Origin of the sequence: Actinokineospora bangkokensis (assembly GCF_001940455.1) — a bacterium.
Lineage (GTDB): Bacteria > Actinomycetota > Actinomycetes > Mycobacteriales > Pseudonocardiaceae > Actinokineospora > Actinokineospora bangkokensis.
Window position 1 is genome coordinate 106378 of sequence record NZ_MKQR01000017.1, and the last position, 57671, is coordinate 164048.

The window sequence follows — 57671 nt, forward strand, 5'->3', positions numbered from 1 at the left end:
ACGGCACCCGGGGGGTGAGCACGGCGGCCAGCGCGATCACGATGGCGAACAGCGACAGGCTGCGCGCCCCGAGCACCAGGTGCAGCGCGGCCAGCAGCGACAGCGCGGCGGGCACGGCGACGCGGTCGTACCGGTGCGCCCAGCGGCTGACGGCGATGAGCACCAGCAGCGTCACCGACTGCCCCACCCCGAACTTCCACGGGTCCAGGGCGGCGTAGTCGGGCGGGGTGAGCACGATCCCGACCGCCTGCCCCACCGCGAACCCCGCGATGAGCAGGTCCCGCGGCCCGCGCTCGCCGTCGGACCCCGCGCGCAGGATGCCGCACACCAGCCCCACGGTCAGCACGAACACCCCGGCCGAGGCGACGGCCTTGGCCAGCGTGGTCGCGGGTGCCGGGTGCAGCAGGTGCCCCAGGACCAGCCCGCCGATCCACGCGCTCCCGGTGAGCAGCACGGCGGGCCCGATCCGCCGCACCCGCAGCAGCGCCAGCACCGCCGCGGGCGCGAGCAGCACGGCGGCGACCTCGGTGAGCGAGATCCGCCCCACCACGGGCACGAACAACCACGCGCCCACCCCCGCCGCCACGGCCACGGCCCCACCCCGCACCGGCGCGGGCCGCCCCACCCCGGCCCCGGCCCCGGAGCCCCCACCAGCCACCACCGCCGTCACCAGCACCCCCGAAGTTCCCCGCCCCCAACAACCCCACGCACGATCACCCGAGCACCCCCACCTCAGTCGAACCCACCCACCCAAGCCAGAAACGCCCCCGGGCGGGGACGAGGGGGCGGGTGGCAGCGCTCAGCACCCCACCAGCCAAACCCACCCCGCCAAGCCGGAAACGACCCCGGGCAGGAACGAGGGGGCGAGCGACAGCGCCATGCACCCCACCCGACCACCCACCAGCCGAACCCACCCTGCCAGGTCGGGAACGATGCCGGGCGGGGACGTGGAGGCGGGCGGCAGCGCCATGCACCCCACCCAGCCACCCACCAGCCGAACCCACCCTGCCAGGTCGGGAACGATGCCGGGCGGGGACGAGGGGGCGGGTGGCGGGAGAAGATGTCACTGCGTGATCCAGGCTTCCGTCCGGTGGAAGTAGGCGCCGTCGATGGGCCGGATGGGCTTGGCGGGCACGCCGCCGTGGAGGGTGTGGCGGTCGTAGCGGCCCTCCAGGGCGGTGACGCTGCCCGCGGCCAGCACGGCGCGCTCCGCGAGGTGCGAGCCCGCCATGACCGTCGAGTTGGTGCTGACGAAGGCCTGGTGCTCCAGGACCACCGGGCGCAGGGTCTGCTTGCCGGTGGTCAGGTCGACGCTGTGGGTGAGCACGGTGCAGCGGACCCCGCCGATGGTGGCGAAGTCGGCCATCACCAGCCCGCCCGAGCAGTCCAGGTAGTGCCGGTTGGACACCACCGCGTGCTCGCCGAGGTCGGCCACGCCGTGCCGGGGGTCGGTGAGGGTGAGGGAGGGGGCGGTGGAGAACCAGTTGAGCTGGCCGACGATGGCGCCCGCGCCCACCCGCAGCGCGCGCAGCGAGCGGAAGGCGTTGCCGTGCCCGATGTGCGCGCCCGCGCCGACCCGCACGTCGCGGGTGCCGGTGAGCAGGCAGATGCCGACCCGGGCGGTGGGGTGCACGCGGTGGCCGAGCAGGGTGAGCAACCGGTTCTTGAGCGGGTGGGGTGGCAGCAGCCAGCACAGGGTCTGGAGCAGACCTCTCACGGGGGACCTCTCAGGGGTGGGGCTTGTCGGGCTTCTTGACCGCGGCGGAGTAGGCGTCGGAGAAGCGCAGCCGGGCGGTGGCCACGCCGACGCCGTGCACGAGGGTGCCCGCGGCGGCGGGGAGCAGGTCGGCGGCCGAGCGCAGGTGCCCGCGCCGGACGCCGAGGGCCTCGGTGAAGAACCGCCTGCCCGCGCCGCCGGACTTGCTGGCGTCGTGGTAGCGCAGGGCGGCGAGCGGGTGGTCGACGACGAGCTGCTCGGGGTCGGCGTCGACCAGCCGCAGCATGAGGTCGTAGTCCATGGTGTAGTGCAGGTCCTCGTCGTAGCCGCCGACCTCGTGCAGCAGCTCGCGGCGGACGAGCACGGCGCCGGAGAAGGCGTAGCAGCCGTGGGTGAACAGCCGCCGCCGGGCGAGCGCGACCGCGGGTTCGCGGCGCAGCACGCCGCCGGTGGCGCCGAGCAGCTGCCAGCCGCCGACGACGACGTCGGGCACGTGCCCGAGCCGGTCGACCTCGCGGCGCACGGCCGCCAAGGCCCCGGGCAGCAGCAGGTCGTCGGCGTTGAGCCAGCCCACGAGCTGACCGCCGGCGCGGGCCAGCGCCCGGTTGAGCGCGTCGGACTGGCCGCGGTCCTTCTCGTGCGCCACGCGCACCCGGGGGTCGTCGTCGGCGGCGGCGTCGAGCACCTCGGCGGTGCCGTCGGTGGAGCAGGAGTCCTGCACCACCAGCTCGTCGTCGGGCCCCAGCTGCTCGACGGCGCTGCCGATCGCCGCGCCCACGTGCGGCATGGCGTCGTAGGCGGGCACCAGGACGCTGACCGACCTCAGTAGACCGACTGCGGGCACGTGCTCATCACCTCCCGCACCAGCTCGCGGTAGCGCTCGCTGACCACGCCCAGGTCGAGGTTGTCGGAGGACCACTCGCGACCGGCGGTGGCCAGCCAGGCCCGCTCGGCGCTGTCGACCAGCAGCGAGCACAGCGCCTCGGTGGCCGGGCCCAGCTCGGCCGGGGTGACCGCCGCGGCGTCGCGGCGGGCGAGCTGGTCGGCCAGGTAGACGTTGTCGCTGATCAGGCACGGCACCCCGGCGCGCAGCGCCTCCGCGGTGGCCACGCTGAAGTTCTCGTTGTCGCTGAGCAGGGCGAACACGTCCGCGGCGGCCAGCAGCGCGGCCCGCCCGGCGGCGTCGACCCAGCCCGGGAAGCGGACCCGGTCCGCGCACGGCAGCGCGGCGGCCTTGGCCCGCAGCCGCTCCAGGAGCTTGGCGTCGCCGCTGCCCGCCACCACCAGCACGTCGGCGGGGCCCGCGGCGGCGGCGAACACCTCCAGCAGCAGCGGCAGGCCCTTCTTGTGGTCGATGCGCCCGCAGAACAGCACCACGCGCGCGTCCGGGTCGATCCCGAGCTGGGCGCGGGCGCGCTCGCGGTCGGGCAGCGCGGGCGGGCTCACCGGCAGCGGCAGCACCTCCCGGCGCGGCTCGGCGCCGAAGGTCTCGGCCAGCTCGGCCTCGCGGGCGGTGGTGCACAGCAGCGCCGCCGCCCCGGCCAGGGTCTCCCGCCACAGCGGGGCGAGCCTGCGCTTGGCCCCCCGGTGCTTGACCAGGTCGTAGGGGTCGAGGCTGCCGTGCGGCCAGAGCAGGTAGGGCACGCCGAAGCGGCGCGCGGTGCGCCCGCCGACCACCGAGGTCAGGTCGAACACCCCGTGCAGGACCACCAGGTCGTGCTGGGGGACGAGCCGGTGCAGGGCCTCGGTGAGCCGCCTGCCGCCGTGCAGCCTGCCCGCCACCCGGCCCGGCCGGATCAGCTCCACGTCGAAGTGCGGCATCGACGACAGCAGCGTGGTGCCCTGCTCCGGGCGGTGCAGGGTGACCAGCGAGGCGTCGTGGCCGACCTTGCGCTCGACGTCGCCGAGGGCGTGCAGCGCCGAGGCGACGCCGCCGTAGGTGTCACCGACGCTCGCGACGGTGTGCAGCACGCGCAGGCTCATGGGCGGCGCACCACCGGCACGTCGGCGGCCGCGCGCGGGGTGGGCGCGGTGTCGTGCGGCAGGGCCACCGGGTCGTCGCGCTCGGCGGCGAGGTCGGCGGCGACCATGAGCCTGGCCAGCTCCGCGCCGTGCACCTGGGCCCGCCAGCCCAGCTCGCGCTCGGCCTTGGAGGCGTCGCCGATCAGGGCGTTGACCTCGGTGGGGCGCAGGTGCCGCTCGTCGAACTCGACGTGGTCCTGCCAGTCGAGGCCGACGTGGGCGAAGGAGTGCCCCAGGAACTCGCGCACGGTGAGCGCGGTGCCGGTGGCCACGACGTAGTCGTCGGGCCGGTCGGCCTGGAGCATCCGCCACATCGCCTCGACGTACTCCGGGGCGTAGCCCCAGTCCCGCACGGCGTCGAGGTTGCCCAGGTACAGCCGCTTCTGCAGGCCCAGGGCGATGCGGGCGGCGGCGCGGGAGATCTTGCGGGTCACGAAGGTCTCGCCGCGGCGGGGGCTCTCGTGGTTGAACAGGATGCCGTTGACGGCGAAGAGCCCGTAGGCCTCCCGGTAGTTGCGCGTCATCCAGTACGCGTAGGTCTTGGCCGCGGCGTAGGGCGAGCGCGGGTGCAGCGGCGACTCCTCGTTCTGCGGCGGCGGGGTGGAGCCGAACATCTCCGAGCTGGACGCCTGGTAGAAGCGGCAGGGCACGCCGATGCGGTGGATCGTCTCCAGCAGCCGGGTGGTGCCCAGGCCGGTGCACTCCCCGGTGTTGAGCGGTTCGTCGAAACTCACCCGAACGTGGCTCTGCGCGGCGAGGTGGTACACCTCGTCGGGCACGATCTTCAGCAGCAGCGCCGCGAGCCGGGAACTGTCGGTGAGATCTCCATAGTGGAGGTTCAGCCTGGTGAGTGATTCGCGCGGGTCTTCGTACAGGTGGTTGATACGCGCTGTGGTGAACGTGCTGGCCCGGCGGACCACGCCGTGCACCTCGTAGCCCTTGGCGAGCAGCAATTCCGCGAGGTAGCTGCCATCCTGACCGGTGATGCCGGTGATCAGAGCTCGTTTCATCAGTACGGGCACCTCGCTGGGACTGGGGACCTCTGCGGTGTCGAGTCTCCCGAGTGGACTCATGGCGTCATGGTTATCGAAGCTTCCCCGTTCGTCGTGTCAGCTGCCACTCAGCGTCACTCGAAAGGATTGCGAATGCGTCCTCCGGTCCTCAACAGCGCCACCAAGGTGTATATCGCGGGGCACCGCGGGCTGGTCGGCTCGGCGCTCGTGCGCGCGCTGCGCCGCCGCGGCCTGCCCGACCCGGTGGTCGCCACCTCCGCCGAGCTCGACCTGCGCGACCGCGCCGCCACCGCGCGGTTCCTGGCCCGCGAGTCCCCGGACGTGGTCGTGCTGGCCGCGGCCAGGGTCGGCGGCATCGCGGCCAACGCCGCGCAGCCCGCGGAGTTCCTCTCCGACAACCTGCGCATCCAGCTGGCCGTGCTCGACGCCGCCAGGGCCCAGGGCGTGCCCAGGGTGCTGTTCCTGGGCTCGTCGTGCATCTACCCCAAGCTCGCCCCGCAGCCGATCCGCGAGGACGCCCTGCTGACCGGGCCGCTGGAGCCGACGAACTCCGCCTACGCCATCGCCAAGATCGCGGGCATCGAGCACGTGCGCGCCGTGCGCGCCCAGGACGGCCTGCCCTGGATCAGCGCCATGCCGACCAACCTCTACGGCCCCGGCGACAACTTCCACCCCACCGCCTCGCACGTGCTGCCCGGCCTGCTGCGCCGGTTCCACGAGGCCCGCGAGTCCGGCGCGGCGTCGGTCGTGGTCTGGGGCACCGGCACCCCGCGCCGGGAGTTCCTGCACGCCGACGACGCCGCCGAGGCGTGCCTGCACCTGCTGGAGCACTTCGACGGCCCGGACCCGGTGAACGTCGGCACCGGCACCGACGTCACCATCGCGGAGCTGGCGGGCCTGGTCGCCGAGGTCGTCGGCTTCACCGGCCGGGTCGAGTTCGACACGTCCAAGCCGGACGGCACGCCCCGCAAGGTGCTGGACGTCGGGGTGCTGCGCGGGCTGGGCTGGGCGCCGCGCACCGGGCTCCGGGAGGGCCTGGAGTCGACCTACCGCTGGTACCTGGAGTCGCTGGCGCTGCCCGAGCAGCGCGCGGTGCGCGGCCTGGAGGTGGCGCAGTGAGAGTGCTGGTCGTGGGGCTCAACTACGCCCCGGAGCACGCGGGCATCGCCCCCTACACCACCGGCATGGCCCGCGGGCTGGCCGCCGCCGGGCACGAGGTCCGGGTGCTCGCCGGGTTCCCGTACTACCCGCAGTGGAAGCGCCACCCCGACTACACCGGGCTGGCGGTGTCCGAACGCGACGGCGAGGTCGAGCTGGCGCGCCTGCGCCACTACGTGCCCTCGTCGTCGACGGGCCTGCGGCGGATGGCGCACGAGGCGTCGTTCGCCGCCCACGCCCGGCTGCGGGGGCTGCGCGCCCGCCCGGACGTGGTGGTCGGGGTGAGCCCGTCGCTGCTGTCGCTGGTGGCCGCGCGGCGGATCGCCGCCGCGGCGGGCGCGGTGTTCGGCGTGGTGGTGCAGGACGTGTACACCACCGCCGCCACCGAGGTCGCGGACGTGGGCGGGCGCACCGGCCGGGCCGTGCGCGACCTGGAGTCCCGCCTGCTGCGCGCCGCCGACGGGGTCGTGGTGGTGCACGAGCAGTTCCGCGACACGCTGGCCGACCTGGGCGTCCAACCCGAACGGGTGACGACCATCCCGAACTGGGCGCACATCACCCCACCGCGCCCGGCCGACCGCGCCAGCACCCGCGCGGACCTGGGCTGGGCCCCCGGTGACGTGATCGCCCTGCACGCGGGCAACATGGGCGCCAAGCAGCACCTGACCAACCTCGTCGCCGCGGCCCGCTTCGCCGCCGAGCGCCGCAGCCCGGTCCGCTTCGTGCTGCTCGGCGACGGCGCCCAGCGCGCGGAGGTCGAGGCCCGCGCCCGCGGCCTGGACACCCTCACCATCCTCGACCCCGTCCCGGACGAGGTCTTCCCCGACGTGCTCGCCGCCGCCGACACCCTCCTGGTCAACGAGCGCCCCGGCCTGCACAGCATGTGCGTGCCCAGCAAGCTCACGTCCTACTTCACCGCGGGCCGCCCCATCGTCGCCGCCACCGAACCCGACAGCCCCGCCGCCGCGGAACTCGCCAACTCGGGCGCCGGTGTGCGCGTGCCCCCGGGCGCTCCGCTGGTGCTGCTCGACGCCATCACCACGCTTGCGGCCGACGCCGGCCGGGCTGCCGAGCTGGCGGCTCGGGGCAGCGCTTATGCGGCGGCTCGCTTGAACTCCGCTGACGCCATTGGCGCGTACGTGAAGTGGGTGGATGCGTTGGCGGCGCCGTTGGGGGTTGCTCGGTGAGGGTGCTGCTCGCGTTGCCCTGCCTCGCCTGCGGCTTCGGGCGTTGAGTGCGGGATTTTTGTGGCGGGCTCGATGCGGTGGACCTGTTTGGGTGGGGCCCCTACGGCGATCATGAGCTGAGAGAGCGGGAAAAGCTGGGGCCAAAAGAGCCCCGCTCAACCCGGACAGGGTAGCTCATGATCGCCTTCCCCACCCAAACAGGTCCACCGCATCGAGCATATCCGTAGCCGGGCTGCCCGGTCCGTAAGTGCTTGCGTCATGGGAAAAGCCGAAAGACCAGAGCCGGGGACGGTGTGGTGCGGCGGGAAGGTGCCGCCTCCAGGAGAAGAGGGGGGCGGCGGCTACGCCGCCGCCCTGAGAAGCGGCTTGGCGGCGGCGAAGCCACGCCAAGCACATCACCCGTAATGCTTGCCTGACAGTACGAAGCAGGGTGCCCACCTGCGAATCCGGCGGCCCGGCTACGGACATGCTCGATGCGGTGGACCTGTTTGGGTGGGGTAGGCGATCATGAGCTACCCTGTCACGGGTTGAGCGGGGGTCTTTTCGCCCCAGCTTTTCCCGCTCTCCAGCTCATGATCGCCGTAGGGGCCCCACCCGAACAGGTCCACCGCATCGAGCCTGCAACACAATCCCGAATCACCCGCCGATGCCGCAGGCGAGGCGAATCAGCCTGAGGCCCTCACCCGCCCAGGATCTTCTGCTTCTCCAGCGACACCGGCTTGTCCGTGTTGATCGCCTGCGCCGCCGCCTTCAGCGCGTCGACGTCGAGGGTCAGCACCGGTGCGCCGCCCGCGGCGGAGGACTTGGACTTCACCGGGGCCAGGTAGAAGCTCACCTTGTCCTTCGGGGTCGACACCAGGTTGCGGAGCAGGGCCTGGAGGGTGTCGTTGGTGAGGGTGGCGTCGACGGTGAGGTTGCTGGTGACGGTGTTGATGACCCGCATGAGCTGGGCGGGGTCCTTGAGGACGTCGATGGTGGAGATCTTGGCGGCGATGGCGGCGAGCAGGCGCTGCTGGTTGAGCACGCGGTCGATGTCGTCGTTGCCGAGGGCGACGCGCTGGCGGACGAAGGCGACGGCGCGCTGGCCCTGGAGGGTGAGGTTGCCCGCTGCGAAGGTCTGCCTGCTCAGCGGGTCGGTGGTGGTGGTCGGGTTGACGACGGTGACGCCGCCGAGGGCGGTGGTGATGTCGGCCAGGGCGCGGAAGTCGACGACCATGACGTGGTCGACGCGGACCCCGGTCAGGCCCTCCACGGTCTGCACCACCAGCGGCACACCGCCCTGGGCCAGGGTGTTGTTGATCTTCTCGGTGCCGTGGCCGGGGACATCGACGACCGAGTCGCGGGAGATGGACAGGACCTCGGCGTGGCTGGAGTCGCCGGACTGGCGGATCAGCATGATGGTGTCGGCCTTGTCGCCGGGGACGTCGCCCGGGGAGTCGGCCTGGCCGCGGTCGCTGCCGATGAGCAGGGTGACCGCGGGGCCGGTGGCACCGGTGGCGCGCGCGGCCGGGCGCGGGCCGATGCCGTCGAGCATGGTGGCGGGCATGACCTCGATGTCGTCGGTGACCGAGGTGGTCAGCGCGTAGGCGAAGCCGGTGCCCACGACGACGAGCAGGGCGCCGAGCAGCGCGGCGAACCGCAGGGCCAACGCCCCCGGCCCCACCCCGCGCCGCCGCGGCGCCGGTGGCGCCGGGTCCGGGTCGGACCAGTCGAACCCGCCGAGCCCCACCGACCTGGCCGTGCCGTCGTTTTCGCTCATGGCTGAAGACGGTACGACCGCGAGGCCCGCTCGCCAAAGGATGTGCGGCGGTTGTCCACGATGGAGTGATGTCCCCGTCGCGGGCGGTGATGTCGGGCGAAGATGTGGTGCGGGGCGGGCGGTGGCAGCGGGCCCCGGGTGGAGGTCGGTGTGTGGTGGACGCGTTTCCGCGCGGTGCTGGCGTTCTCGGACGCGGTGGTGGTGCTGGGCGCCGCGGCCTGCGTGCCGCTGCTGGGTGGCGCGCGGGACCCGTGGCCGGTGCTGCTCGCGGCGGCCGCGGCGTGGTGGGTGGCGCTGGGCGTCGGCGGGTCCCGCGACCAGCGCTACCTGGGGGTGGGCCAGGAGGAGTACAAGCGGCTGGTGTCGGTCACCGTCCACCTGATCGGGGTGGTGGCGCTGGTGGCCCTGCTGCTGCGCACCGACGCCCCGCGCCCGTACCTGACCACCGCCGCCCCGGTGGGGGCCGCGGCGCTGCTGCTCACCCGGTGGGGGTGGCGGCAGTGGCTGCACGCCCGCCGCCGCCACGACCCCACGTGGTCGCACCGGGTGCTGCTGGTGGGCAACGGCGCCACCGTCGACCACCTGTCCCGCCAGCTCGCGAGCCGCGCCCACCTGGGCTACCACGTCGTGTGCACGTGGGAGGTGACCAGCGCGCACGAGGTCGACATCGCCGAGACGGCCAGGGCGCTGGTGCGCCTGGCGCGGCGCAACGAGGCCGACGTCATCGCCGTCACCACCTCCGACGCGCTCAGCTCCGAGCTGCTGCGCCGCCTGGGCTGGCTGCTGGAGGGCACCGGCCTGCAACTGGTGGTCGTCCCCGGCCTGCTGGCCGTGGCGGGCCCCCGCGTGCACACCAGGCCCATCGCGGGCCTGCACCTGCTCTGCATCGAGGAACCGACGTTCACCGGCGCCACCCGGGTCGCCAAGCGGGTGTTCGACGTGGCCGCGGCGGGCGCCGCCCTGGTCGCGCTCAGCCCGGCCCTGCTGGCCATCGCCCTGGCGGTGCGCACCACCTCACCCGGCCCGGTGTTCTACTCCCAGACCCGCATCGGCAAGCACGGCAGGCCCTTCCGCATGGTCAAGTTCCGCACCATGTCCACCGACGCCGACCACCGCCGCGCCGAGCTGCTGACCGCCAACGAGCTCGACGGCCCCATGTTCAAGATGCGCGACGACCCCCGCGTGACCCCCGTGGGCCGCTGGCTGCGCCGCTACTCCCTCGACGAGCTGCCCCAGCTGTTCAACGTCCTGCTCGGCCGGATGAGCCTCGTCGGCCCCCGGCCGCCGCTGCCCGACGAGGTCCGCCGCTACGCCAAGGACACCCGCCGCCGCCTGCTCGTCACCCCCGGGCTCACCGGCCTCTGGCAGATCAGCGGCCGCAGCAACCTCTCCTGGTCCGACGGCGTGGCCCTCGACCTCCAGTACGTCGAGAACTGGTCGTTCACCACCGACCTGGTGATCCTCTGGAAGACCGCCCGGGTCGTGGTGGCGGGCACCGGCGCCTACTGACCCACCCCCCACATGCCAGGACCCCCACCGCGCCGCGGTGGGGGTCCCGTTGTGCGATCGGGGGAACGCCTGCCCTCAGAGGCGGTGCGAGTGCGCCCGCACCGGCTTGATCTGCACCGTGCTGTCGTTGTCCACCCGCTGCACCTCAGCCCGCGGCTCCGGCACGTCGTCCCCCTTGTCCTTCTCCTTGCCCTTGCCCTTCGGCGGCACCGGCGCGTAGCTGTAGTACCCCGCGGTCACCCCCTGGGTCGGCGGGAGCAGGTTCAGCACGACCCCCAGCAGCCGCGCCCCGGCCGTGTCGAGCATGCGCAGCGACCGGCGCAGCTCCTCGCGCTTGACCTTGCCCGTGCCCGCCACCATCAGCGCGCCGCCCACGTGCGCGGACAGCAGCACCGCGTCGGTGACCGGCAGCAGCGGCGGCGCGTCGATGACCACCAGGTCGAACCGGGCGCGCAGGGTGTCGACCACCTCGGCCATGGTGCGGGTGCCCAGCAGCTCGCTCGGGTTCGGCGGCGTCTCCCCCGCCGTCAGCACCGACAGCTCCCCCGAACCCCACTCCTGCAACGCGTCCTCGACGTCGATCCGTCCCAGCAGGACGGTCGTGAGCCCCACGGTGTCGAACAGCCCGAGGTAGCGCGCCACCTGCGGGCGGCGCAGGTCGGCGTCCACCAGGCACACCGACAGCCCGTTGTCCACGCACGCCAGCGCCAGGTTGATCGCGGTGGTGCTCTTGCCCTCCTGCGGGATCGAGGAGGTGACCACCAGGGAGTCCAGGTGCCCCACCGCGTCGACGAACTGGAGGTTGGTGCGCAGGGTGCGGAACGCCTCGGCGCGGAACCCCTGCGACTGGCGCACCAGGGTCGGGTTGTCGCCCGCCTGCCGGTCGAACGGGATCTCGCCGAGCACCGACGCGTCGGCCAGCGCGGCCACGTCCTTCTCGCTGCGCACCCGGGTGTCCGACAGCTGCCGCAGCAGCGCCGCCGCGCCGCCCCCGAGCAGGCCGAGCAGCACCCCGATCCCGGTGTTGAGCGGCCACGAGGGCAGCACCGGCGAGGTGGGGGCCACCGCGTCGCGCACCGAGGTCACCTGCACCGGGGAGGGGTTGTCCCCCACCTTCTCCAGCACGCCGACGACGGAGACGAACGACGCGCTCACCGCGTTGGCGATGCGCGCGGCGCGCTCGGCGTCGGTGTCGCGCACGCTGATGTCCACCAGCACGGTGTCCAGCGGCACGGTGACGGTGATGCGCGCGGCGAGGTCGGTGGCGGTGGTGCCCAGCGCGAGGTCCTTGATCACCGGGTCGAGCACGCGGGGCGTGGTCACCACCTGGGTGTAGGACTTGACCCGCTGCTGGGTGAAGCTGCTGCCGGAGAACAGCTCCGTGCCCTCCGCGCTCTGCTTGGTGGAGACGAACAGCTCCGTCTGCGCCTCGTACTGCTCGGTGGTGGCGAGGGTGATCCCCACCGCCACCGCGACCCCCAGCACCAAGCCCCCGACCACCCAGCGCCAACGGGCCCGCACCGCCCGCAGGAACTCCAGCAACTCCACGTCCGCTCCCTCGTGCACACCACAGGTCGGCCTACGGTGTCACAGCGGCGGGGGGATGTCGTCCACGATCAGCCGCACGATCGGGTGAACTCGGCGTCCACCCCGGACACCGGTTCACCCGATCGTGGAAGGCCCGCGCGCCGGGCGGGTCAGGCGCGCTCGATGAGGTGGCCGACCACGTCCGGCCCCGGGTGCGCGGCGCCCGAGCCGTCGCGGCGCGGGTCCGGCTCGGGCAGCTCCACCGCCGACCCGGTGCGGCTCGACCCGACCGGCCGCGACCCCACCCAGGCCAGCGCCAGGCGCGTCTCGCCCTTGAGGAACCGGTGCGCCCGCACGCCGCCGGTGGCCCGGCCCTTGGCCGGGTACTCCGCGAACGGGGTCACCTTCACCGACTGCCCCGTGGACGTGATCACCATCGGCTCGCCGTGCTCGGGGTCCTCGGTGCGCACTGCGCCGAAGAACACCGCCTTGGCCCCCGCGGGCAGGTTCACCCCCGCCATGCCGCCGCCCTTGAGGCCCTGCGGGCGGACCAGCCCGGCCGCGTACCGCAGCAGCGACGCCTCCGAGGAGACGAACACCAGCGACTCGGCGCCGTCGACCAACCAGGTGGCGCCGATGACCTCGTCGCCGTCCTTGAGCGTGATCACCTCGAACTCGTCGGAGCGCACCGGCCACTCCGGCGCGCACACCTTGACCACGCCCTGCGCGGTGCCCAGCGCCAACCCCGGCGACCCGGCCGCCTGCTCGCCCAGCGGGGCGATGCCGATGACCCGCTCACCCGCGTCCAGCGGCACCAGCTCGCTCGCCGCCATGCCCCCGCTCAGCGACACCGTGCCCACCTGCTGCGGCAGCACCGGCAGCGGCAGCACATCGGTCTTGAATGCCCGGCCGCGGCTGGTCACCAGCAGCACCTGCCCGCGCGCGGTGGAGTGCACCACCGCCGACACCGCGTCGTGGCGCGCCCGGCCGTTGCGCCTGCGGCCCTCGGCGGCCTCCTCCGACTCCGCGGCCGTGCGGGCCACCAGGCCGGTGGCCGAGAGCACCACCTGGCACGGGTCGTCGGCCACCTCCAGCGGCCCGGCGGGCCGGGACGCGGCCAGCACCTCCTTGAGGTCGCCGTCGACCAGCGCCGTGCGCCGCTCCCCCGCCAGGTCCTTGGCCACCTTCGCCAGCTCCTGCGAGACCACCTTGCGCAGCACCGAGTCGTCGTCGAGGATCCGCGACAGCTCGGCGATCTCGCTGGTCAGCTGGTCCTGCTCGGCCTCCAGCTCCAGCTTGTCGAACTTGGTCAACCGGCGCAGCGGGGTGTCGAGGATGTAGGTCGACTGCACCTCGGACAGCCCGAACTGCGCCACCAACCCGGACTTGGCGGCCGCGGCGTTCTCGCTGCCGCGGATGAGCGCGATCACCTTGTCGATGTCGAGCAGCGCCCGCAGCAGGCCCTCCACCAGGTGCAGCCGCTCCTCGCGCTTGCGCTTGCGGTAGCGGGTGCGCCGGGTCACCACGTCGTAGCGGTGCTGCAGGAAGACCTCCAGCAGCTCCTTGAGCCCCAGCGTCCTGGGCTGGCCGTCGACCAGCACCAGGTTGTTGATGCCGAAGGACTGCTCCATCGGCGTGAGCCGGTACAGGTCGGCCAGCAGCGCCTGCGGGTTGACCCCCACCTTGCACTCGATCACCAGCCGGGTGCCGTTCTCCCGGTCGGTGAGGTCCTTGACGTCGGCGATCCCGGTCAGCCGCTTGGACTTGGTGACCTCGTCGGTGATCTTCTCGATGATCTTCTCCGAGCCCACCTGGTAGGGCAGCTCGGTCACGGTGATCGCCTGCCGCCCGCGCGAGCCCTCCAGCGGCCCGATCTCGACCTTGGCGCGCATCCGCACCACCCCGCGCCCGGTCTCGTAGGCCTTGCGCACCTCGTCCAGGCCCAGCAGCAGGCCACCGGTGGGCAGGTCCGGGCCGGGCACCAGCTCCATGAGCTTGTCCAGGGTCGCCGCCGGGTGGGTGATCAGCCACCGCGCGGCGGCCACGACCTCGCCCAGGTTGTGCGGGATCATGTTGGTCGCCATCCCGACCGCGATCCCGGACGTGCCGTTGACCAGCAGGTTCGGGAACGCCGCGGGCAGCACGGTCGGTTCCAGCAGCGAGCCGTCGTAGTTGGGCCGGAAGTCGACGGTGTCCTCACCGAGCTCCCCGACCAGCAGCATCGCCTCCTGCGACATCCTGGCCTCGGTGTAGCGGCTGGCCGCCGGGCCGTCGTCCGGGCTGCCGAAGTTGCCGTGCCCGTCGACCAGCGGGGCGTTGAGCGAGAAGTCCTGGGCCAGGCGCACCATCGCGTCGTAGATCGCGGTGTCGCCGTGCGGGTGGTACTTGCCCATGCAGTTGTGCACCACGTGGCCCTCGACGACGAAGGCGTGCTCGCTGCTGCCGACCTGGATGTCGTAGGTGGTGTCCTCGGTGACCGGGACGACCGACACCACGCGCAGCTCGCCGGTGGGGGCGGTCATCGCCCGCAGCTGCCGGTGCAGCTCCGGGTCGGTGGCCGCGCAGGCGATGGCGTCGGTGGCCAGCCCGCCCGCGGCCAGGCCCGCCAGGTAGCTGGGCCAGGCGGCCCGGTCCGACAGCACGTCCTCGGGGACCCGGCCCGCCAGCGCCTCGGCCATCGGCCGGGCCACCGGGTCGGCCGGGGTGAACGCCAGCACGTGCAGGTCGCGGCCGTCGGGGGCGGCGGCCTCGCGCTTGTCGCGGCACACCCGCACCCCGGCGCCGATCGCCCAGCCGTGCGCCCGGTCGACCGCCTCGACCTCGGGGGTGGTCAGCAGCACCCGGCCGTCGGCGTCGGCGGTGCCCAGCGCCGTCAGCAGGCCGAGCACGTGCTCCAGGCCGGAGTCCTCGGCGCGCACCGCAGGCCGCGCCGCCGCGGACACGGTGCGCCTGCCGGTGAGCGCGCGCGCCTGCACCCAGCCGTCGGGGGTCATGAACCGCTGGCCGGGGGTGGTCACCAGGGTGTGCCCGTCCGACCAGGTGACCCGCACCAGCGCCGACACCGGGTTCTCATACACCTCGACCACCGGCACCGGCTGCCCGGCGCCGTCGAGCACCAGGTCACCGACCTCCAGCGCCTCGATCGGGCGCAGGCCCGCCGGGGTGGACACCAGCGCGCCGCGCACGAAGCAGTCACCGACCACGCGGGAGGACTTCACGTAGGCGTGCGTGGGCCGGTACCCCTGCTCGTGCATCGAGTACAGGATGCGGCGGTGCACCGGCTTGAGGCCGTCGCGGGCGTCGGGCAGCGCCCGGGAGTGGATGACCGAGTAGGCGTACTCCAGGTAGGAGTCCTCGATCTCGGTCTGCACCGAGTTGTCGAAGACCTGGGCGCCCGCCCGGTCGAAGGCGGCGGGGTCGACCTTGGTGGTGGGACCCTTGCGGCGTGCCATGGCTCTGGGACTCTCTTCTCGGTGGTGCTCAGACGTCGATGGCGGACTGGTCGACCCGGCCGGAGGACTCCACCAGCCAGTTGCGGCGGGGCTCGACCTTCTCGCCCATCAACAGCTCCAGCGCGGCCTCGGCGGCCTCGGCGTCGGTCAGGGTGATCCGCCGCACCGACCGCGTCGCCGGGTTCATCGTGGTCTCCCACAGCTCGTCGGCGTCCATCTCGCCCAGGCCCTTGAACCGCGGCACCGGGGTGACCACCTGCTTGCCCGCCTTCTGCAGCTCGGCGACCACGGTCTCCATCTCCCGCTGGGTGAAGGTGAACCGGGTCTCCCCGCCCCGCCCCTTCGTCGTCACCTTGTGCAGCGGCGGCATCGCCGCGTACAGCCGCCCGTCCTCGATCACCGGCCGCATGTACTTGGCGAACAGCGTGATCAGCAGCGTCCGGATGTGCGACCCGTCCACATCGGCGTCCGCCATCAGGATCACCCGCCCGTACCGCATCGCCCCCAGGTCGAACGTGCGCCCCGTGCCCGCCCCCAGCACCTGCACGATGGAGGCGATCTCGGCGTTGCGCAGCGTGTCGGCCAGGCTCGCCTTCTGCACGTTGAGGATCTTGCCCCGCAGCGGCAGCAGCGCCTGGTACTCCGACACCCGCGCCATGCGCGCCGAGCCCAGGGCGCTGTCGCCCTCGACGAGGAAGAGCTCGCTGCGGGACAGGCCGGTGGTGCGGCAGTCGACGAGCTTGGCGGGCATGGCGGCGCCCTCGAGGGCGGTCTTGCGGCGGGCGGCGTCCTTCTGCTGCTTCTGGGTGAGCCGGACGCGGCTGGCGTCGACGACCTTCTGCAGGACGACCTTGGCCTCGGCCTTGGTCTTGCGGTCCTCGACCCAGGACCGGATGGTGCGCTCGACGACGGCGCCGATGACCTTGGTGATGCCGGTGGTGGACAGCTCGTCCTTGGTCTGGGAGGTGAACTGCGGCTCGGGGATGCGGACGTGGATGACCGCGGTCATGCCCTCCAGCACGTCGTCGAGGGTCGGCGGGTCCTCCTTGGGCTTGAGCAGGCCGCGGGTCTTGGCGATGGCGTCCTGCAGGGTGCGCAGGGCGGCGCGCTCGAAGCCCTTGCGGTGGGTGCCGCCGTGGGCGTTGCGGATGGTGTTGGTGAAGCACTCCACCGTGCGCTCGTAGCCGGTGCCCCAGCGGAAGGCCACCTCGACCTCGGCGCGGCGCTCCACCTTGGACCGCATCACGCCGTTCTCGTCGGCGGCGTTCTCGGTGTAGGTGCCCTCGCCCTGGGCGACCAGGGTGGCGGAGACGGCGCGGTCGCCCGCCGGGGACAGGAACTCCACCATCGACGGCAGGCCGTCGGGGTAGTGGAAGGACTCCTCGGAGATGGTGCCGTCGACGGCGGTGCGCAGCACGTACTCGACGCCGGGGACGAGGAAGGCGGTGTTGCGCAGCTTCTCCCGGACGGCCTCGACGTCGAGGGCGGCGCCGTTCTCGAAGTAGCGCGCGTCGTACCAGTAGCGGGTGGAGGTGCCGGTGCGCTCGCCGCGCTTCATCCTGCCGACGACGGCCAGCCCGGACTGCGGGGTGAACTTCGCCGTGGGCCCCGGGCCGTCGAACACCCCCGGCTTGCCGTGGGCGAACGACATCCGGTGCACCTTGCCCTCGCGCCGGACGGTGACGTCGTAGCGGTGGGACAGGGCGTTGACGGCGGAGGCGCCGACGCCGTGCAGGCCACCGGAGGTCTTGTACCCGGAGCCGCCGAACTTGCCGCCCGCGTGCAGCCGGGTCAGCACCAGCTCCACCCCGGAGAGCCCGGACTTGGCGTGCACCCCGGTGGGGATGCCCCGGCCGTCGTCGTCGACCTGGACGCTGCCGTCGGCGTGCAGGGTCACCACCACCCGCGAGGCGTGCCCGGCCACCCCCTCGTCGGTCGAGTTGTCGACGATCTCGGCGAACAGGTGGTTGATGCCGCGGCTGCCGGTCGACCCGATGTACATGCCGGGGCGCTTGCGGACGGCCTCCAGACCCTCCAGGTGGGTGAGGTCGTCGGCCCCGTAGAGGGTCTCAGCGGTCACCGCGCAGCACTCCCATGTCAGTCGAACAGGTGTCCCAAGGTACCGGAGCGTATCCGCACCCCCCGACGGGATGAGCGCACCGACACCCCGCGGGCCCGGCGGGCGGTGCGCCCTGGCCGGTTGCGGATCGACCGCTCCGGTCCTATGGTCTAGACCACAGAGTCACCGGCACCCCTGGTAGAGCCCGTGTCACCCCGCCGTCCCGCGGGGTGAACGCCCCTGAGGAGGAGCAGCCCATGACCATCCCCCGCAAGCTCGCCGCCCTCGCCGCCGTCCCCCTGCTGTGGCTGGCGATCCCCGCCACACCCGCCTTCGCGCACGGCTACGTCAACTCCCCCGCCAGCCGCCAGGCCAACTGCGCCCGCGGCGTGGTCACCGGCTGCGGGGAGATCCAGTGGGAACCGCAGAGCGTCGAGGGCCCCAAGGGCCTGCGCCGCTGCGACGGCGGCAACACCCGGTTCGCCCAGCTCAGCGACGAGACCCGGAACTGGCCGACCACCTCGGTGGGCCAGACGGTGGCCTTCACCTGGACCCTCACCGCCCGCCACGCCACCAGCAGCTGGCAGTACTACCTCGGCAGCGAACTGCTCGCCCAGGTCAACGACGGCGGCGCCCAGCCCGGCGCCACCGTCACCCACCAGGTCAGCATGCGCGGCCACACCGGCAGGCAGAAGGTCCTCGCCATCTGGAACATCGCCGACACCCCGAACGCCTTCTACGCCTGCATCGACCTGCAGGTCAGGTAGTCGCGCGCACGTCACCGCCCCCTGAGCGGACCGGGCTCGGGGGGCGGTGGCCCGCCCGGGGTCAGCGGGTGGCGACCAACTGGTCGAAGGTGGGGAAGTGGTGGGCGATGGAGTCCTCGCGGAACGAGGCCACCCAGCCGTCGTCGTCGTGGAAGAAGCGGATGGAGACGTAGTCGGGGCGGGTGCCCATGTCGAACCAGTGGGTGGTGTCGGCGGGGACGCTGAGCAGGTCGCCCGCTTCGCAGAGGACGGCGTGGACCCGGCCCTGGAGGTGCAGGTAGAACACGCCGGAGCCGCGGGCGAAGAAGCGGTCCTCGTCGTCGTCGTGGGTGTGCTCGGAGAGGAACTTGGCGCGGGCCGCGGCGGCCTGCCCGGGGTCGGCGCCGGGGGCCATGGTGACGGCGTCGACGAAGGTGTAGCCCTCGCGGTCGGTGACCTCGGCGACCCGGTCGGCGTAGGCGGCGAGGACCTGGTCGGAGGTGGGGTCGGCGGGCAGGTCCACGACGTCCCAGCGGGCGAAGCGCACGCCCAGCGGGGTGAGCGCGGCGGTGATCTCGCCGTGGTCGGTGGTGCGCAGCAGGGTGGTGGTCGGGTCGTCCTCCGGCCACACCGCCAGCAGGGTCATCTCAGGCTCCTCCCTCGACCGCGTTGGTGAACCGCAGCAGCCACTCCAGGCACTCCAGCCGGTGCCGGGCGTGCACCAGGTCGTCCCCCCACACGTACACCCCGTGGCGGGCGACCACCAGGGCCGGTGTGGCCGGGTCGTAGCCCGCCTCGAACGCGTCGCCGAGCACGCGCATGTCCTGGCTGTTGGGCACCACCGGCACCACCACCCGGGAGTCGGCGGGGCGGCCGAAGCCCTTGAGCATCTCCAGGTCCTGCAGCACGATGCCGCCGGGGTTGCGCTCGGCGGCGATCACCGGGGCCAGGGCGTGCACGTGCACGACCGCGCCCGCCCCGCTGACCCGCGCGACCCTGGCGTGCAGGCCCGCCTCGGCCGAGGGCGCCAGCGGCTGCCCCCGCACCGGCGCGCCGTGGAAGTCGACCTCGACGACGTCGGAGGGCTCCAGCATGCCCTTGTCCAGGCCGCTGGCGGTGACCGCCAGGCGCAGCGGGTCGCGGCCGAGCACGACCGACAGGTTGCCCGAGGTGCCGCGCATCCAGCCCATCGCGGCGTAGCGGGCGGACTCGGCGGCCAGCAGCCCGCCCGCCTCGTCGAGCCTCACCGGCGGGCCTCGATCCGCACCTCGTCGAACGAGCCGATCACCAGGTGGTCGCCGAAGTCGGCGTCGGCGTAGGGCTCCCCCGCGCGGGCGAGGCCGACGGTCTGCCACCCGGCCTCGGCGGCGGCGTCGAGCTCGGCGGGCACGTCGGAGCAGAACACGACCGCGCCCGGCTCGGGCTCGCCCAGCCCCGCGCGGATGGCGTCGTAGGAGGGCCGCTCGCGCTTGGGGCCCGCGTTGACGGTGTCGAAGTGGTGCTCGAAGAGCCCGGTGAGGTCGCCGTGGTCGGTGGCGGAGAACGACGCGACCTGCCCGGTGACCGAGCCGGAGGAGAACACGGCCAGCCGCAGCCCGCCCTCGACCCACGCGCGCAGGGTGGGGACCACGTCGGGGAAGTAGGTCGAGACCAGCTCGCCGGAGGCGTAGCCGCGCTGCCAGATCTCGCCCTGGAGGTCCTTGAGCGGGGCGGCCTTGCGGTCCTCGTCCATCCAGCCGTGCAGCACCGCGACCACCGCGTCGGTGCCCGCGTCATCGGGCAGCCCGGCCTCGGCCTTGACCCGCGCCACCGCCGAGCGCACCAGCTCCGACCCGGGGTGGGCGTCGATCCAGGGGCCCAGCCGCGGTCTGGCGAACTCGTAGAGCCCCACGTGCACCGCGCTGGTGGCCATCAGCGTGCCCTCGATGTCGAGGACGACCCAATCAGCGCGCAGGACCTGAGCCACGTTCTGCCCCTCGGTGGTAGTCGGCGAGTGCGCCCGGTGCGAAGGCGCCCCGGTCGGTGACGACCGTGCGGACGAACCGCGGCGGTGTCACGTCGAAGGCAGGGTAGTGGCCGCGCACCCGGTGGCTGGCGGTGCGCACGCCGAGGGTGTGCAGCACCTCGTCGCCGTCGCGGTGCTCGATGGGCACGTCGGCGGCGGTGGGCGCGGCCGGGTCGGGGGCCTGCACCTGGGCGTGGAACGGCACGCCGAAGGCGTGCGCGGCGACCGCGAGCCCGAGCGTGCCGACCTTGTTGACCACGTGCCCGTCCATGGTGACCCGGTCGGCGGCGGTGAGCAGGGCGGTGACCTCGCCGGAGGCCAGCACCGCGGCGCCCATGCCGTCGGTGATCAGGGTGGTGTCCACGCCCATCTCGCCCAGGGTCTCGGCGGTGAGCCGGGCGCCCTGGAGGTAGGGGCGGGTCTCGGTGCAGACGAACGAGATGTCGTGGCCGAGCCTGCGCACCGCGTTCACCGTCTCGATGAGGTAGGCGTCGGCCCAGCAGTGGGTGAGGACGCGGGCGCCGTCGGGCAGCAGGGCGGCGCTGTGCTCGCCCAGGGCCCGGCTGCGGGCGTGGTACCGGTCGGCGCCGAGCTTCGCGCCGCGCTCCGCGGCGGTGACGAGGTCGGCGTCCCCCGCGTCGACCTCGTCGAGCACGGCCCGCACGGCCTTGCCCAGGTGGTTGTTGGTGGCGCGGCTGGCGATGAGCAGGTCGCCCGCCTCGGCCAGCCGCTGCCGGGCGTCGGGGGTGCCCGCGACCTCGCGGGCGGCGAGCACCATGCCGTAGAGGGCGGCGAAGTAGGGGCCGGAGGACTGGGTCACCATGTCCGTGATGGCCTGGGCCACCTCCCTGGCGGTGCCGCAGCGCACCCAGTGCCGCTCGAACGGGAAGCGGCGGCGGTCGAGCACCAGCACGCAGTCCTCGGTCAACCGCACGCTGTCGGCGAGCGAGGGCTGCATCAGCTGTACCCGCTGGGCGCGGGCACGGCACCGGTGAGCAGGTGGCGCCCGACCTCGGCGGCCTTGTACACCGCCGGGTCGTGCAGGGTGAGCGTGCGGGCGTTGCGCCAGAACCGGTCCATGCCGTGCCGGGCGGCGGTGGCGCGGGCGCCGGTCAGCTCGAAGACCCGGTTGGCGACCTCCACCGACAGCTCGGAGCTGACGACCTTGGCCGCGGACACCCGCACGCTCAGCTCGCCGCGGCGCTCCCAGGACAGCGCCGGGTCGGCCGCGGCGTCGTCGAAGGCGCGGGCGGCCTGGTCGACCAGCAGCTCGGCGGCGTCGAGGCGGGCGCTGAGGGTGCCGTAGGCGGCCAGGGTGTGCGGGTCGTCGACGGCGTGCTCGACGCCGGAGGTGGGCCAGGCGCGGGTCTGCTCGCGGGTGTAGCGGGCGGCGGTGGCCAGCGCGCCGCGGCCGGTGGCCACCAGCACGCGGCTGAGGATGAGCTGGAAGCCCAGGGCGGGCAGGGACAGCCGGGGGGCGCTGGGGTCTTCGTCGTCGGGCTGGGCGCCCAGGACGGCCTCGGCGCGCGCGCCGGTGAACTCGACGCCGCCGCTGGCGGACATGCGCTGGCCCAGGTTGTCCCAGTCGCCCAGGTAGCGGATGCCGGGGGCGCGCGCGTCGACGGCCACGGTGAGCTTGCGGCCCGCGGGGGTGACGCCGCTGACGACGAGGCGGTCGGCGGCGCTGGCCCCGGTGGCGAAGAACTTGCGGCCGGTGATGGTGAACCCGTCCTCGGACAGCGCCAGCGCGTCGTCGCGGGGGTTGGCGACCCCGGCCCAGAGCCAGCCCTGCGCGGCGGTGGCCTTGGCCAGGGAGGCGGCCGTCTCCGGCACGTCGAACTGCCAGAGCCGCCACAGGTGCAGGTAGTGGTAGCCGAGCACGTGCCCCACGGAGGCGTCCGCGGCGGCGACCTCGGCCAGGACCGCGTGCGCGGTGGGCCAGCCCTCGCCGTGCCCGCCGAGGTCGGCCGGGACGGTCAGGGCCAGCAGCCCCGCCTCGCGCAGCAGCGCGACCTCCGCGACCGGGTCCCCGCCGACCCGCTCCCGCTGCACGGCGTCCTCGCTCAGGCGCGCGGCCACCTCCCGCGCCACCGACACCCACTGCTCCATCGACCGCTCCCGGGACCCGCTGGTGCACACCGGACCGGCAGTATGCCCAATCGGGTGAGGTGTGCGTACCCCTCACCGGAATGTGGGACGGCGCTCACCGGACCGGTCAGAATTTGCGGGGCCACACCGCCCGGCGCACGGCCTCGTAGAACCGGTCGGTGGCGTTCCAGATCTGCGACAGGTACGCGTCGAGCTGGTCGGGGTCGGCGGTGGGGTCGGGGTCGGGCAGCCTGCCGGTGGAGACCCACGAGACCGAGGACACCCGCTTCTGCACCTCCCGCCACCAGCCGGTGACCTCCTTGCGCACGCTGTCCTCGGCCTTGCGCGCCGAGTCCACCTTGCGGCCCGCCTCGAAGATCTCCCCGCCGAGGGCGGCGGCGCGCGCGGCGCTCTCCTCGCGGAACTCGCTCGCGGCGGTGTGGGCGAGGCCGAGCAGGGCCTTGTAGCGGCCCACCGGGTCGTGGCGGACCGGGTCCTGGGCGGCGGTCACGGCACCTCCAGGGCGGTCGTGGTGTCGAACGGGATGAGGACGTCCGGGCGGCTGTGGGTGGTGCGGTCGAAGAACACCGCCCGGTGCGGCCGCGGCGACCAGTCGACGACCTGGCCCGCGGCGAGGGTGTTGAGCTCGGTGCCCTGGACGTCGAGGGCCACCCAGCCGCCGATGTCGTCCATGCCGCCGAAGCCCAGGGTCTCCTTGAACCGGCCCATGCCGCGCCACCAGCCGAAGGTGTGGGCGTTGGTGCTGGGGCCGTTCTTGAGCAGCAGGCGCAGCTTGTCCAGGCCGCTCTTGTCCAGCGGGGACTCCTTGGCCTCCAGGTAGTGCGCGGCGCCGTCGGCGGCGTAGAAGAAGATGAACCTGCGCTGGGCGGACTCCGCGCTGACCTGCTCGATGTCGGCGGCGAGCTTGGGCATGTCGTCGGCGCTGCGCACGTGCACCTCGTGGCCCTGGTGGCGCAGCCGGGCCGCGAGGCCGTCGACGCGCTCGGTGAGCGCGGGCACCGGGTTCCACAGGTGGAACAGGCAGTCCTGGGGGCTGTGCAGGGCGCCGAGGGAGAGCGCCGCGCTCTCCAGCACCGACAGCGCGTCGGCCTGGGCGGTGCCGATGACGGCGAGGTTGCGGCCCGGCACCGGCTCCAGCCGGAAGGTGCCGGAGCGGTCCTCCACCTCGATGATCTGGCCCAGCACGGCCCCGCGCGGGCGCAGGTAGTCCGCCGCGGTGGCCAGTTCGGGCTGGTGGGCGCCGTCGAACAGCCGGGGCTGGGCGGAGGGCAGCAGCGACCACAGGGTGCGCTGGAGCTCGTCGAAGGTGCCGCGGCTGGAGGCGTCGGGGACGTGGGCGACCTCGTTGCCGTGCGCCACGCCGGACTCGTGGTTGACCACGGCGTGCCAGCGCGGCAGGGCGATCGCGGCGCCGTTCTCCTGGGCCAGCACCCGCTTGGCCTTGGGCATGGCGATGCGCAGGGTGCACTGGTCGTAGACCGCGGGCTTGCCCCAGAACGCCTCGATGCCCGCGATGTCCTGGCTGGCCAGCACCAGGTGGATGCCCTGCGAGCGGCCGCGGCGGGCGACGTCCTCCAGCAGCGCGGCGGCCTGCTGGGTGATCTGGTCGCGGCCGCTGAACAACGCCTGGAACTCGTCGATCACCGCGACGATGCGCGGCCAGTGGCCCTGCGGGTCGGCCTCGCGCAGCTCGGCGAGCTTGGTGACCTCGTGCCGCTTGGCCGCCGCGGCGCGGGCGGCCATCTCCTGCGCGAGGAAGCGCAGCAGCGCCAAGCCGAACTCGCGGTCGGTGTTGACGTTCACCCCGACCAGCCTGGCCTGCGGCAGCCAGCTGGGGTCCTTGCGGCCGGGGGTCAGGCCCGCGAACGACACGCCCTCCTTGAAGTCGAGCAGGTACAGCTCCAGCTCGGCCGGGGAGTAGCGGGCGGCCAGGCCCGCGAGCATGGCGTAGAGGAAGTTCGTCTTGCCCGACCCGCTGGGGCCCGCGACCAGGGCGTGCGGGGTGGCGTCGCCGAGCACGACCTCGACCGGCTCGCCCTCGTGGAAGCCGACGGGGGTGCGCAGCTCGTGCACCGAGCTCTCCGCGGCCAGGGTGTCGGGCACCAGGTCGGCGAACTCGCGCGGGCGACCGCGGCGCACCAGCACGTCGGCGGCGATGGTGGTGGCGGCCAGGTTCACCTGCGCGGGCGGGGCGGGCGGGTCGGCGCGGACGACGACCCCGGGCCCGGTCATGCTGCACGTGGCGGTGTCGGGGCCGGTGAAGGTGACGGTCTCGATCGGGCCCTCGGCGGTGACCGGCATGTCGACCAGCACCAGGTGCACCCCGGCCTCCGGCCCGGTGCGGGCGATCCGGTTCAGCTCCCGGTACTGCTCGTCGGGCAGCCGGTCGCCGTTGCCGAACAGCACCGCGACCCGCCAGGGCTCCAGCCGCCTGCCCGCGGCGGCGCTGGCCGCCGCGACCGGCTGCCCGGTGCGCAGCGAGTGCGCGTGCACCCGGCGGATGTGGCCCGCGAGCTGGGCGAGCAGGTCGTCGAGGCGGGTGGGGTCGTGCACCACCATCAGCCCGGCGGAGGTCAGCGGGTGCAGGGCGGGCAGCGGGCCGGTGAGGTGGCCGACGTCCCACAGGTGCAGCCGCACCAGGCCGGGGGCGAACGCGCTGACCAACCGCACCACCAGCGACTCGACCAGCGCGTCGACCGCGGGCCTGCTGCCGGGGGCGGTGGCCACGCGCAGGTGCCCGGTGCCCAGCAGCGGCACGGCGAGCGGGAAGGCGTCGCCGGGGGCGGAGTGCTCGACCAGGCCGGTGCCGATCCGCCAGAGCCGGGGGGTGGTGGCGCCGGGGTCGGTGCCCGCCGGGCCCAGCCAGGTCTGCCACGGCTCACCCGCGGCGCCGGGGGCCTCGGCGGCCACGAGCCGGTGCACCTCGACCAGGCCCTCCGCCTGCCAGCGGGCGTACCTGGCGTCGCGGTCGGCGGTGATCGCGTCCCACACCTCGCGCAGCGCCGGGTCGGTGTCCAGGCGCTCGCGCACCCCGGGGTCCGCCTCCGCCCTGGCCAGGCCGAGCGAGCGGACCTCCTTCTCGAACTCCAGCTGCGCGCGCCGGGTCTGCGCCCGCTCCCGCGCGCCCTCGGCGGCGCCGAGCGCGCGGGCGAGCAGCTCCCGCAGCCCGGTCAACGCGTCCTCGGCGCGCCGCTTGCGCTCGCCCTTGGCCATCTCGCCCACCCTCGTCCGGCCCCGAGCAGGGGCTGTCCCGCCCGGGTCCTACAACCGCGTGGCGTAGTCGTCGATCGTCTCCCGGGCCAGCGCGACGAGTTCCGCCGCCCTGGTCAGCTCGGCCAGCGCCAGGTCCAGCTCGGCCGGGTGGAAGTCGTCGCCCTCGCGGCGCACCGCGAGCAGCCCGGCGCGCGCCTGCTCCAGCGGGAGCGCGGCGCCGCCGGTCAGCAGGGCCTGGGCGCCGGTGAGGGTGGCCGACGCCGCGCGCAGGGCCTCGGCCAGCTGCCAGACGCTCACAGCCGGGCCGCGTACCCCTCGGCGGAGGCGATGCCCGACTGGATCGTGGTCTGCACCCCCTGCAGGGTCTGCAGCGCCTCGGCCAGCAACCCCTGCGACTGCGAGACCTCCACCTGGGTGCTGCCCTGGGTGGCGTTCAGCAGCGCGGAGCGGGCCTCGTCGAGCTGCAGCGAGGCCTGCGTGATCGCGGCGATGCTCGACTGCGCCTTCTCGGTGGCCTGCAGGATCGCGGCCCGGATCTCCTCAACACCCGCCATGGGTGGACAATTTAGTGCCGAAGATCAGCCCCGGCCGAACCGGGTACTCGATCGGAGCAAGCGGCGGCATCGCCCGGCCCCGCCCGCTCCCCCGTCCGGCCCCGCCGCCCCACCCCCGTCCCCACCCCCGTCCGCGCCCGCCCCGGGCCGCCGGCGGGAATCCGGTGGAAGTGGGCAGTTCCGCCACTCCCCGGTGCGCTCGGCGCGCCCCTAGCGTCATCGGCACCGGACAGGGAGGAACCCCGTGCTCATCCAGATCGTGCTCATCGACGCCTTCGACCCGCTCGACGCCCTCGCCCCCTACGAGGCCTTCCTCGCGGCGGGCTTCGACGCGCGCCTCGTCGCCGCGGACGGCCCCCGCGAGGTCACCTCCGGCGTCGGCGGCTTGGCGCTGCCCACCACCCGGCTCGACCCCCGGGCACCGGGCGCGGTGCTCGTGCCGGGGGCGGCCGCCGACGATGTCGAGCGGGTCGTGCCGCTGCTGGCCGACGCGGCCGCCGCGCTGGCCGGACCGCTCGGCCGCGCCCTGGCCGCGCCCGGGGTGGACGTGCTCACCGTGTGCGGCGGCTCGCTGGTGCTGGCGATGGCCGGGTTGATCGGCGGGCGGCGGGCGGTCACCCACCGGCAGGGCCTCGACGCGCTCGCCGCCCAGGGCGTCGAGGTGGTGCGCGCCCGGGTCGTCGACGACGGCGACCTGGTCAGCGCGGGCGGGGTGACCTCGGGGGTCGACCTGGCCCTGCACTACGTGCAGCGGACCGCGGGCGCGGGCGCCGCGCTCGCGCTGGAGGACCTGCTGGAGCACGAGCGCCGCGGCGTCGTCTGGACCGCGGCCTAGGGCCTGTCCTCGCGCCCGTCCTAGATCCGCAGCTGCTGGTCGGCCAGGGCCAGGACGACCGTCTGGTCGACGTCCAGGTGGGTGCTGTCGATCCACCGGCCCTGGTCGGCGATCTCCTCGCGCAGCACGGCGTCGAGGAACGACCAGTCCACCGGCAGCCGCTTGTCCCGGCCCGCCAGCCGCGCCGCCACCTCCTCGGGCTCGGGTGCCAGCACCACCAGGCGCACCGGCAGCCCGTGCAGCTGCTCGCGGTAGTAGTCCAGGTGCGCCGCCCGCACGACCACGTCGTCGATCACCGGCACCACCCCAGCGGCGTGGAAGCTGCGCGCGAGCAGCGCCGCCCCGCGCGCCCGCAGGAACAGCTGCCGGTCGGCCTCCGGCTCGGGGCTCGGCCCCGGGTCGGCCCGGCCCGCCACCAGCATCTCCTGCAGCAGGTCGACCTCGACGTGCGCCGCCAGCGGGAACCGCCGCGCCAGCTCCCGCGCCACCGTCGACTTCCCGCTGCCCGGCACCCCCACCACCAGGTACACCGCGGGCGCCGGGCGCCCGTCGACCTCCGTGAACCCGAACACCGCCACGGCGAACCTCCCCCGTCCGTCCTGCGCACTGCCTACCAGACACGGGCGCGTGACGACCTTTAGCCTCGGCGCATGGACCCCCTCGTCCCCGCCCACGGCTCCGCCGCCCTCGCCGACGTCACCCCCTCGCTGCTGGCGGGCCTGGGCGTCCCCGACCAGCGCGACACCCTGGGCCTGGCCGCGGGTGACCGGGTCTGCCTGCTCCTGGTCGACGGCCTGGGCTGGGAGCTGCTGCGCGCCCACGCGGACGCGGCCCCCTTCCTGTCCTCCCTGGCCGACCGGTCCATCACGGCGGGCTTCCCCGCCACCACCGCCACCAGCCTGACCAGCCTCGGCACCGGCCTGCCCAGCGGCGAGCACGGCGTGGTCGGCCTCAGCTTCACCACCCACGGCGAGGTCCTCGACGTCCTGCGCTGGCAGCGCTACGGCACCACCGAGGACCTGCGCGAGCGCCTGCCCCCCGAGCAGGTCCAGCAGGCGCCCACGGCCTTCGAGCGCGCCACCGCCGCGGGCGTGTCGGTCCGCGTCGTGCAGCCCGCCGCCCACGCGGGCAGCGGGCTGACCCGCGCCGCGTTCCGGGGCGGCCAGGTCGACGGGGTGTTCGCGCTCGGGGACACGGTCCACACCGCGCTGGCGGCGTTGGCCGGGCCCGCGCCGGTGTTCGTCTACGCCTACCACGCCGACCTCGACGCGCTCGGGCACCTGCACGGGCCGGGCAGCGGGCCCTGGCTGCGCCAACTGGCCTTCGTGGACGCCCTCGCCGCGGCCATCGCCGACGGGCTGCCGCGCGGGGCGGCGCTGGTCGTCACCGCCGACCACGGCATGGTCACCGCTGACGACCGGGTCGACCTGGACGTGGCGACCGCCCTGCGCGACGGCGTCGAGGTGATCACCGGCGAACCGCGGGTGCGGCACGTGCACGTGCGGGCCGGGGCGGCCGAGGACGTGCGCGCGGCGTGGGAGGGGGAGCTGGGCGGGCGGGCCTGGGTCCGCAGCCGGGCCGAGGCCGTGGCGGCGGGGTGGTTCGGGCCCCGCGTGGCCGACCACGTGCTGCCCCGGGTGGGCGACCTGGTCGTGGCCGCCCGCGGCGGGCTGGTGCTGACCCGGGGGTCCACCGAGCCCGTGCTGAGCGCCCTGCTGGGCCAGCACGGTTCCCTCACCCCGGCCGAGCAGCTGGTGCCCCTGCTGGTCCACCGGGGGTGAGGGCGGCCACCTACAGCCAGTCCTTGCGGCGGAACATCGCGTAGAGGCCCACCGAGAGCACGAGGATCGCGACCGTGGACACCCAGAAGCCCCAGGGCTGCTCGGCACCGGGGTAGGGGACGTTCTGGCCGTAGAAGCCGGTGATGGCGGTCGGGATCGCGATGATGGCCGCCCAGCCGGTGACCTTCTTCATGATGAGGTTGAGCCGGTTGCTCTGGATGTTCAGCTCCGTCTCGCGGATGGTCGTCAGCTGCTCGCGCAGGGAGTCGGTCATCTCGGCGGCGTGGGCGACGTGGTCGCGGATGTCGGCGAACCAGGGGCGCAGGTCGTCGTCGATGAGGGTGTGATCGCGGTGCAGGCCCAGCAGCAGCTCGCGCATGGGCTGCACGACGTGGCGCAGGTCGCTGAGGCTGCGCCGCAGGGTGACCGTGCGCCGCTGCAGGTCGCGGTCGGCGGCGCGCTCCTCGAAGACGGCGTCCTCCAGCTCGTCGAGGTCCTCGTCCATGGCCTGCGCGGTCTGCAGGTGGCCGTCGACGACGTCGTCGAGGATGCCGTGCAGCAGCACCCCGACCCGGTCGGTGGGCGGGTTGGCGGTGTCCCAGCGGCGCAGGACCGCGGCCATGTCGAACCCGGTGTGGACGGTCACCAGCGCCCGGGGGGTGACGAAGATGCCCAGCTCGGTGGTGGTGAGCTCGCCGTCGTCGGCCAGCGCGGTGCGGTAGACGGTGAGGAACAGGTGGCCGCGGTAGTGGTCGACCTTGGGGCGCTGCCTGCTCTCCCTGGCGTCCTCGATGGCCAGCTCGTGCAGCCCCAGCTGCTCACCGACCAGGTTCAGGTCCGAGCCGGGGGCGCCGTCGAGGTCGACCCAGGCCACCTGGCCGTCCTCCCCGACGCACGCGGCGAGCTGGTCGAGGCCGAACCCCTCCTCGACCAGCTCGCCGTCGCGGTACAAGCGCGTGCAGATGCCCATGATCGAAGGCTCGCACACCGCCCACCGGGTCCGCTGGGCAAGCGCGCCGCCCCGCGGACCCGGTGCCCGATCGGTCCGGAGATCAGCCCAGGGCGTCCAGTTCGTCCGCGGTGAGCACCAGGTCGGCGGCCCGCGCGGAGTCCTGGATGCTCTCCGGCCGCGACGAACCGGGGATGGGCACCACCCGGTCGGACTTGGCCAGCATCCACGCCAGCGCCACCTGCTGCGGGCTCACCCCCCGGTCGTCGGCGACGGCCTTGAACGGGGCCAGCCCCCCACCGAGGTCCCCGGCCTTGCCGATCCCGCCCAGCGGCGACCACGGCAGGAACGCGATCCCCTCGGCCGCGCACAGCTCCAGCTCCGGCTCGCTGCTGCGGAACACCGGCGAGAACTGGTTCTGCACCGCCGCGAGCCTGCCGCCCAGCACCTCGTTGGCCTCGCGGATCTGCCCCGGGTCGAAGTTGGACACCGCCGCCAACCGGATCTTGCCCTCGTCCAGCAGCTCCCGCAGCGCCCCCACCGACTCCGCCGTCGGCACCGCCGGGTCCGGCCGGTGGAAGTGGTAGAGCCCGATCGCCTCCACCCCCAACCGCCGCAGCGACGCCTCGCACGCGGCCTTGAGGTACTCCGGCCTGCCGTCGAGCGCCCACCCCCCGTCCGCCGTCCGCGTGTGCCCACCCTTGGTGGAGATGAGCACGTCGTGCCCCCGCACCGCCTCCGCGATCAACTCCTCGTTGTGCCCGAAGTCCTCCGCCCCCTGGCTGTAGGCGTCGGCCGTGTCGATGAACGTGATCCCCGCGTCCAGCGCCGCCCGCACCGTGGCCAACCCCCGCTCCCGGTCCGGCCTCCCCCCGACCGACAGGGGCATCCCGCCCAACCCGATCGCGCTGACCTCGATCCCACCGATGTTGCGTGTGTGCATGCCCCCGATCGTCCCACCCGGAGCGGGTTTTCACCTGAACAGGGTTATCCCCGCCCCCGACTGGCCGCCCCACCCCAACCCTGCCACCGTGGGGACGAGGACGTGGGCGGCGGAGTTGACCCGGTCGATGCCCCCGGCCGGGTCCGGCCCCGTCCCGCCGCCCAGCGGCGGGACGGGGCCCCACCCACCCACTGTCCAGTCAGAACACCCCACCCCCTCCACCCATCTCACGGTCCCACAGCACTTCTTCTTCTCCCGCAACGCAACCTCCCTCGCAGCAGGCGGCCCGGCTACCCGGGTGCTCGATGGGGTGGTTGTGCTTGGTCGGGGGAGGCGATCATGTGCTACCCAACGGGACGGGCGGGCGTCTTTCCAGCCCGCCTTTTCCCCGCCCGCAGCGCATGATCGCCGTAGGGGCCCCGACCGAGCACAACCACCCCATCGAGCCCGCCACAACAGTCCCGCCCCTCCACCGAAGCCGAAGGCGAGGCGAGGCGAGACGAGGCGAGACCCAGCGCCCAGCACCAACCATCCACACAGGACCCTCACCCCAGGTCGGGCACAGCGTCCCGCACAGCGGCGTACCGCTCCCGCACCCCCGGCACCACGTCCCCCTCCACCAGGACCCCGCCGACCCCGCCCCACACCGGCGGTTCACCCCCGCCGCCGAGCATCCACGCCGCCTGCCGCGCTGCCCCGCCCGCCGCGTACTCGGCCGGGTCCGGCACCAGCACCGGCCGCCCGAGCACCCCGGGCGCGATCGCCCGCAGCGCCGCCGACCGGGCGCCCCCGCCGACCAGGATCACCCGGTCGGCGCGCACCCCCGCGTCCAGCAGGGCGTCCAGCCCGTCGGCCAACCCGCACAGCACGCCCTCCACCGCCGCGCGGGCGAGGTGGGCGGGGGTGCTGGTGGCCAGCGTCAACCCGTGCACGCTGCCGGTGGCGTCCGGCCGGTTCGGGGTGCGCTCGCCCTCCAGGTAGGGCAGGAACACCACCCCGCCAGCGCCCGGCGGGGCGGACAGCGCCAGCTCGCTGAGCCGGTCGAGGTCGACCCCGAGGATCGAGCACGTCGCGGTGAGCACGCGGGCCGCGTTGAGCGTGCAGACCAGCGGCAAGAAGCGGCCCGCGGCGTCGGCGAAACCCGCGATCGTGCCCTCGGGGTCGGCGGTCGGGGTGTCGCTGACGGCGAAGACGGTGCCCGAGGTGCCGATGGACACCACCACGTCGCCCGGCCCGGCCCCGACGCCCAGCGCGACGGCGGCGTTGTCGCCCATGCCCGCGCCCAGGCGCACGTGCCCGTGGGAGCCCACCTGCTCCGCGGGCGCCGCCACCCGGGGCAGCTCGACGCCGTGGCCCAGGGCCAGCTCGACGTGTTCGGGGAGGTAATGGCCCGCGGTGGCGTAGTAGCCGGTGCCGCTGGCGTCGCTGCGGTCGGTGCTGAGGGTGTCCAGGCCACCGCCCGCCAAGCGCCAGGTGAGGTAGTCGTGGGGCAGGGCGACGGCGTGCACGCGGGCGGCGTTGTCGGGTTCGTGGTCGCGCAACCAGCGCAGCTTGGTGACGGTGAACGAGGCGGTGGGCACGGTGCCGGTGCGCTCGGCCCACGGCCCGGGCCCGCCCAGCTCGGCCACCAGGTCGCGGGCGGCGCCCGCCGAGCGGGTGTCGTTCCACAGCAGCGCGTCGCGCACGACCCGCCCGTCGCCGTCGAGGGCGACCATGCCGTGCTGCTGGCCGCCGACCGACAGCGCCGCCACGTCGTCCAGCCCGCCCGCGTCGGTGATCGCCTCGGTGAGGGCGTGCCACCAGCGGGCGGGGTCGACCTCGGTGCCGCCGGGGTGCGCGGCGCTGCCCTGGCGCACCGGGGTGCCGTCCTCGGCGTCGCGCACCACGACCTTGCAGGACTGGGTGGAGGAGTCGACGCCCGCGACCAGCGTCCTCATCCGCGCGCGCCCATCAGGTGCTCGCTGGCGAGCTGGGCGAGGCGGACGAAGCCGTAGCCGCGCTCGCCCGCCTTGGTGGTGTCGAAGTCCTCGAACGCCGACCGGTCGGCCAGCAGGTCCGCGACCGTCTCCCCCGGGGCGAGGGTGGGCTCGCGCAGCTCGTCGAGCCCGGCGGCGCGCATCGCCTCGCGCACCTCGGGGTCGGCCCGGTAGGCCGCGGCGCGCTCCTTGAGCAGCAGGTAGGTGCGCATGTTCGCGGCGGCGGACTCCCACACGCCGGTGCCGTCCTCGGTGCGGCTGGGCTTGTAGTCGAAGTGCCGGGGGCCGTCGTACCCGGCGTGCTCCAGCAGGTCGACGAGGAAGAACGCCGAGAGCAGGTCGCCGTGGCCGAAGACCATGTCCTGGTCGAAGCGCGGGCCCTTCTGGCCGTTGAGGTCGATGTGGAACAGCTTGCCCGCCCACAGCGCCTGGGCGATGCCGTGCACGAAGTCGAGGTTGGCCATCTGCTCGTGGCCGACCTCGGGGTTGAGGCCGACGATGTCGCCGTGCTCCAGCTCGGCGATGAAGCCCAGCGCGTGCCCGATGGTGGGCAGCAGGATGTCCCCGCGCGGCTCGTTGGGCTTGGGCTCCAGGGCCAGCCGCAGGTCGTAGCCGCGCTCCTTGACGTACCCGGCGACGGTGTCGACGCCCTCGCGGTAGCGGTCGAAGGCGGCGCGGAAGTCCTTGGCCGCGTCGGTCTCCGAGCCCTCGCGCCCACCCCACATTACGAAGGTCCTCGCCCCCAGCTCGGCGGCGAGGTCGACGTTGCGCAGGGTCTTGCGCAGGGCGTAGCGGCGCACCGAGCGGTCGTTGCTGGTGAACGCGCCGTCCTTGAACACCGGCTGGCTGAACAGGTTCGTGGTGACCATGGGGGTGGTCAGGCCGGTCTCGTCGAGCGCGGCGCGGAACCGGGCCAGGTGCTCGGCGCGGGCGGTGTCGCCGGAGCCGAACGGGATGAGGTCGTCGTCGTGGAAGGTCACGCCCCACGCGCCGAGCTCGGCCAGCCGGTGCACGGCCTCGACCGGGTCCAGGGCGGGGCGGGTGGCCTCGCCGAAGGGGTCGGCCGCCCGCCAGCCCACGGTCCAGAGGCCGAAGCTGAAGCGGTCGGCCGGGGTCGGCCGGGTGGGGTGTGGCATCGTCGCCTCCACTGGCAGTATTAGTTCAGCGCTTGAACTTAAACACGACCCCCGCCCCCGTCAAGGAGCCGCCGGTGCGACCCGTGAGCCAACTGGACGTCCGCAGGCACAACGCGGCCCTGGCGCTGGCGGCCGTCACCGCCCGCCCCGGCAGCACCCGCGCGGAGGTCGCCGCCGCCACCGGCCTGGCCAAGGCGACGGTGTCCACGGTGGTCGACCGGCTCGTCGCGGGCGGGCTCGTCACCGAGACGGGGCCGCAGCCGCGGGCCGGGCGCGGGCGCACCGGCGTCGGGCTGGCCCTGTCCCCCGCGGGCCCGCACGGGATCGGCGTGTCCATCGGGGTGAACCACGTGACGGCCTGCCTGGTGGACCCGCTCGGCGCGGTGCGCGCGCGCCGCCTGCGCGGCGGGGACAACCGGGGTTCGTCGCCGTCGGCGGTGCTGGCCGTGGTGGAGCGCGTGGTGCGGTCGCTGGTGGGCGAGGGCGCCGTGGTGGGCGGGGTCGGCGTGGCGGTGCCGGGGCTGGTGCGCGACGGGGTGCTGCTCTCGGCGCCCAACCTGGGCTGGGCGGGCGTGCCGGTGGCGCTCGACGCCCCGGTGCCGGTGGTGGTGCAGAACGAGGCCAACGCCGCCGCCCTGGCCGAGCGCCGCGACCACGCCGACTTCGTCCTGGTCTCCGGGGAGGTCGGCGTCGGCGCGGGCATCGTGCGCGGCGGCGTGCTGGAGACCGGCGTGCACGGCTTCGCGGGCGAACTCGGCCACGTCTGCGTCAACCCCGCGGGCCCGCGCTGCGGCTGCGGCGCCCGGGGCTGCCTGGAGACCTACGCGGGCACCGACGCCCTGCCCCCGCTCAGCGCGGCGCGCGCGGGCGACCAGGACGCCCTGGCCACCCTGCACACCGCGGGCAAGTACCTGGGCCAGGCCCTGTCGGCGCTGGTGAACCTGCTCGACATCCCGACCGTGATCCTCGGCGGCGACCACGCCCCCTACGCCCCGTGGCTCACCGAGCCCCTGCGCGGGGAACTGCACCACCGGGCGATCGCCGCTCGCTGGACCACCCCGCGGGTCCTCGCCTCCACCCTCGGCCGCGAGGCCGCGGCGCTGGGCGCCGCCCGCGCCGCCACGGCCCCCATCGCCGACGACCCCGAGGCGTGGTTGCAGTCGCGCGACCAAGCGCTGTAGCCGCCGTCGTCGTCCAAAGGCGGGCGTGGAAGCCGGAACGGGGGCCGGGTGTTCCCCGGCCCCCGTCCACGGCGACGAGCGTGCTCGACCCGCTCAGGCGCTGTAGCCCTTGGGCGGGATGAGCGTGGCCAGCTGGTTGAAGGTCAGCCAGTACTTCTGGTAGCCGCCGAAGTTGGCGGGGTCGGCGATGTAGACCGTCTTGGCCACGTCGTCGTAGCCGATGACCGTGAAGTAGTGGTAGATCGTGTAGTTCGGGTAGCCCGGCGGGTGGTTGTTGGCCGGGGCGACGATGTTGGCGACGATCGGGTAGTTGTTGTTGATGTTGAGCACGATGTCGCGCCAGAGCAGGTCGCGCTGGGCCTGGGTGGGCGGGTCGTTGGGCATCTCCTTGGTCTCGTACCAGCCGACCGCGCCGCTGAGGACGCGGGTGACCTGGCCGATCCAGTCGGTGCCGTTGGTGGTGGTGCCCAGCTGGCTCGCCAGCGTGGCCTGCGAGCGGAGGACGCCCCGCGCCGACAGCGCGATCCGCACCGCGGCGGGCCCGCACCAGTAGCCGGTCTGCTGGACCTGGTAGGTGACGTTGAGGACCTTCTGCGACAGCGCCTGCACCGGCGCTGAGGCGGGGTTCGCGGCGGCCACACCGGGCACGGCCACGACGGAGACGAGAGCGGCGGCTGCGGCCGCCAGGACACGGATGCGCAACAGGGACCCCCTGGACTGGGACGTGCCAGGAGGTTACCGACCAGTCGGGCACCCGGGGAACCGCCAACCGGATGTGGGGGACCCCTATCCCGGGGCCCGCCCACCTGGGGTTCAGTCCTGGTCGCCCCGCGGCGCGGGCAGGGTGCGGCCCGAGCGCGCCCGGCGGCGGAACTCCTCGACCAGCTCGTCGTTGGCGACGTGGTCGTTGGCGTCGGCGTTGGCGAGGAAGTAGCGCAGCAGGGCCCGTGCGGCGTCCTGCCGGTCCGCGATCACGGGGTCGTCGGGGTGCTCCAGGTGGGCGTGCTCCGAGTCGAACATGCGTCCCCCTCCCGCGTCCTGTCCAGCATCCCGAGTGGACGGCACGAGAGGGTCACGAACGGGTGAATTTGCTCCCCGCATCTGGTTACTTCATGTTTATAGAGCCCGTCTCGATACCGTGTCGCCACTCTATTGGCCTAGTGATCGACACGCCACTCGACACGGTGAGTTGTGAAACCGACTCGGGTTCCACTCAGCCCGCGACCACGGCGACCGCGTCACCAGCGCCGATGGTGACCGCCATGCGCCCGTCGGCGCCCACGGTCCGCTTCACCGCGCAGGACGGCCCCGGATCCGCATGTTGCAGGTCGCAATAGGACCCAGCGGGCAGCGACGTCTGGAACGACTGGGTCACCGCGAACGGCTCGCGGTTGATGGCCACGAACCCGAGCGAGCCGCGCCCGAAGGCGATGGCGTTGCCCCCGTTGGACCACCAGTTGACCACCGGCGCGCTGCCCACGGCGTTGCGGAAGCCCACCATGTTCGCGATCTGCCGCCACGCGTGCTGGCACCGCCACCCGCCGGTGAAGCAGGCCGAGACCACCCCGCCGCCGGGCGGGCCGTCGTCGGTGGACCCGAACGAGTAGCCGGAGTAGACGTTGGGCGAGCCGTACGGCCACGCGAGCATGAACACGTTCGCCAGGGTGTAGGTGGAGCCGTAGGTCTCGTTCAGCGTCGAGCCGTTGCGCTCGGTGTCCCAGTTGTCGACGAACGACCGCGCCTTCGCCGAGGGCAGGAAGCCCCACTGCTCGCCGAAGCCGCCCAGGTCCGCGAGCCTGCCACCGGAGAACACCGACTTGAGGCCGGTGGCGTAGCGGAACTCGTCGACGTCCCCGGTGCCCAGGTACTCGTCGGGTCGCACGGGCTCGCCCGCGCCGTAGATCACCTCCTGCACCCAGAACTTCGACGGGTCGGTGAGCTTGGCCTTGATCGCGGCGACGTCGGTGGCCGCCATGTGCTTGGCGGCATCGATGCGGAAGCCGTCGACGCCCAGGGAGGACAGGTCGTTGAGGTAGGCGGCGATCCGGCCCCGCACGTACTCGCTGCCGGTGTCCAGGTCGGACAGGTTGACCAGCTCGCAGTTCTGCACGTTGCCGCGGTCGCCGTAGTTGGTGATGGGCTGGCGGCAGCCGTGGAAGTCCTGCGTCTGGTAGTACCCGGGGTAGTCGTACTTGGTGTACGACGACCCCCCGGTACCGGTACCGGACCCCGCCGACATGTGGTTGACCACCGCGTCCGCGATGACCTTCACCCCGGCGCCGTGGCAGGCGGACACCATGGCGGCGAACGACGACCGGTCGCCCAGCCGCCCGGCGATGCGGTAGCTGACGGGTTGGTAGGAGGTCCACCACTGCGGACCCTGGATGTGCTCGGTGGCGGGTGAGACCTCGACGTAGCCGTAGCCCTTGGGCCCCAGGGTCGTGCGGCACTCGCGGGCGACGGAGTCGTAGCTCCACTGGAACAGCGTGGCGGTCACCGTCCGGGGACCCGGCGGCGCGGCGGACGCGGCCGGGCCGGTGGCGACCAGCAGGGGGATCAGGAGCAGGGGGACGGACAGAGCTCTGCGCAGGGTGCGCACCACAGCATCCTCCTTGACACTGGTGGTCATTCGGCAGGACTGGTCATCCGGCAGGACCGCGGTCATCGACGGGGCGGCGTGCTCCGCGGGCCAGCGGCAAGCCCGGCGCCCGGGGGTGCGCTCCGCCCCGCCAAGGATTTTCGCAAGACCGGTGGGACACGCCTGAAACTTGCCGAAAACCCAGGATCACCTGCGCGCCCACGTCCGTCAAGCCGCCGATCGGCCACCCCCGAACGGTCCAGACCACCGGTTCCTTGCTGAATCCCGCTGCAACGGCTTCCGGGCCCGGCGGCCGCGCTGCTAGCGTCGAGCGGGGAACCACGGCACGCGGGAAGAGGGACCATGACTGGGGACTGGTGGCGCGACGCGGTCATCTACCAGGTGTACGTGCGCAGCTTCGCGGACTCGAACGGCGACGGGGTCGGTGACCTGCCGGGCATCACCGCGCGGCTGCCGCACCTGGCGGACCTGGGCGTCGACGCGCTGTGGATCACGCCGTTCTACACCTCGCCGATGGCCGACGGCGGCTACGACGTGGCCGACTACCGCGACGTCGACCCGACCCTGGGCACCCTCGACGACGCCCGCGAGCTCGTCGCCGCCGCGCACGGGCGCGGCCTGAAGGTGATCGTCGACCTGGTGCCCAACCACACCTCCTCCGCGCACGCCTGGTTCCAGGCGGCGCTGGCGGCGGCCCCCGGTTCCCCCGAGCGCGAGCGCTACATCTTCCGCGACGGCGACGCCCCGCCCAACGACTGGGAGTCGGTCTTCGGCGGCGGCGCGTGGACCCAGGTGCCCGACGGCCAGTGGTACCTGCACCTGTTCGACCCCGCCCAGCCCGACCTGGACTGGGCCAACGGCGAGGTGCGCGCGGAGTTCCTCGACGTGCTGCGGTTCTGGCTCGACCTGGGCGTCGACGGGTTCCGCGTGGACGTGGCGCACGGCATGGTCAAGCAGGCGGGCCTGCCCGACGTCGGCGAGGCGGGCCAGCACAAGCTGCTGGAGACCCGGCCGATGCCGTTCTTCGACCAGGACGGCGTGCACGACATCTACCGGGAGTGGCGCAAGGTGCTCGACGGCTACGACCCGGCGCGCATCGCCGTGGCCGAGGCGTGGGCGCCCACCCCGGAGCGGCTGGCCCGCTACGTGCGCCCGGACGAGCTGCACCAGGCGTTCAACTTCCACTTCCTCGCCACCGACTGGGACCCGGTCGCCTTCCGCGAGGTGATCGGCAAGTCGCTGGCGGCGGTGGAGTCGGTGGGCGCGCCGACCACGTGGGTGCTGTCCAACCACGACGTCCAGCGGCACACCACCCGCTACGGCGGCGGCGAGCAGGGCCTGGCCCGGGCGCGCGCGGCGGTGATGCTCATGCTGGCGCTGCCTGGTTCGGTGTACCTGTACCAGGGCGAGGAGCTGGGACTAGAGGAGGTCCTGGACCTGCCGGACGAGGTGTTGCAGGACCCGATGTGGGAGCGCTCCGGGCACACCGAGCGCGGCCGCGACGGCTGCCGCGTGCCGATCCCGTGGTCGGCGCACGGCAGCGCGCTGGGCTTCGGCCCGGACGGCTCGCGCCCCTGGCTGCCGCAGCCGCGGGGGTGGGCGGAGCTGTCGGTGCAGGCGCAGACCGGCGTGGCGGGCTCGACCCTGGAGCTCTACCGGGGCGCGCTGGGCATCCGCCGCGGCCACCCCGCCCTCGGCCGCGGCGCCGTGGTGTGGCAGGAGTCCGCCCCCGAGGTGCTGCACTTCTCCTGCACCGCGGGCGGCCGCACCGCCCACTGCGCGGTGAACCTGGGCGCCGAGCCCGCCCGCCTGGACGCGGGCGCGGTGCTGCTCGCCTCCGGCCCGTACGGCGAGGACGGGTCGGACCTGGTGCTGCCGAGCGACACCGCGGTGTGGTGGGAGGCCTAGTGCCACCGTCGACCCGCCTGAGCGACATCGCGCAGCAGGCGGGGGTGAGCGAGGCGACCGTCAGCCGCGTGCTCAACGGCAAGGCGGGGGTGTCCACCGCGACCCGGCAGGTCGTGCTGGCCGCGCTGGACACCCTCGGCTACGAGCGGCCCGCCCGGTTGCAGTCGCGCAGCGCGGGCCTCATCGGCCTGATCACCCCCGAGCTGTCCAACCCCATCTTCCCCGCCTTCGCCCAGGTCATCGAGCAGGTCCTGACCCGCGACGGCTACACCCCGGTGCTGTGCACGCAGAGCCCCGGCGGCTCCACCGAGGACGAGCTGACCGGCACCCTGGTCGACCGCGGCGTCAACGGCATCATCTACGTCTCCGGCCTGCACGCGGACTCCACCGCCGACATGGACCGCTACGTCAAGCTGGCGGGCCGCGGCGTGCCGTTCGTGATGATCAACGGCTACACCGAGCAGGTCTCCGCCCCGTTCGTCTCCACCGACGACCGCTCCGCCATGCGCCTGGCGGTCCAGCACCTGGTGGAACTGGGCCACTCCCGCATCGGCCTGGCCGTCGGCCCCCGCCGCTACGTCCCCGTCGTCCGCAAGATCGAGGGCTTCGTCCAGCACATGCGCACCGCCCTGCCGCTGTCCGCCGAGGAGGCGGAGGGCTTCGTCCAGCACTCCCTGTTCACCGTCGAGGGCGGCCAGGCGGCGGCCAACGCCCTGATCGACAAGGGCTGCACCGCCATCATCTGCGGCAGCGACCTGATGGCCTTCGGCGCCATCCGCGCCGCCCGCCACCGCGGCCTGTCCGTCCCCCGCGACATCTCCGTCGTCGGCTTCGACGACTCCCCCCTGATCGTCTTCGCCGACCCCCCGCTCACCACCCTGCGCCAACCGGTCGAGGCCATGGGCCAGGCCGCGGTGAACGCCCTGCTGGAAGAGGTCACCGGCAACCCGGCACCCCACGCCGAGTACGTCTTCATGCCCGAACTCGTCGTCCGAGGCTCCACCGCCGCCGCCCGCGACTGACCTGACCACCCCGGCCCACCACACCCGCACCACCGCACCCGCGAACGCCCCGCACCACCACACCGACGACCCGCGGCCGGCCAATCACCACCCGCGGATTCCCGACAAGCCAGCACAGGGGTCCCCCGGGCAAGGGGACCCCTGTTTTCAACGCTACCGGCAGGGACCGACGAAACCCGACCCCGACGACACCCCTGTGGACAGCTCAACGGGTTGTGGACAGTCGGCAAGCCGCAGCCAGCTCAACGGGTTGTAGGCACATGGCGAGCCGCGACCAGCCCGGCAGAAGGCGCAGGGCTACTGCCCGCCCATGGTCCAGCCACGAACGACGCGACCACCGCGTCGAGCCGGCAGCGGAACACCCGCGAACCCCGGACGGCGCACCGGAAGACGAGCGCCAGCGCCCCCGCGGGCCCTGAGTTCCGCGGGGACGCCGACTCCCCCATCAAACCAGGCGCTCGCCCGTCTCGGGGTGGAACAGGTGCAGTTCCTCCGCGTCGCGCACGGTGACGCGGACCTTCTGGCCCAGGGCGGGCGGGGTGCGGCCGTCGACGCGCAGGACGAGCCGGTCGGCGGCGTCGCCCACGACGGAACCGTGCACCAGCGCGTCCGCGCCCAGCTCCTCCACCAGCTCGACCGCCAGGTCGAAGCCGTCGCCGGAGTCGGAGGCGACCAGCGACAGCGACTCGGGGCGCACGCCCAGGGTCACCTCGGACAGCCCGGCGTCGGCCACGGCCTGCACGCGCTCGCGGGGCAGCAGCACCGGCAGGTCGCCCAGCAGCACCGACTCGCCCGAGACGCGCGCCAGGTGCAGGTTCATGGCGGGGGAGCCGATGAACCCGGCGACGAAGGCGTTGGCGGGCCGGTCGTAGAGGGCGCGGGGGGTGTCGCACTGCTGGAGCAGGCCGTCCTTGAGCACCGCGACCCGGTGCCCCATCGTCATCGCCTCGACCTGGTCGTGGGTGACGTAGATCGTGGTCGTGCCCAACCGCCGCTGCAGGGCGGCGATGTTGGCGCGGGTCTCCACCCGCAGCTTCGCGTCGAGGTTCGACAGCGGCTCGTCCATGAGGAACACCGCCGGGTCGCGCACGATGGCCCGGCCCATCGCCACCCGCTGCCGCTGACCACCCGAGAGCGCCTTGGGCTTGCGGTCGAGGTACTTCACCAGGTCCAGGGTCTTCGCCGCTTCCTGCACCTTGGCAGCGATCTCGTCCTTGGGCAGGCCCTGGAGCTTGAGGGCGAAGCCCATGTTCTGCGCGACCGTCATGTGCGGGTAGAGCGCGTACGACTGGAACACCATCGCGATGTCGCGCGCCTTCGGCGGGACGTTGGTGACGTCGCGGTCACCGATGCGGATCGTCCCCTCGTTGACGTCCTCCAGGCCCGCCAGCATGCGCAGCGCGGTCGACTTGCCCGACCCGGAGGGGCCGACCAGCACCAGGAACTCACCGTCGGCGACGTGCAGGTCGAGCGCGTCGACCGCGCGCACGGGCGGGCTGCCCGGGTAGACCCTCGACGCCGCCTCGTAACGGACCTCGGCCATCTCGCGTCACCCTCCGCTGTGCTCTCGAACCGGTTGCCCCGGGGCCCCCGCTGTGGACGGCCGCCCCCGGTAACGCCACAGGATGCCGGAAACAGTTGTGGCGCACCAGAGCCGGATTGCAAGAGTTTCTGTAAGCGCATGACGACACTGTCACGTTTGCGGTCTCGAAACGGTAACGAGCGCACCAAGCCAGTTCCCTTGGCGGCAACTTGCGGGAACAGTCCGCTTAACACTGAGCGGGGTCGGCGTCGACGAACGCGTCCGAGGCCCCGTCTCGACTCACTTGTGGAGGCGTCGTGGTAGCGCAAGGTCGCGTTGTGCGCGGGGCCGCATTGGCGGCGACCCTCGTCCTGGGGGTCAGCGCGTGCGGTTCGTCCGACTCCGGTTCCGGGGCGTCCGGGCAGACGCAGGCCGCCCTGGAGGGCGTCGGTCCGATCACCCTGGTGACCGGCAAGGACACGTCCGGCAACCTGCAGAACCAGGTCAACGGGTGGAACCAGCTCCACCCGGACCAGCAAGTCAAGATCATCGAGCTGCCGGAGAACGCCGACGAGCAGCGCCAGCAGATGGTGCAGAACGCGACCACGAAGTCGGACGCGTACACCGTGCTCAACCTCGACGTCATCTGGACCGCGGAGTTCGCGGCGAACCAGTGGGTCGAGGCGCTGCCGGAGAGCGAGTTCCCGCTCGACAAGCTGATCCCCGCCACGGTGGAGACCGGCAAGTACTTCAACAAGTTCTACGCGGTGCCGACCACCTCCGACGGCGGCCTGCTCTACTACCGCAAGGACCTGCTCGACGCGGCGGGCGTCAAGGCCCCGACCACCTGGTCGGAGCTGGAGGCGGCGTGCGCGAAGGTCGTCCCCGCGAACCCCGGCCTGTCCTGCTACGCCGGGCAGTTCGAGAAGTACGAGGGCCTGACGGTCAACTTCTCCGAGGCGGTCAACTCCGCGGGCGGCACCGTGGTCGGCGACGACGGCAAGCCCAACGTCAACACCGCCGAGGCCAAGAAGGGCCTGGACTTCCTGGTCCAGGGCGTCAAGTCCGGGGAGATCCCGCAGAAGGCGCGCACCTTCAAGGAGGAGGAGGGCCGCCGCGCCTTCCAGGCCGGTGAGCTGCTGTTCCACCGCCAGTGGCCCTACCAGTACGCCAAGGCCGAGGCCACCGACGGCTCCTCGCAGGTCGCGGGCAAGTTCGCCGTGGCGCCGCTGCCCGGCCTCGACGGCCCCGGCGCGTCCACCCTGGGCGGGCACAACTACGCGATCTCCAAGTTCGCCAAGAACAAGAAGAGCGCGCTCGACTTCATCAAGTACATGGTCGACGAGAAGCAGCAGCGGGAGAACCTGGAGAAGACCTCCCTGGCCCCGACCTGGTCCTCCCTCTACGACGACCCGGCGCTGGTGCAGAAGTTCCCGTACCTGACCGAGCTGAAGAAGAGCATCGACAAGGCCAAGAAGCGCCCGGCGGTGGTCAAGTACCAGGAGGTGTCCTCGGCCATCCAGGAGGCGGCCTACGGCGCCATGGCGGGCACCACGACCAGCGAGGACGCTCTGAAGTCCCTGCAGTCCAAGCTGGAGGAGCTCACCAAGCAGTGACCCCCCGCGACGGGGCCCCGGCGATCCGCCGGGGCCCCGTTTCGGCATCCGGCCCCCCGGGGCGCGCTAGGGCGCCCCGGCACCGCCAACGGCAACGAAGTCCTGGAGAACCCATGGCGACCACCGTCGAAGCACCGCCCACACCCCCACCGACACCACCAGCGAAGAAGCAGCGCCGCAAGGCGGGCACCGGCAGGCTCGCCGCGGCGCTGGTCTCCCCCACCCTGCTCGTGCTGGCCCTGGTGGTCGCCTACCCGCTGCTCTCGGCGTTCCGGCTGGCCTTCTACCAGCGCAACGACGGCGTCAACCCCGAGACCGGCATCCTGGAGACCGGGGAGAAGTTCGTCGGCCTGGAGAACTTCTCCGACATGTTCCTCGGCGCCAACGGCGAGCGCTTCCGCAACGCGCTGTGGAACACCACCACGTTCACCGTGGTCGCGGTGTCGCTGGAGGTCGTCCTCGGCGTGCTGATGGCCCTGGTGATGCACCGGGCGTTCAAGGGCAGGGCGCTGGTGCGCGCGAGCATCCTGGTGCCGTGGGCGGTGCCGACGGCGATCGCGGGCCTGCTCTGGCGGTGGATCTTCCAGGCCGACGGGGTGGTGAACAAGATCCTGGCGCTGGACACCCCGGTGCTGTGGACCACCGACGGCCTCCAGGCGTGGTTCGCGGTGATCATCGCCGACACGTGGAAGACCGCGCCGTTCATCGGGCTGCTGGTGCTCGCGGGGTTGCAGGTGATCTCCAACGAGGTCTACGAGGCGGCCAAGCTCGACGGGGCGTCGCCGTGGAAGACCTTCTGGTCGATCACCCTGCCGCTGGTCAAGCCGACGCTGCTGGTGGCGGTGCTCTTCCGGATCCTGGACACGCTGCGCATGTTCGACCTGCCCTACACCCTGATCGGCCCCGGCAAGAACGCCACCGACACCATCACGGTCATCGCCTACGAGGAGGCCGTGAAGTTCAACAAGTACGGCCCGGCCTCGGCGTACTCGGTGTTCCTGTTCCTCTACATCGCCGTGGTCGCGTTCGTGTTCGTCAAGCTGCTCGGCGCCGACGTGCTGGGCACCCGCGCGGGGAAGAGGGGCCGATGAGCACCACGCTGGACCCGTCGCCCACCGAGGTCGCCGCGTCGCCCGCGCGGGCCAAGGAGCGCCCCTGGTGGTGGTGGACGCCCTACGCGGGCATCGCCGTCATCGTCGTCTACTGCCTGTCGCCGTTCTACTGGATGCTGGTCTCCAGCCTGCGGCGCACCAACGACATCTTCGACGACACCCCGATCCCGGCGCCGTTCTCGCTGGAGAACTACGGCGCCGCCTTCGCCGAGGACAACGGGTTCCTGCGGTCGCTGCTCAACAGCCTCATCGTCGCGGGCATCACCACGGTCCTGACGCTCATCGTCGGCACGCTGACCGCCTACGCGCTGGCCCGGTTGGACTTCCGCGGCAAGAACCTGGTGCTGGCCATCGTCATGGTGACCTCGATGTTCCCCGGGATCTCGCTGCTGGTGCCGCTGCTGGAGCTGTTCCTGGCGATCGAGTGGATCAACACCTACCAGGCGATGATCGTGCCGAGCCTGAGCTTCGCGCTGCCGCTGGCGGTGTGGAACCTGACCACGTTCTTCCGGCAGATGCCCACGGAGCTGGAGGAGGCGGCGCAGATCGACGGGTGCACGCCCGCGCAGGCCTTCCGCAAGGTGATCCTGCCGCTGGCCGCGCCCGGGGTGTTCACCACCGCGATCATCACCTTCATCGCGGCGTGGAACGAGTACATCATCGCGCTGTCGGTGGTGAACGAGAAGGCGCTCAAGACCGCGCCGGTCATCACCAGCCAGTTCACCGGCACCGCCCAGTTCGACACCCCGTTCGGCACGCAGATGGCCGCGGGCGTCATCGTCACCATCCCGCTGGTGATCCTGGTGCTGGTGTTCCAGCGCCGGATCGTCGCGGGCCTGACCGCGGGCGGCGTCAAGTAGCCCACCGCACCCCCGGCGAGGCCGTTCCCGTTCCGCGGGAGCGGCCTCGCCCGTTTCCTGTGAGACCCACCACACCGCCCCCCGGCGGGCGCGGTGGGAAATTGTCATGCTGCTCCACACGGCGCACTCCAAGATCCATCACGGTGCGCAGCGTTCCGGCCACGTAACGGCGTTCCCGGTGCGGCACAGGGGAAGCGGGGCCACCCTGGTCACGTTTCGGAACTTGATCGCTCCTCGGCGCAGGGCCATTCTGGCGTCCCCCGATCGGCCATTCGGCCCCAGCCAGAACTCCAGGAGACTCCCCCGTGCGCCACCGCCGCCTCGCCCTCGCCTGCACCGCCGCGGGCACCGCCGCCCTGACCGCCCTGCTCGCGCACCCCGCGACCGCCCAGGCGGGCCCCACCGGCAGCGCGTTCGCGCTCTCGGTGCAGGCCCAGGCCCTCGGCGGCACCGCCGCGGTGTCGGTGGGCCCCGGCCCGGTCGCCACCTACCCGGCGGGCGGGGAGAAGGCCCTCGCCAAGGTCGACCTGGACAAGCTCAACATCCACGCCCGCGTCATCGACGCCAAGTCCGGCGTCACCGGCGGCGTGCTCACCAGCACCGCCACCCTCGCCGACGTCAACGTCATGGGCAAGGTCAAGGCCTCGGTCATCACCGCCACCTGCTCCACCGGCGGCTCCACCCCCACCGGCTCGTCCACCCTGGCGGAGCTGGAGGTCCTGGGCCAGAAGGTCGCCGTCGCCGCGCACGCCAAGATCGAGCTGCCCGGCCTCACCGTCGCCGTCGACGAGCAGGTCAAGGGCCCCGACGGCTCGCTGACCGTCAACGCCCTGCACATCACCTTCGGCGGCGGCGCCCTCGCCCAGCTCGGCTCCGGCGAACTCATCATCTCCCAGGCCAAGTGCGCCGCGGGCAGCACCACCGGCGGCAACGACAACGGCGGCAACAACGGCGGCGGCACCACCACCAAGCCCACCACCCCCGCAGGCAACACCGGCGACGACGAGGGCACCACCACCGCCGCCCCGGCCCCCACCAGCACCACCCCCGCCACCGGCTCCGGCACCGACGGCTCCGGCGACAACGGCACCACCACCGGCACCCGCCCCGTCGCCAACCAGGAGGACCTCGCCTCCACCGGCGCCAGCGGCATCCTCCCCCTCACCCTCGGCGGCACCGCCCTCCTCGCCGCGGGCGGTGGCGCCTTCTGGTGGGCCCGCCGCAAGCGCGCCGCCCTCTAACCCCACCAGCAAGTAGCACCCCGAGAAGGGGGGCGGGCCCACGCCCGCCCCCCTTCTTTCCTTTTCCCGCAGGCGAAGAACCACCAGCCCGCCATTGAGCAAGCGCAACCACCCCACATCGAGCCCGCCACCAAACGACCGGGCTCTTCAAAGATCGGGCGAAGCCCGATGCCCCCACCCAAGCAACGTGACCCAAACCACACAGTTCGGTACGGACGGTTTTTCATCACCTCGCCGCAACCCCACCCCACCCCCGTGCACACCCCCTGAGCGGAACCGCCCCCACACCCCCAACCCCCTGCGCCAGAACGATTCCAGCCGCTTGCAGCCCCCCACCCACCCGGTCCATGCTGGCCCTCCCCCACCCCCGGACTGGAGATGGACCCGTGCGCGCTCCCCGCCTGCTCCTCGGCGTCGCCACCGGCGCCACCGCCCTGCTCGCCCTCAGCGCCCCCGCCTCGGCGGCGCAGGCGGGTCCCACCGGCAGTGCGTTCGCCGTGCAGGTGAGCGGTGCGGGGGCCGGGGGTCCGCTGGCGATCGGCCCCGCGCCCGCGGCGTCGCACCCGGGCACGCCGAACGCCAGCGCCGACCTCGCGCCGCAGGGGATCACCGCCGCCGCGGTGTCCGCCTCCGCCGACCAGCGCGGCCTCGCCCTGATCAGCTCGGCGGGCCTGGGCGGCGCGGACGTGCTCGGCGTGGTGCGGGCCGGGTCGGTCAACGCAACGTGCGCCACGGACGGAAAGGTGGTGAACGGCAGGACCAGCCTGCAAGACGTGACCGTCGCGGGCCAAGCGCTGCCCGCGGACGCCAAGGGCACGCTCACCCTCGGCCCCACCACGGTGGTCGTGGACGAGCAGACCACCACCCCCGAGGGGGTCCTGACGATCACCGCGCTGCGCGTCACCGTGAACAGCCCGGTGGGCAAGGTGGACAAGGGCGAGATCGTCCTCGGACGCGTGACGTGCGCCAAGGCCGCGGGCGGCAACGCGCTCCCGCAAGCGCCCGCGGGCACCGGGAGCCCCACCGGCGGCGGGTCGCCCGAAGCCGTGGCCACCACCGCTCCCGCGGCTACCGCCACCACTGCCCCGGTGGCCACCACCGTCAGCCCGCCGAGCGCCTCCCAGGGCCCGCTGATCCAGGTCGCGGGCACGACCGGGGGCGGCGGCGGGTCGACCTTCGTGCCGATCGCCGTGGGCGCGGCCGTGCTGCTGGTGGGCGGTGGCATCGCGCTGCTGGTGACCCGCCGCAGGAAGGCGTCGAACTGACGCCGAAAGGCGCAACCGGCGGGTGGTCCGGCGAGGTACCTCACCCCGCATGAGGCTCTACGCGGACCACCCGACCCGCCGCACCCGGCAAGCCGTGGGCGACCTGGTGGCGGTGCTGCTGCTCCTGCTGGCCGTCCTGCTGGCCCGCGAGGTCCGGGCGACGATCCTGGAGCTGCGCGGCCCCGGCGAGGGGTTGCGCACCGCGGGCACCGGCCTGCGCGACACGTTCACCAGCGCGGCGTCCAAGGCCTCCGGCGTCCCCCTGGTCGGCGACGACCTGGCGGGCGCGCTCAACGGCGGCGCGGGCGCGGGCGACAAGCTCATCGCCGCGGGGCAATGGCAGGTCGACGCGGTGGAGAGCCTGGCGCTCTGGGTCTTCATCGCGCTCATCGCCGTCCCCGCCGCCTTCCTGCTCATCGTCTGGCTCCCCCGCCGCTACCGCTTCACCCGCGAGGCCACCGCCGCCACCCGCCTGCGCGACGCGGGCGACGAGGGCCGCGACCTGCTGGCCCTGCGCGCCCTGGTCACCACCCCCTGCCCCGCCTCGCCCGCTCGGAGTCCCTGGCGACCGGCTGGCGCCGCGGCGACGCCGACGCCGTGGACCGCCTCGCCGCCGAGGAGCTGGCCAGGCTCGGCCTCGACCCGTGACCCGGCCGCCCCGCCCCGGGGCCGGGGTTGCCGCCGCGGTGGGGGAGGAAAGCAGCCGAACGGACCTTTCCCCCACCACCGCCTCGTGGTGTTGTGCTCGGACCACAGCACGACGAGGAGGTCGTCATGGCCCGAGGTTGGCGCGTCGCGCTGACGACGATCCTGGCCACCGCGCTGGTCGCCCCCGCCCTGCCCGCGGCGGCGCAGCCCGCGGCGGCCGCGGGCCCGGGCACCCGGTTGGCGGTCGGGGAGGTGCTCGACGTGGCGCCGGGGACGCGGCCGCAGGACCGGCAGCTGGCCGGGGACGCGCTGCGCGAGGACGTGGCCGGGGAGCGGTTCTACTTCGTGATGCCGGACCGGTTCGCCAACGGCGACCCCCGCAACGACCGCGGCGGCAGCCCGAGCACCGACCGGCTCACCACCGGGTTCGACCCCACCGACAAGGGGTTCTACCACGGTGGTGACCTCGCCGGGTTGCGCGGCAAGCTGGACTACCTCGACGGCATGGGGATCACCGCGATCTGGATGACCCCCATGTTCGCGAACCAGTGGGTGCAGGGCTCGGGCGCGGACGCCTCGGCGGGCTACCACGGCTACTGGACGACCGACTTCACCCGGTTCGACCCGCACTTCGGCACGACCGCCGACATGCAGGGGCTCATCCGCGACGCGCACCGGCGCGGCATCAAGGTCTTCTTCGACATCGTCGCCAACCACACCGCGGACGTCATCGACTACGCCGAGGGCAAGCACGACTACGTCTCCACCGGGGCCGTGCCCTACCTCGACGCGCAGGGCAACGTCGTCGACATCAAGGCGAAGGCCGGGCAGCGGGACTTCCCCCGGCTCGACGCCCAGAAGTCGTTCCCCTACACCCCGGTCGTCCCGGCGGGCAAGCCGCGCAAGGTGCCGGACTGGCTCAACGACCCGGCGCTCTACCACAACCGCGGCGACTCGACCTTCAGCGGCGAGTCCACCGAGTACGGCGACTTCTCCGGCCTCGACGACCTGATGACCGAGGACCCCAGGGTCGTCGAGGGCATGCAGCGCATCTTCACCAGCTGGATCGACACCCTCGACATCGACGGGTACCGGGTCGACACCGTCAAGCACGTCAACATGGAGTTCTGGCAAGCGCTTGCGCCGCACGTGCAGCAGTACGCCGAGCGCCGGGGCAAGCGGGACTTCTTCGTCTTCGGCGAGGTCTACTCCTCCGACACCTCGCTCACCTCCGCCTACACCACCACCGGGCGCATGCAGGCCTCGCTGGACTTCCCGTTCCAGAGCGGCGCGCTGGAGCTGCTGTCGGGCAAGGGCGCCGCGCGCCTGGGCGAGGTCATCACCGAGGACGACCGCTACACCGACGCCGACTCCAACGCCTCGTCGCTGCCGACCTTCCTGGGCAACCACGACATGGGCCGGATGTCGTGGATGCTGCGCCAGGCGGGGGTCCCCGAGTCCGAGCTGCTGGACCGGCTCAAGCTGGGCAACGCGCTGATGTACCTGTGGCGCGGCAACCCCGTCGTCTACTACGGCGACGAGCAGGGCTTCGCGGGGTCGGGCGGGGACAAGCTCGCCCGGCAGGACATGTTCGCCAGCAAGACCCCGGAGTACGCCGCCGAGCGCTTCATCGGCAGCGACCGCACCGGCGCCGTGGACAACTTCAACACCGCCCACCCGCTCTACCGCCAACTGGCCGACCTCGCCCGGTTCGTCGACCGCGACCAGGTGTGGGCCAAGGGCAACCAGGCGCTGCGCTACAGCGAGGGCAACGTCCTGGCGTTCAGCCGCACCACCGCCCGCGACCAGCGCGAGCACCTCGTGGTCGCCAACGCGGGCGCCACCCCCGTCACCGTCGACGTCCCGGCGGCGGGGCCCGGCACCCGCTACCGCACCGAGTTCCCGGCCCAGGGCAGCGGCCCGACCGCGGGGCAGGACGGCAAGGTGCGCGTCACCATCCCCGCGCTGTCCCTGGTGTCGCTGGCCGCCACCGACCGCCCGCGCGCGACGGTCCAGAACCCGACCCTGGTCGCCCCGGCGGCGGGTACCGCGCTGGACACGCGCGTCGAGGTGAAGGCGGACGGCATCACCACCCCCTTCGCCCAGGCGACGTTCGCCGCGCGGGTGCAGGGCAGCCGCGACTGGACGATCCTCGGCACCGACGACACCGCGCCCTACCGGGTATACGCGGACCTGTCCACGGTGCCGGGCGCCGCGGTGGGCAAGAAGCTGGAGCTGCGGGTCGTCAGCAAGAACGGTGACAACCAGCTCAGCGCGGACGGCGCCACCATCACCCTCGTCGCGGCGCCGCCCGTGCAGGAGCCCGGCGCAGGGCAGAGCCCGGACTGGCTCGTGGTGCACTACAACCGCCCCGGCGGTGACTACGACGGGTGGGGCGTGCACGTCTGGGGCGACGTGGAGACGCCGACCGACTGGGCCTCGCCGCTGCCGTTCGCGGGGGAGACCCCCTACGGCCGGTTCGCGTGGGTGAAGCTCAAGCCCGGCGCCAAGCAGGTCGGGGTCATCACGCACAAGGGCGACGAGAAGGACGGCGGCGACCGGTTCATCGACCCCTCGGTGACACCCCAGGCGTGGTTGAAGCAGGGTGCCACGGACGTGTTCGCCACGGAGGTGGCCGCCACCGGTCAGGCGAAGGTTCACGTGCAGCGCACCGACGGCAACTACGCCGGGATCGCCGTGCGCGCGGGCGGGCAGGACTACCCGTTGGCCGGGGACGACTTCGGCGGCGTGGCCACCATCCCGACCACTGTGGTGCCACTGGACTTCTCCGTCGTCAACGGGTCGACCGCCCTGGCCACCGGCAAGCTCACCGGCGGTTCCGCGTGGGTCAAGGACGGCGTGGTCTCCGCCTCGCGCGCGGGTGCGGAGAACAAGGCCGTCATCCACTACCACCGCCCGGACGGCGACTACGCCGACTGGGTGCTATACCACTGGACGGGCTCGTTGGAGCCCAGCCCGAGCTGGACGCAGTCGCGGCAACCGGACGCCCGCGACGGCTTCGGCGTCACCTGGTCGGTGCCGCTGGCGCCGGGCGCGGCGGGGCTGAGCAACATCATCCACAAGGGCGACACCAAGGACCCGGGCAACGACCAGTTCCTCGACGTGTCGGGCACCGGGCACGAGGTGTGGTTCGTCTCCGGCTCGGCCAAGCAGGACGGGTCGGCCTCCTACGTGCTGCCGCCCTCGGCCGCCCCCGCCGCCGACGCCGACCTCACCAAGGCCAAGGCGATCTGGGTCAGCAAGGACAAGCTCGTCTGGGACGTCCCCGCGGTCGCCTCCGACGGCTACCAGGTGCGCTACGACCCCGCGGGCGGGATCGCCGTGGTGGGCGGGCAGGTCCAGGGCGGCAAGGTGCTGCGGCTGACCCCGTCCGGCGCGCTGGCCGGTGACCTCGCGGCGAAGTTCCCGCACCTGGCGGGCAAGCCCGCGTTCACCGTCCGACCGGCCGACGCGGGCCGGGTGGACGAGGCGCTGCGCGCGCAGCAGGTGGCCGTCCACGTCGACTCCAACGGCGGCCTGCGGCACGCCACCGGCACCCAGCTCGCGGGCGCCCTGGACGACCGGTACGCGGCGGAGGCGGCGAAGCTGTCCTACCGGCCGGAGGTCCAGGGCACCCGGGTCACGGCCCGCCTGTGGGCGCCGACCGCCCAGAAGGTGCGGCTGCGGCTGTTCGACTCCCCCACCGCGAACCCCCGCCAGGTCGTCGACCTGCGCCGCGACGACCGCACGGGCGCGTGGAGCGGCACCGGCGACTGGCGCGGCCGGTACTACCAGTACGAGGTCACCGGCTGGTCGGTCAGCGAGGGCAAGGCGCGGACGGTCGTGGTGACCGACCCGTACTCGGTGGCGCTGTCCGTGGGCTCGACGCACTCGCAGTTCACCGACCTGCGCGAGCCCGCCGCCACCCCGGCGGGCTGGGACCGCGAGGTCGCGCGCGGGCTGGGCGCCGACCCCACCGAGCACGGCATCACCGAGCTGCACGTGCGCGACTTCTCCGCGGGCGACCCGACCGTCCCGGCGGCCGAGCGCGGCACCTACAAGGCGTTCACCCACCGCGACTCGGCGGGGATGCGGCACCTGCGCGCGCTCGCCGAGGCGGGCATGGACACCGTCCACCTGCTGCCGACCTTCGACATCGCCTCGATCCCCGAGCGCCGCGCGGACCAGTCGGCGCCGGGCTGCGACCTGGCCGCGCTGCCCGCGGACTCGCAGGAGCAGCAGGCCTGCGTGCAGGCGGTCGCGGACAAGGACGCGTTCAACTGGGGCTACGACCCGCTGCACTACGACGTCCCCGAGGGCTCCTACGCCGTCGACGCCGACCAGACCGGCGCCGCCCGCTCCCGCGAGTACCGGGAGATGGTGAAGTCGCTGCACGAGAACGGCAACCGGGTGGTGCTGGACGTGGTGTACAACCACACCACCGCCTCCGGCGACGCGCCGAACTCCGTGCTGGACAAGGTCGTTCCCGGCTACTACCAGCGCCTCAACGCTGACGGCACGGTCGCCAACTCCACCTGCTGCGCCAACACCGCGACCGAGAACGCGATGATGGGCAAGCTCGTGGTGGACTCGGTCGTGCACTGGGCCAAGGCGTACAAGGTCGACGGCTTCCGCTTCGACCTGATGGGCCACCACCCCAAGGCCAACATCCTCGCCGTGCGGGCCGCCCTCGACGCGCTGACCGTCGAGCGCGACGGCGTGGACGGCAGGTCCGTGCGCCTCTACGGCGAGGGCTGGGACTTCGGGGAGGTCGCGGGCGGCGCCCGCTTCGTGCAGGCCACGCAGCAGAACATGCGCGGCACGGGCATCGGCACCTTCTCCGACCGCGGCCGCGACGCGATCCGCGGCGGCGGCCCCTTCGACGACGACCCCCGCGTCCAGGGCCTCGCCTCCGGCCTGGCGGGCGCCTACAACGGCGTCGGCTCGACCCCGGACTCCCGCCTGCCCAACTACACCGACCTGGTCAAGCTCGGGATGGCGGGCAACCTGGCCGACTACACCTTCCAGTCCTCCCAGGGCGTCAAGGCGGGCAAGGACATCCAGTACAACGGTTCCCCCGCGGGCTACACGGGCACCCCGGCCGACGAGATCGCCTACGCCGACGCCCACGACAACGAAACCCTGTTCGACGCCTTGGCCCTCAAGCTGCCCCCGGGCACGGCCATGGCCGACCGCATCCGCATGCAGAACATCGCCCACGCCCCCATCCTGCTCGGCCAGGGCCAGCCGTTCATGCTCGCGGGCACCGAGTTCCTGCGCTCCAAGTCCCTCGACCGCAACAGCTACAACTCCGGCGACTGGTTCAACCCCTACGACCCCACCCTGCGCGACAACGGCTTCGCCCGGGGCCTGCCCCCAGCGGCGGACAACTCCGCCAAGTGGACCTTCATGTCCCCCGCCTTGGCCGACGCCACGCTGAAGCCGACCCCCCAGGACATGCGCAAGTCCTTCGACAACACCCTGGAACTGCTGCGCATCCGCAAGTCCTCCCCGCTGTTCACCCTGAACGACCCGGCCCTGGTGCAGACCAAGCTGTCGTTCCCGAACGCGGAACAGGGCCTGGTCGTCGCCCACCTCGACGACACCCGGGGCCCGGACACCGACCCCGCCCGCCAGGGCATCGTGGTCATCATCAACCCCTTCCCCACCACCAAGACGGTCCAACTCCCCACCCCGGACTGGACCCCCCACCCCGACAGCACCGACGCCAGGACGACCGTCCTCACCCCCACCACCGCCACCGTCCCCGCCCGCTCGGTGGTCGTCCTCACCCGCTGACCCACCCACACCCACTCCCGATGTGCGAGCCCTGAATACAACGCCACCACCTACGCAGCAGGCAGCCCGGCTACGGGAGTGCTCGATGCGGTGGTCTTGTTTGGCTGGGGAAGGCGATCATGTGCTACCCACGGCGGGGGGTGGGGCCGCAGGCCTCACCTTTTCCCCACCCCGAGCACATGATCGCCGCAGGGGCCCCGGCCAAACGAGACCACCGCATCGAGCCAGCCATCACACGACCGGTTCTTTTGATCTTGAACGCCTTCGAGTTGTCCACAGCCCCCCAACTCATCCACAGCCCAGCGCGTTCGTCACGCACCGGCCCGCACCATGCGGCATCCTCAACAGCGCAGACACCCCACCCACCCCAGGATGCCCGGAATGAGTGATACGTCGGAGTTCGTGCTCCCCGAGCGCGTGGAGACGCCCTCCACGCCGCCCCCGCGCGGCCGCTTGGGCGCCTGGTTGCTCAAGCACCAGGTGCAGCGCCCGGGGCGCGCCTCGGAGGAGGGCCACGGCGACCCGCAGCCGTGGTGGAAGGTCATGTGCCTGACCGGGGTGGACTACTTCTCCACCCTGTCCTACCTGCCCGCCATCGCCGCACTGGCCGCTGGCGCGCTCAGCCCGCTGGCGACGCTGCTGATCGTGGCGCTGACGCTGTTCGGGATGCTGCCCATGTACCGCAGGGTGGCCAAGGAGTCGCCGCACGGGCAGGGGTCGGTGGCGATGCTGGAGGACCTGCTGCCGTTCTGGCGGGGCAAGGTCTTCGTGCTGGTGCTGCTGGGGTTCGTGGCGACGAGCTGGATCATCACCATCACGCTGTCGGCGGCGGACGCGACGGTGCACATGGTGGAGAACCCGGTGTTCCCGTCGTTCCTGCACGGGCACGAGGTCATCGTGACCACCGTGCTGCTGCTGATCCTCGGGGGCGTGTTCCTCCTGGGGTTCAGCGAGGCGGTGTCGGTGGCGATCCCGCTGGTGGCCGTGTTCCTGGCGCTCAACGCCGCCGTCGTGGTGGCGGGCGTGGTGGAGCTGGTGGGCACCCCCGAGCTGCTGTCGCGGTGGTGGGACGGCGTGGTCGACGGGCCCGGGGTGTTCGGGCCGACCGTGCTGGCCTTCCCGCTGCTGGTGCTGGGGCTGTCCGGGTTCGAGACCGGCGTCAGCATGATGCCGCTGGTCAAGGGCGACGGTGACGAGGGCAGGATCCGCAACACCCGCAAGCTGCTCACCGCCGCGGCGCTCATCATGTCCGTGTACCTGGTGGCGACGAGCTTCATCACCACGGTGCTCATCCCGGCCGAGGAGTTCGAGCCCGGCGGCGAGGCCAACGGGCGCGCCCTGGCCTACCTCGCGCACGCCGAACTGGGTTCGGCGTTCGGCACCGCCTACGACATCAGCAGCGTGCTGATCCTGTGGTTCGCGGGCGCGTCGGCGATGGCGGGGCTGATCAACATCGTGCCGCGCTACCTGCCCGGGTACGGCATGGCGCCGGAGTGGGCGCGCGCGGTGCGGCCGGTGGTGCTCGTCTACACCGCCATCAGCATCGGCATCACCATCGCCTTCGGCGCCGACGTCAACGCCCAGGCGGGCGCCTACGCCACCGGCATCCTGGCGATGATGGTCTCTGGCGCGTTCGCCGTCACCGTCTCCGCCGTCCGCCGCAAGCGCACCCCGGCCGTCATCGGGTTCTCGGTGCTGGTGCTCGTGCTGCTGTACGCGCTGGTCGCCAACGTGGTGGAGAAGCCGGACGGCATCGCGATCTCAGCGGTGTTCATCGCGGGGATCGTGGTGGTGTCGCTGGTGTCGCGGGTGACCAGGACCACCGAGCTGCGCGCCGACCACGTGGAGTTCGACGAGGTGGCCCGGCGCTGGGTGACCGACTCGCTGGCCTTCGACGGCGCGCTCGACGTCATCGCGAACAAGCGGCAGGCGGGCGACGCCGAGGAGTACGCGGACAAGGAGGCGGCGCAGCGGGCGATGAACCCCGTACCCGGCCGCGCCGACGTGGTGTTCCTGGAGATCGACGTCGACGACCCCTCGGACTTCTCCGAGGTGCTGCGGGTGCGCGGGGTGGAGGTCGACGGCCACCGCGTGCTGCGCGCGACCAGCCCCGCCGCCCCCAACGCCATCGCCGCGGTCCTGCTCGCCCTGCGCGACGCCACCGGGGTGCGCCCGCACTGCTACTTCGAGTGGTCGGAGGGCAACCCGCTGGGCCACCTGTTCCGCTACCTGCTGCTCGGCCAGGGCGACACCGCCCCGGTCGTCCGCGAGATCATCCGCTCGGTCGAGCCCGACCCCGACCGCAGGCCGGGCATCCACGTGGGCGGCTGACCTGCGGGTTGTGTGACGGCACCGCCCGCAGGGTACGTCCCGGTCGCGAGCGAGGACGAGGAGCGTGCACCCCGTGATCCCCGAGAGGCCCCTGACGATCGACCACGACCAGCGCACCGGTGGCCACCACCTGGTGGTCACCGGCGACCTCGACTACACCAACGCCACCGAGCTGGAGCAGGTCCTCACCGACCTGCACCTCGACGCGGGCGACACCCTCACCCTCGACCTCGGCCACCTGGAGTTCTGCGACTCCACCGGCCTGTCCACCCTCATCGCCGCCCACCGCAAGGTGGACCGGGCCGGTGCCCGCATCGCGCTGACGGCCGTCGAGCCCAACCTGGCGCGGGTCATGGAGATCACGGGCATCTCCCACCTCTTCGGCCCCCAGACCACCTCCGCCACCTCACCTGCCGACGAGGGCACCACCGGCACCTGAGCCCCGGGCACTGCCGGTTGTCCGCGGGGGCCAGGCGGCGGAGGTCAGCGGGCGGGGTCGTAGATGAAGCCGCCGTGCCAGGCGAGGGCAGCGCGGAGGTCCTCGACGTCGCGGGTGCGGTTGCGGTTGCCCCGCCACTGACCGATGGGGGCCAGGCGGAGGGGCTTGTCGGGGGTGCCGGGCAGGGCGGTGCCGGGGCGGGGGACGACGACGAGCCAGGGGTGGCCCGCGGCGGGGCCGGTGACGCGGACCTTGGCGAGCTGGGTCCACTCGACGCGGGTGCGGCGGCCGGAGCGGGTGACCTCGATGCCGCGGCTGGTGACCTCGACGGTGGTGCGGGGGCGGATGCTCGCCCACAGCGCGCGCAGGGCCAGCACGCCCGCGCCGAGGGCGAGCAGCAGGGCCACGCCGACCTGGCGGGGTTCGGCGCGGCCGGCCGCCGCGGCCCAGCCGAGCAGGACGAGGGCGCCGACGCCCC

Annotated in this window: 46 protein-coding genes (2 of these 46 only partly in view); 18 read left to right on the forward strand and 28 right to left on the reverse strand. The window is 73.2% G+C overall.

Features of this window, described 5'->3' with window-relative positions:
* The 5 genes from BJP25_RS17355 to gmd form a co-directional block, all read right to left on the reverse strand.
* Positions 1 to 670, reverse strand: the 5' portion of a protein-coding gene (locus tag BJP25_RS17355; RefSeq protein ID WP_143219150.1) for an O-antigen ligase family protein. The gene continues 851 nt to the left of window position 1, outside the view; only the first 670 of its 1521 coding nucleotides appear in the window; it begins with the start codon at positions 668 to 670; its stop codon lies off the left edge, out of view.
* A 393-nt stretch (positions 671 to 1063) separates the two neighbouring features.
* Complete coding sequence (locus tag BJP25_RS17365) at positions 1064 to 1717, reverse strand: acyltransferase (protein WP_075975998.1); 654 nt, start codon at positions 1715 to 1717, stop codon at positions 1064 to 1066.
* A gap of 10 nt (positions 1718 to 1727) precedes the next feature.
* On the reverse strand, positions 1728 to 2561 hold the full coding sequence (locus BJP25_RS17370) for a glycosyltransferase (RefSeq protein ID WP_143219151.1): 834 nt from the start codon (positions 2559 to 2561) through the stop codon (positions 1728 to 1730).
* Positions 2540 to 3700, reverse strand: coding sequence for a glycosyltransferase (locus BJP25_RS17375; RefSeq protein ID WP_075976000.1), 1161 nt, complete (start codon positions 3698 to 3700; stop codon positions 2540 to 2542). The genes BJP25_RS17370 and BJP25_RS17375 overlap by 22 nt, the downstream gene beginning before the upstream one ends.
* The gene (gmd, locus tag BJP25_RS17380; protein ID WP_075976001.1) at positions 3697 to 4749 is read right to left on the reverse strand and encodes a GDP-mannose 4,6-dehydratase; all 1053 of its coding nucleotides are present in this window, start codon (positions 4747 to 4749) and stop codon (positions 3697 to 3699) included. Before gmd ends, BJP25_RS17375 begins: the two co-directional genes overlap by 4 nt.
* Positions 4750 to 4884: 135 nt before the next feature.
* Here gmd and BJP25_RS17385 point away from each other — a divergent pair, with 135 nt between their 5' ends.
* Positions 4885 to 5871, forward strand: coding sequence for a GDP-L-fucose synthase family protein (locus BJP25_RS17385; RefSeq protein ID WP_075976002.1), 987 nt, complete (start codon positions 4885 to 4887; stop codon positions 5869 to 5871).
* Positions 5868 to 7097, forward strand: coding sequence for a WcaI family glycosyltransferase (locus BJP25_RS17390; RefSeq protein WP_075976003.1), 1230 nt, complete (start codon positions 5868 to 5870; stop codon positions 7095 to 7097). The genes BJP25_RS17385 and BJP25_RS17390 overlap by 4 nt, the downstream gene beginning before the upstream one ends.
* 679 nt (positions 7098 to 7776) lie before the next feature.
* On the opposite strand, the gene BJP25_RS17395 is transcribed toward BJP25_RS17390, so the two are convergent.
* Positions 7777 to 8856: an LCP family protein gene (locus tag BJP25_RS17395; protein WP_075976004.1), complete on the reverse strand. Its 1080-nt coding sequence runs from the start codon at positions 8854 to 8856 to the stop codon at positions 7777 to 7779.
* Positions 8857 to 9006: 150 nt separating this feature from the next.
* Here BJP25_RS17395 and BJP25_RS17400 point away from each other — a divergent pair, with 150 nt between their 5' ends.
* Entirely contained in the window at positions 9007 to 10365 is a 1359-nt protein-coding gene (locus BJP25_RS17400; protein ID WP_158075673.1) for a sugar transferase, read from the forward strand.
* Between the two features lie 75 nt (positions 10366 to 10440).
* Here BJP25_RS17400 and BJP25_RS17405 read toward each other — a convergent pair whose 3' ends face one another.
* The 3 genes from BJP25_RS17405 to BJP25_RS17415 all read right to left on the reverse strand — a co-directional run bounded on the left by BJP25_RS17405 (position 10441) and on the right by BJP25_RS17415 (position 17424).
* Complete coding sequence (locus tag BJP25_RS17405) at positions 10441 to 11913, reverse strand: polysaccharide biosynthesis tyrosine autokinase (protein WP_075976006.1); 1473 nt, start codon at positions 11911 to 11913, stop codon at positions 10441 to 10443.
* A 149-nt stretch (positions 11914 to 12062) separates the two neighbouring features.
* Positions 12063 to 15344 carry a DNA topoisomerase (ATP-hydrolyzing) gene (locus BJP25_RS17410; protein WP_075976007.1) on the reverse strand — a complete coding sequence of 1094 codons (3282 nt, stop codon included), beginning with the start codon at positions 15342 to 15344 and terminating at the stop codon, positions 12063 to 12065.
* 28 nt (positions 15345 to 15372) lie between these two features.
* Positions 15373 to 17424 carry a DNA gyrase/topoisomerase IV subunit B gene (locus BJP25_RS17415; protein WP_075976008.1) on the reverse strand — a complete coding sequence of 684 codons (2052 nt, stop codon included), beginning with the start codon at positions 17422 to 17424 and terminating at the stop codon, positions 15373 to 15375.
* A gap of 236 nt (positions 17425 to 17660) precedes the next feature.
* On the opposite strand from BJP25_RS17415, the gene BJP25_RS17420 reads away from it, so the two are divergent.
* Entirely contained in the window at positions 17661 to 18170 is a 510-nt protein-coding gene (locus tag BJP25_RS17420; RefSeq protein ID WP_075976009.1) for a lytic polysaccharide monooxygenase auxiliary activity family 9 protein, read from the forward strand.
* A gap of 61 nt (positions 18171 to 18231) precedes the next feature.
* Here BJP25_RS17420 and BJP25_RS17425 read toward each other — a convergent pair whose 3' ends face one another.
* From BJP25_RS17425 to BJP25_RS17465, 9 genes are all read right to left on the reverse strand, one after another.
* The gene (locus BJP25_RS17425) at positions 18232 to 18795 is read right to left on the reverse strand and encodes a 1,2-dihydroxy-3-keto-5-methylthiopentene dioxygenase (protein ID WP_075976010.1); all 564 of its coding nucleotides are present in this window, start codon (positions 18793 to 18795) and stop codon (positions 18232 to 18234) included.
* Between the two features lies 1 nt (position 18796).
* Positions 18797 to 19396: a methylthioribulose 1-phosphate dehydratase gene (gene mtnB / locus BJP25_RS17430; RefSeq protein WP_075976011.1), complete on the reverse strand. Its 600-nt coding sequence runs from the start codon at positions 19394 to 19396 to the stop codon at positions 18797 to 18799.
* The gene (mtnC, locus tag BJP25_RS17435; RefSeq protein ID WP_075976012.1) at positions 19393 to 20115 is read right to left on the reverse strand and encodes an acireductone synthase; all 723 of its coding nucleotides are present in this window, start codon (positions 20113 to 20115) and stop codon (positions 19393 to 19395) included. The genes mtnB and mtnC overlap by 4 nt, the downstream gene beginning before the upstream one ends.
* A complete protein-coding gene (locus BJP25_RS17440; protein WP_075976013.1) occupies positions 20093 to 21112 on the reverse strand; it encodes a s-methyl-5-thioribose-1-phosphate isomerase in 1020 nt (339 codons plus the stop codon). The genes mtnC and BJP25_RS17440 overlap by 23 nt, the downstream gene beginning before the upstream one ends.
* Positions 21112 to 22263, reverse strand: coding sequence for an acyl-CoA dehydrogenase family protein (locus BJP25_RS17445; RefSeq protein WP_075976014.1), 1152 nt, complete (start codon positions 22261 to 22263; stop codon positions 21112 to 21114). Before BJP25_RS17445 ends, BJP25_RS17440 begins: the two co-directional genes overlap by 1 nt.
* Before the next feature lie 106 nt (positions 22264 to 22369).
* On the reverse strand, positions 22370 to 22753 hold the full coding sequence (locus tag BJP25_RS17450; RefSeq protein WP_075976015.1) for a hypothetical protein: 384 nt from the start codon (positions 22751 to 22753) through the stop codon (positions 22370 to 22372).
* The gene (locus tag BJP25_RS17455; RefSeq protein ID WP_075976016.1) at positions 22750 to 25476 is read right to left on the reverse strand and encodes an FtsK/SpoIIIE domain-containing protein; all 2727 of its coding nucleotides are present in this window, start codon (positions 25474 to 25476) and stop codon (positions 22750 to 22752) included. Before BJP25_RS17455 ends, BJP25_RS17450 begins: the two co-directional genes overlap by 4 nt.
* Before the next feature lie 48 nt (positions 25477 to 25524).
* Positions 25525 to 25773 (reverse strand): hypothetical protein, encoded by a 249-nt coding sequence (locus BJP25_RS17460; protein WP_075976017.1) that lies wholly within the window; start codon positions 25771 to 25773, stop codon positions 25525 to 25527.
* Positions 25770 to 26030, reverse strand: a complete 261-nt coding sequence (locus tag BJP25_RS17465; protein WP_075976018.1) for a hypothetical protein — start codon at positions 26028 to 26030, stop codon at positions 25770 to 25772. The genes BJP25_RS17460 and BJP25_RS17465 overlap by 4 nt, the downstream gene beginning before the upstream one ends.
* A gap of 244 nt (positions 26031 to 26274) precedes the next feature.
* Between BJP25_RS17465 and BJP25_RS17470 the strand changes: the two genes are divergently transcribed.
* Positions 26275 to 26865: a DJ-1/PfpI family protein gene (locus BJP25_RS17470; protein WP_075976019.1), complete on the forward strand. Its 591-nt coding sequence runs from the start codon at positions 26275 to 26277 to the stop codon at positions 26863 to 26865.
* 20 nt (positions 26866 to 26885) lie between these two features.
* On the opposite strand, the gene BJP25_RS17475 is transcribed toward BJP25_RS17470, so the two are convergent.
* Positions 26886 to 27437 carry an AAA family ATPase gene (locus tag BJP25_RS17475; RefSeq protein ID WP_075976188.1) on the reverse strand — a complete coding sequence of 184 codons (552 nt, stop codon included), beginning with the start codon at positions 27435 to 27437 and terminating at the stop codon, positions 26886 to 26888.
* Positions 27438 to 27515: 78 nt separating this feature from the next.
* Between BJP25_RS17475 and BJP25_RS17480 the strand changes: the two genes are divergently transcribed.
* Entirely contained in the window at positions 27516 to 28646 is a 1131-nt protein-coding gene (locus BJP25_RS17480; RefSeq protein ID WP_075976020.1) for an alkaline phosphatase family protein, read from the forward strand.
* A gap of 10 nt (positions 28647 to 28656) precedes the next feature.
* On the opposite strand, the gene BJP25_RS17485 is transcribed toward BJP25_RS17480, so the two are convergent.
* The 4 genes from BJP25_RS17485 to xylA form a co-directional block, all read right to left on the reverse strand.
* Entirely contained in the window at positions 28657 to 29616 is a 960-nt protein-coding gene (locus tag BJP25_RS17485; protein WP_143219153.1) for a magnesium transporter CorA family protein, read from the reverse strand.
* Positions 29617 to 29698: 82 nt separating this feature from the next.
* Complete coding sequence (locus tag BJP25_RS17490) at positions 29699 to 30538, reverse strand: aldo/keto reductase (protein ID WP_075976021.1); 840 nt, start codon at positions 30536 to 30538, stop codon at positions 29699 to 29701.
* 545 nt (positions 30539 to 31083) lie between these two features.
* Positions 31084 to 32475, reverse strand: a complete 1392-nt coding sequence (gene xylB / locus BJP25_RS17495; RefSeq protein ID WP_075976022.1) for a xylulokinase — start codon at positions 32473 to 32475, stop codon at positions 31084 to 31086.
* Positions 32472 to 33650, reverse strand: coding sequence for a xylose isomerase (xylA, locus tag BJP25_RS17500; protein ID WP_075976023.1), 1179 nt, complete (start codon positions 33648 to 33650; stop codon positions 32472 to 32474). Before xylA ends, xylB begins: the two co-directional genes overlap by 4 nt.
* A 74-nt stretch (positions 33651 to 33724) precedes the next feature.
* Here xylA and BJP25_RS17505 point away from each other — a divergent pair, with 74 nt between their 5' ends.
* A complete protein-coding gene (locus BJP25_RS17505; protein ID WP_075976024.1) occupies positions 33725 to 34831 on the forward strand; it encodes an ROK family transcriptional regulator in 1107 nt (368 codons plus the stop codon).
* 93 nt (positions 34832 to 34924) lie between these two features.
* On the opposite strand, the gene BJP25_RS17510 is transcribed toward BJP25_RS17505, so the two are convergent.
* From BJP25_RS17510 to BJP25_RS17520, 3 genes are all read right to left on the reverse strand, one after another.
* Entirely contained in the window at positions 34925 to 35533 is a 609-nt protein-coding gene (locus tag BJP25_RS17510) for a C39 family peptidase (protein WP_075976025.1), read from the reverse strand.
* Between the two features lie 111 nt (positions 35534 to 35644).
* The gene (locus tag BJP25_RS17515; protein WP_075976026.1) at positions 35645 to 35851 is read right to left on the reverse strand and encodes a hypothetical protein; all 207 of its coding nucleotides are present in this window, start codon (positions 35849 to 35851) and stop codon (positions 35645 to 35647) included.
* A gap of 193 nt (positions 35852 to 36044) precedes the next feature.
* Positions 36045 to 37460 carry an alpha-amylase gene (locus BJP25_RS17520; RefSeq protein WP_084794123.1) on the reverse strand — a complete coding sequence of 472 codons (1416 nt, stop codon included), beginning with the start codon at positions 37458 to 37460 and terminating at the stop codon, positions 36045 to 36047.
* Between the two features lie 312 nt (positions 37461 to 37772).
* On the opposite strand from BJP25_RS17520, the gene BJP25_RS17525 reads away from it, so the two are divergent.
* Together BJP25_RS17525 and BJP25_RS17530 are read left to right on the forward strand one after the other, a co-directional pair.
* The gene (locus tag BJP25_RS17525) at positions 37773 to 39338 is read left to right on the forward strand and encodes a glycoside hydrolase family 13 protein (RefSeq protein WP_075976027.1); all 1566 of its coding nucleotides are present in this window, start codon (positions 37773 to 37775) and stop codon (positions 39336 to 39338) included.
* Complete coding sequence (locus tag BJP25_RS17530; protein WP_198943532.1) at positions 39326 to 40360, forward strand: LacI family DNA-binding transcriptional regulator; 1035 nt, start codon at positions 39326 to 39328, stop codon at positions 40358 to 40360. The genes BJP25_RS17525 and BJP25_RS17530 overlap by 13 nt, the downstream gene beginning before the upstream one ends.
* Before the next feature lie 445 nt (positions 40361 to 40805).
* Here BJP25_RS17530 and BJP25_RS17535 read toward each other — a convergent pair whose 3' ends face one another.
* On the reverse strand, positions 40806 to 41903 hold the full coding sequence (locus BJP25_RS17535) for an ABC transporter ATP-binding protein (protein ID WP_075976029.1): 1098 nt from the start codon (positions 41901 to 41903) through the stop codon (positions 40806 to 40808).
* Positions 41904 to 42220: 317 nt separating this feature from the next.
* Between BJP25_RS17535 and BJP25_RS17540 the strand changes: the two genes are divergently transcribed.
* The 9 genes from BJP25_RS17540 (at position 42221) to BJP25_RS17580 (ending at position 57193) form a co-directional block, all read left to right on the forward strand.
* Complete coding sequence (locus BJP25_RS17540) at positions 42221 to 43498, forward strand: ABC transporter substrate-binding protein (RefSeq protein ID WP_233158129.1); 1278 nt, start codon at positions 42221 to 42223, stop codon at positions 43496 to 43498.
* A 113-nt stretch (positions 43499 to 43611) separates the two neighbouring features.
* Entirely contained in the window at positions 43612 to 44589 is a 978-nt protein-coding gene (locus BJP25_RS17545; protein WP_084794124.1) for a carbohydrate ABC transporter permease, read from the forward strand.
* Positions 44586 to 45470 carry a carbohydrate ABC transporter permease gene (locus BJP25_RS17550; RefSeq protein ID WP_075976031.1) on the forward strand — a complete coding sequence of 295 codons (885 nt, stop codon included), beginning with the start codon at positions 44586 to 44588 and terminating at the stop codon, positions 45468 to 45470. The genes BJP25_RS17545 and BJP25_RS17550 overlap by 4 nt, the downstream gene beginning before the upstream one ends.
* Positions 45471 to 45775: 305 nt before the next feature.
* Complete coding sequence (locus tag BJP25_RS17555) at positions 45776 to 46711, forward strand: choice-of-anchor P family protein (protein ID WP_075976032.1); 936 nt, start codon at positions 45776 to 45778, stop codon at positions 46709 to 46711.
* Positions 46712 to 47097: 386 nt separating this feature from the next.
* Positions 47098 to 47976: a hypothetical protein gene (locus BJP25_RS17560; protein ID WP_075976033.1), complete on the forward strand. Its 879-nt coding sequence runs from the start codon at positions 47098 to 47100 to the stop codon at positions 47974 to 47976.
* A 49-nt stretch (positions 47977 to 48025) separates the two neighbouring features.
* Positions 48026 to 48778, forward strand: a complete 753-nt coding sequence (locus BJP25_RS17565) for a hypothetical protein (RefSeq protein ID WP_233158130.1) — start codon at positions 48026 to 48028, stop codon at positions 48776 to 48778.
* Positions 48751 to 54423: a pullulanase-type alpha-1,6-glucosidase gene (pulA, locus tag BJP25_RS17570; protein WP_075976034.1), complete on the forward strand. Its 5673-nt coding sequence runs from the start codon at positions 48751 to 48753 to the stop codon at positions 54421 to 54423. Before BJP25_RS17565 ends, pulA begins: the two co-directional genes overlap by 28 nt.
* Positions 54424 to 54804: 381 nt before the next feature.
* Positions 54805 to 56754: an APC family permease gene (locus BJP25_RS17575; protein ID WP_075976035.1), complete on the forward strand. Its 1950-nt coding sequence runs from the start codon at positions 54805 to 54807 to the stop codon at positions 56752 to 56754.
* A 73-nt stretch (positions 56755 to 56827) separates the two neighbouring features.
* Positions 56828 to 57193 carry an STAS domain-containing protein gene (locus BJP25_RS17580; RefSeq protein ID WP_158075674.1) on the forward strand — a complete coding sequence of 122 codons (366 nt, stop codon included), beginning with the start codon at positions 56828 to 56830 and terminating at the stop codon, positions 57191 to 57193.
* 44 nt (positions 57194 to 57237) lie between these two features.
* Here the strand turns inward: BJP25_RS17580 and BJP25_RS35660 are convergent, their stop codons facing one another.
* On the reverse strand, positions 57238 to 57671 hold the 3' end of the coding sequence (locus BJP25_RS35660) for a serine/threonine-protein kinase (RefSeq protein WP_075976036.1). 1360 nt of this gene lie beyond the right edge of the window; only the last 434 of its 1794 coding nucleotides appear in the window; its start codon lies off the right edge, out of view; the stop codon is at positions 57238 to 57240.

Coding starts and splice junctions, on each gene's coding strand:
- pulA (WP_075976034.1), top strand. CDS start 48,751: ATGGCCCGAGGTTGGCGCGTCGCGCTGACGACGATCCTGGCCACCGCG.
- BJP25_RS17375 (WP_075976000.1), bottom strand. CDS start 3,700: ATGAGCCTGCGCGTGCTGCACACCGTCGCGAGCGTCGGTGACACCTAC.
- BJP25_RS17455 (WP_075976016.1), bottom strand. CDS start 25,476: ATGGCCAAGGGCGAGCGCAAGCGGCGCGCCGAGGACGCGTTGACCGGG.
- BJP25_RS17550 (WP_075976031.1), top strand. CDS start 44,586: ATGAGCACCACGCTGGACCCGTCGCCCACCGAGGTCGCCGCGTCGCCC.
- gmd (WP_075976001.1), bottom strand. CDS start 4,749: ATGAAACGAGCTCTGATCACCGGCATCACCGGTCAGGATGGCAGCTAC.
- BJP25_RS17545 (WP_084794124.1), top strand. CDS start 43,612: ATGGCGACCACCGTCGAAGCACCGCCCACACCCCCACCGACACCACCA.
- xylB (WP_075976022.1), bottom strand. CDS start 32,475: ATGAGGACGCTGGTCGCGGGCGTCGACTCCTCCACCCAGTCCTGCAAG.
- BJP25_RS17520 (WP_084794123.1), bottom strand. CDS start 37,460: ATGACCACCAGTGTCAAGGAGGATGCTGTGGTGCGCACCCTGCGCAGA.
- BJP25_RS17445 (WP_075976014.1), bottom strand. CDS start 22,263: ATGGAGCAGTGGGTGTCGGTGGCGCGGGAGGTGGCCGCGCGCCTGAGC.
- BJP25_RS17425 (WP_075976010.1), bottom strand. CDS start 18,795: ATGACCCTGCTGGCGGTGTGGCCGGAGGACGACCCGACCACCACCCTG.
- BJP25_RS17485 (WP_143219153.1), bottom strand. CDS start 29,616: ATGGGCATCTGCACGCGCTTGTACCGCGACGGCGAGCTGGTCGAGGAG.
- BJP25_RS17490 (WP_075976021.1), bottom strand. CDS start 30,538: ATGCACACACGCAACATCGGTGGGATCGAGGTCAGCGCGATCGGGTTG.
- BJP25_RS17515 (WP_075976026.1), bottom strand. CDS start 35,851: ATGTTCGACTCGGAGCACGCCCACCTGGAGCACCCCGACGACCCCGTG.
- BJP25_RS17410 (WP_075976007.1), bottom strand. CDS start 15,344: ATGGCACGCCGCAAGGGTCCCACCACCAAGGTCGACCCCGCCGCCTTC.
- BJP25_RS17395 (WP_075976004.1), bottom strand. CDS start 8,856: ATGAGCGAAAACGACGGCACGGCCAGGTCGGTGGGGCTCGGCGGGTTC.
- xylA (WP_075976023.1), bottom strand. CDS start 33,650: ATGCCACACCCCACCCGGCCGACCCCGGCCGACCGCTTCAGCTTCGGC.
- BJP25_RS17420 (WP_075976009.1), top strand. CDS start 17,661: ATGACCATCCCCCGCAAGCTCGCCGCCCTCGCCGCCGTCCCCCTGCTG.
- BJP25_RS17575 (WP_075976035.1), top strand. CDS start 54,805: ATGAGTGATACGTCGGAGTTCGTGCTCCCCGAGCGCGTGGAGACGCCC.
- BJP25_RS17385 (WP_075976002.1), top strand. CDS start 4,885: ATGCGTCCTCCGGTCCTCAACAGCGCCACCAAGGTGTATATCGCGGGG.
- BJP25_RS17465 (WP_075976018.1), bottom strand. CDS start 26,030: ATGGCGGGTGTTGAGGAGATCCGGGCCGCGATCCTGCAGGCCACCGAG.
- BJP25_RS17440 (WP_075976013.1), bottom strand. CDS start 21,112: ATGCAGCCCTCGCTCGCCGACAGCGTGCGGTTGACCGAGGACTGCGTG.
- BJP25_RS17480 (WP_075976020.1), top strand. CDS start 27,516: ATGGACCCCCTCGTCCCCGCCCACGGCTCCGCCGCCCTCGCCGACGTC.
- BJP25_RS17525 (WP_075976027.1), top strand. CDS start 37,773: ATGACTGGGGACTGGTGGCGCGACGCGGTCATCTACCAGGTGTACGTG.
- BJP25_RS17565 (WP_233158130.1), top strand. CDS start 48,026: ATGAGGCTCTACGCGGACCACCCGACCCGCCGCACCCGGCAAGCCGTG.
- BJP25_RS17535 (WP_075976029.1), bottom strand. CDS start 41,903: ATGGCCGAGGTCCGTTACGAGGCGGCGTCGAGGGTCTACCCGGGCAGC.